This window comes from Cyanobium sp. CH-040 (assembly GCF_024346135.1).
In the GTDB taxonomy this organism is placed as follows: domain Bacteria; phylum Cyanobacteriota; class Cyanobacteriia; order PCC-6307; family Cyanobiaceae; genus NIES-981.
In genome coordinates, this window is record NZ_JAGQCJ010000015.1 from 1 (window position 1) to 54,513 (window position 54,513).

General features: G+C 71.1%; 58 protein-coding genes, 1 tRNA gene and 1 pseudogene (1 of these 60 only partly in view). 40 read left to right on the top strand and 20 right to left on the bottom strand.

The genetic code is table 11. The annotated features are described in order from the left end of the window. From KBY90_RS12290 to KBY90_RS12300, 3 genes and pseudogenes are all read left to right on the top strand, one after another. A pseudogene (locus tag KBY90_RS12290) lies at positions 1-152 on the top strand (photosystem II D2 protein (photosystem q(a) protein)); the annotation flags it as partial. Continuing rightward, positions 136-1,524 (top strand): photosystem II reaction center protein CP43, encoded by a 1,389-nt coding sequence (gene psbC, locus KBY90_RS12295; protein WP_254968943.1) that lies wholly within the window; start codon positions 136-138, stop codon positions 1,522-1,524. The pseudogene KBY90_RS12290 and the gene psbC, both read left to right, overlap by 17 nt. Positions 1,525-1,739: 215 nt before the next feature. Beyond that, entirely contained in the window at positions 1,740-2,531 is a 792-nt protein-coding gene (locus KBY90_RS12300) for a YcgJ family protein (RefSeq protein ID WP_254968944.1), read from the top strand. Positions 2,532-2,565: 34 nt separating this feature from the next. On the opposite strand, the gene KBY90_RS12305 is transcribed toward KBY90_RS12300, so the two are convergent. After that, positions 2,566-3,171 carry a nucleoside triphosphate pyrophosphatase gene (locus tag KBY90_RS12305; RefSeq protein ID WP_254968945.1) on the bottom strand — a complete coding sequence of 202 codons (606 nt, stop codon included), beginning with the start codon at positions 3,169-3,171 and terminating at the stop codon, positions 2,566-2,568. A gap of 109 nt (positions 3,172-3,280) precedes the next feature. Here KBY90_RS12305 and KBY90_RS12310 point away from each other — a divergent pair, with 109 nt between their 5' ends. The 4 genes from KBY90_RS12310 (at position 3,281) to KBY90_RS12325 (ending at position 6,243) form a co-directional block, all read left to right on the top strand. Continuing rightward, the gene (locus KBY90_RS12310) at positions 3,281-4,027 is read left to right on the top strand and encodes a YcgJ family protein (RefSeq protein ID WP_254968946.1); all 747 of its coding nucleotides are present in this window, start codon (positions 3,281-3,283) and stop codon (positions 4,025-4,027) included. 77 nt (positions 4,028-4,104) lie between these two features. Further along, the gene (locus tag KBY90_RS12315; RefSeq protein WP_254968996.1) at positions 4,105-4,446 is read left to right on the top strand and encodes an Npun_F0494 family protein; all 342 of its coding nucleotides are present in this window, start codon (positions 4,105-4,107) and stop codon (positions 4,444-4,446) included. A gap of 46 nt (positions 4,447-4,492) precedes the next feature. Beyond that, positions 4,493-5,998: a cobyric acid synthase gene (locus tag KBY90_RS12320; protein WP_254968997.1), complete on the top strand. Its 1,506-nt coding sequence runs from the start codon at positions 4,493-4,495 to the stop codon at positions 5,996-5,998. After that, the gene (locus KBY90_RS12325) at positions 5,998-6,243 is read left to right on the top strand and encodes a 2Fe-2S iron-sulfur cluster-binding protein (RefSeq protein WP_254968947.1); all 246 of its coding nucleotides are present in this window, start codon (positions 5,998-6,000) and stop codon (positions 6,241-6,243) included. The genes KBY90_RS12320 and KBY90_RS12325 overlap by 1 nt, the downstream gene beginning before the upstream one ends. Here the strand turns inward: KBY90_RS12325 and mnmA are convergent, their stop codons facing one another. After that, the gene (mnmA, locus tag KBY90_RS12330) at positions 6,244-7,461 is read right to left on the bottom strand and encodes a tRNA 2-thiouridine(34) synthase MnmA (RefSeq protein WP_396122588.1); all 1,218 of its coding nucleotides are present in this window, start codon (positions 7,459-7,461) and stop codon (positions 6,244-6,246) included. 144 nt (positions 7,462-7,605) lie between these two features. On the opposite strand from mnmA, the gene KBY90_RS12335 reads away from it, so the two are divergent. From KBY90_RS12335 to KBY90_RS12345, 3 genes are all read left to right on the top strand, one after another. Then, positions 7,606-9,147, top strand: a complete 1,542-nt coding sequence (locus tag KBY90_RS12335; protein WP_254968999.1) for an NAD(P)H-hydrate dehydratase — start codon at positions 7,606-7,608, stop codon at positions 9,145-9,147. 76 nt (positions 9,148-9,223) lie between these two features. Further along, on the top strand, positions 9,224-10,261 hold the full coding sequence (locus KBY90_RS12340) for an RpoD/SigA family RNA polymerase sigma factor (RefSeq protein ID WP_254968948.1): 1,038 nt from the start codon (positions 9,224-9,226) through the stop codon (positions 10,259-10,261). A gap of 11 nt (positions 10,262-10,272) precedes the next feature. Then, positions 10,273-11,187, top strand: coding sequence for a histone deacetylase (locus KBY90_RS12345; protein ID WP_254969000.1), 915 nt, complete (start codon positions 10,273-10,275; stop codon positions 11,185-11,187). 14 nt (positions 11,188-11,201) lie between these two features. Here the strand turns inward: KBY90_RS12345 and pdhA are convergent, their stop codons facing one another. Continuing rightward, positions 11,202-12,329, bottom strand: coding sequence for a pyruvate dehydrogenase (acetyl-transferring) E1 component subunit alpha (gene pdhA, locus KBY90_RS12350; protein ID WP_254968949.1), 1,128 nt, complete (start codon positions 12,327-12,329; stop codon positions 11,202-11,204). A 215-nt stretch (positions 12,330-12,544) separates the two neighbouring features. Between pdhA and KBY90_RS12355 the strand changes: the two genes are divergently transcribed. The 5 genes from KBY90_RS12355 to KBY90_RS12375 all read left to right on the top strand — a co-directional run bounded on the left by KBY90_RS12355 (position 12,545) and on the right by KBY90_RS12375 (position 18,472). After that, positions 12,545-14,593, top strand: coding sequence for an ARC6/PARC6 family protein (locus KBY90_RS12355; RefSeq protein WP_254968950.1), 2,049 nt, complete (start codon positions 12,545-12,547; stop codon positions 14,591-14,593). Positions 14,594-14,673: 80 nt separating this feature from the next. Further along, positions 14,674-16,155, top strand: coding sequence for a signal recognition particle protein (ffh, locus tag KBY90_RS12360; protein ID WP_254968951.1), 1,482 nt, complete (start codon positions 14,674-14,676; stop codon positions 16,153-16,155). Between the two features lie 59 nt (positions 16,156-16,214). Next, the gene (gene rpsP, locus KBY90_RS12365; protein ID WP_254968952.1) at positions 16,215-16,619 is read left to right on the top strand and encodes a 30S ribosomal protein S16; all 405 of its coding nucleotides are present in this window, start codon (positions 16,215-16,217) and stop codon (positions 16,617-16,619) included. Positions 16,620-16,630: 11 nt separating this feature from the next. Beyond that, entirely contained in the window at positions 16,631-17,641 is a 1,011-nt protein-coding gene (locus KBY90_RS12370; RefSeq protein ID WP_254969001.1) for a PhoH family protein, read from the top strand. Between the two features lie 93 nt (positions 17,642-17,734). Continuing rightward, positions 17,735-18,472 carry a Bax inhibitor-1 family protein gene (locus tag KBY90_RS12375; protein ID WP_254968953.1) on the top strand — a complete coding sequence of 246 codons (738 nt, stop codon included), beginning with the start codon at positions 17,735-17,737 and terminating at the stop codon, positions 18,470-18,472. A 330-nt stretch (positions 18,473-18,802) separates the two neighbouring features. Here KBY90_RS12375 and KBY90_RS12380 read toward each other — a convergent pair whose 3' ends face one another. Then, positions 18,803-19,327 carry a hypothetical protein gene (locus KBY90_RS12380; protein ID WP_254968954.1) on the bottom strand — a complete coding sequence of 175 codons (525 nt, stop codon included), beginning with the start codon at positions 19,325-19,327 and terminating at the stop codon, positions 18,803-18,805. A gap of 42 nt (positions 19,328-19,369) precedes the next feature. On the opposite strand from KBY90_RS12380, the gene era reads away from it, so the two are divergent. Genes era through trmD form a run of 3 tightly spaced genes read left to right on the top strand, consistent with a single transcriptional unit; the run spans position 19,370 to position 21,764 of the window. After that, positions 19,370-20,464, top strand: a complete 1,095-nt coding sequence (gene era / locus KBY90_RS12385; protein WP_254968955.1) for a GTPase Era — start codon at positions 19,370-19,372, stop codon at positions 20,462-20,464. A 21-nt stretch (positions 20,465-20,485) separates the two neighbouring features. Further along, complete coding sequence (locus KBY90_RS12390) at positions 20,486-21,007, top strand: phycobiliprotein lyase (protein ID WP_254968956.1); 522 nt, start codon at positions 20,486-20,488, stop codon at positions 21,005-21,007. A 37-nt stretch (positions 21,008-21,044) separates the two neighbouring features. Further along, complete coding sequence (gene trmD, locus KBY90_RS12395) at positions 21,045-21,764, top strand: tRNA (guanosine(37)-N1)-methyltransferase TrmD (protein ID WP_254969002.1); 720 nt, start codon at positions 21,045-21,047, stop codon at positions 21,762-21,764. A 23-nt stretch (positions 21,765-21,787) separates the two neighbouring features. Here trmD and KBY90_RS12400 read toward each other — a convergent pair whose 3' ends face one another. Then, positions 21,788-22,720: an SPFH domain-containing protein gene (locus KBY90_RS12400; protein ID WP_254969003.1), complete on the bottom strand. Its 933-nt coding sequence runs from the start codon at positions 22,718-22,720 to the stop codon at positions 21,788-21,790. A 93-nt stretch (positions 22,721-22,813) separates the two neighbouring features. Between KBY90_RS12400 and KBY90_RS12405 the strand changes: the two genes are divergently transcribed. The 4 genes from KBY90_RS12405 (at position 22,814) to larB (ending at position 25,110) form a co-directional block, all read left to right on the top strand. After that, a complete protein-coding gene (locus KBY90_RS12405) occupies positions 22,814-23,260 on the top strand; it encodes an NfeD family protein (protein ID WP_254968957.1) in 447 nt (148 codons plus the stop codon). A 37-nt stretch (positions 23,261-23,297) separates the two neighbouring features. Then, the gene (gene ispF, locus KBY90_RS12410; protein WP_254968958.1) at positions 23,298-23,783 is read left to right on the top strand and encodes a 2-C-methyl-D-erythritol 2,4-cyclodiphosphate synthase; all 486 of its coding nucleotides are present in this window, start codon (positions 23,298-23,300) and stop codon (positions 23,781-23,783) included. Positions 23,784-24,082: 299 nt separating this feature from the next. After that, the gene (locus tag KBY90_RS12415; protein WP_315858740.1) at positions 24,083-24,391 is read left to right on the top strand and encodes a TIGR03792 family protein; all 309 of its coding nucleotides are present in this window, start codon (positions 24,083-24,085) and stop codon (positions 24,389-24,391) included. Positions 24,392-24,465: 74 nt separating this feature from the next. After that, complete coding sequence (gene larB, locus KBY90_RS12420; RefSeq protein ID WP_254969004.1) at positions 24,466-25,110, top strand: nickel pincer cofactor biosynthesis protein LarB; 645 nt, start codon at positions 24,466-24,468, stop codon at positions 25,108-25,110. Here the strand turns inward: larB and KBY90_RS12425 are convergent. From KBY90_RS12425 to KBY90_RS12440, 4 genes are all read right to left on the bottom strand, one after another. Then, entirely contained in the window at positions 25,079-26,047 is a 969-nt protein-coding gene (locus KBY90_RS12425; protein WP_254968959.1) for a DUF1517 domain-containing protein, read from the bottom strand. The genes larB and KBY90_RS12425 overlap by 32 nt on opposite strands. Positions 26,048-26,095: 48 nt before the next feature. Further along, positions 26,096-26,299 (bottom strand): sulfur carrier protein ThiS, encoded by a 204-nt coding sequence (gene thiS / locus KBY90_RS12430; RefSeq protein WP_254969005.1) that lies wholly within the window; start codon positions 26,297-26,299, stop codon positions 26,096-26,098. A gap of 138 nt (positions 26,300-26,437) precedes the next feature. Then, the gene (locus tag KBY90_RS12435; RefSeq protein WP_254968960.1) at positions 26,438-27,556 is read right to left on the bottom strand and encodes a thiamine phosphate synthase; all 1,119 of its coding nucleotides are present in this window, start codon (positions 27,554-27,556) and stop codon (positions 26,438-26,440) included. 118 nt (positions 27,557-27,674) lie between these two features. Further along, entirely contained in the window at positions 27,675-28,661 is a 987-nt protein-coding gene (locus KBY90_RS12440; protein ID WP_315858741.1) for a bifunctional riboflavin kinase/FAD synthetase, read from the bottom strand. A gap of 75 nt (positions 28,662-28,736) precedes the next feature. Here KBY90_RS12440 and KBY90_RS12445 point away from each other — a divergent pair, with 75 nt between their 5' ends. Then, the gene (locus KBY90_RS12445) at positions 28,737-29,318 is read left to right on the top strand and encodes a DUF3611 family protein (RefSeq protein WP_254968961.1); all 582 of its coding nucleotides are present in this window, start codon (positions 28,737-28,739) and stop codon (positions 29,316-29,318) included. On the opposite strand, the gene surE is transcribed toward KBY90_RS12445, so the two are convergent. Continuing rightward, positions 29,303-30,139: a 5'/3'-nucleotidase SurE gene (gene surE / locus KBY90_RS12450; RefSeq protein ID WP_254968962.1), complete on the bottom strand. Its 837-nt coding sequence runs from the start codon at positions 30,137-30,139 to the stop codon at positions 29,303-29,305. The genes KBY90_RS12445 and surE overlap by 16 nt on opposite strands. Before the next feature lie 55 nt (positions 30,140-30,194). Between surE and pheS the strand changes: the two genes are divergently transcribed. The 5 genes from pheS to KBY90_RS12475 are packed head-to-tail and all read left to right on the top strand — an operon-like array spanning position 30,195 to position 34,347. Next, positions 30,195-31,202, top strand: a complete 1,008-nt coding sequence (gene pheS, locus KBY90_RS12455; protein WP_254968963.1) for a phenylalanine--tRNA ligase subunit alpha — start codon at positions 30,195-30,197, stop codon at positions 31,200-31,202. A gap of 41 nt (positions 31,203-31,243) precedes the next feature. Then, a complete protein-coding gene (locus KBY90_RS12460; protein ID WP_254968964.1) occupies positions 31,244-32,161 on the top strand; it encodes an NAD(+) kinase in 918 nt (305 codons plus the stop codon). An 8-nt stretch (positions 32,162-32,169) separates the two neighbouring features. Continuing rightward, complete coding sequence (locus KBY90_RS12465) at positions 32,170-32,832, top strand: response regulator transcription factor (protein ID WP_254968965.1); 663 nt, start codon at positions 32,170-32,172, stop codon at positions 32,830-32,832. After that, positions 32,832-33,365, top strand: a complete 534-nt coding sequence (locus KBY90_RS12470) for a DUF192 domain-containing protein (protein WP_254968966.1) — start codon at positions 32,832-32,834, stop codon at positions 33,363-33,365. Before KBY90_RS12465 ends, KBY90_RS12470 begins: the two co-directional genes overlap by 1 nt. A 19-nt stretch (positions 33,366-33,384) precedes the next feature. Further along, a complete protein-coding gene (locus KBY90_RS12475) occupies positions 33,385-34,347 on the top strand; it encodes a M10 family metallopeptidase C-terminal domain-containing protein (protein WP_254968967.1) in 963 nt (320 codons plus the stop codon). On the opposite strand, the gene cbiE is transcribed toward KBY90_RS12475, so the two are convergent. Next, complete coding sequence (cbiE, locus tag KBY90_RS12480) at positions 34,301-35,665, bottom strand: precorrin-6y C5,15-methyltransferase (decarboxylating) subunit CbiE (protein WP_254968968.1); 1,365 nt, start codon at positions 35,663-35,665, stop codon at positions 34,301-34,303. The genes KBY90_RS12475 and cbiE overlap by 47 nt on opposite strands. Before the next feature lie 67 nt (positions 35,666-35,732). Here cbiE and KBY90_RS12485 point away from each other — a divergent pair, with 67 nt between their 5' ends. From KBY90_RS12485 to KBY90_RS12495, 3 genes are read left to right on the top strand one after another with little or no spacing between them, the layout of a single operon-like run. After that, a complete protein-coding gene (locus tag KBY90_RS12485) occupies positions 35,733-35,960 on the top strand; it encodes a hypothetical protein (RefSeq protein ID WP_254968969.1) in 228 nt (75 codons plus the stop codon). Between the two features lie 27 nt (positions 35,961-35,987). Beyond that, on the top strand, positions 35,988-38,519 hold the full coding sequence (locus tag KBY90_RS12490; protein ID WP_254968970.1) for a GH116 family glycosyl hydrolase: 2,532 nt from the start codon (positions 35,988-35,990) through the stop codon (positions 38,517-38,519). A 6-nt stretch (positions 38,520-38,525) separates the two neighbouring features. Further along, the gene (locus KBY90_RS12495) at positions 38,526-39,083 is read left to right on the top strand and encodes a DUF3122 domain-containing protein (RefSeq protein WP_254968971.1); all 558 of its coding nucleotides are present in this window, start codon (positions 38,526-38,528) and stop codon (positions 39,081-39,083) included. On the opposite strand, the gene KBY90_RS12500 is transcribed toward KBY90_RS12495, so the two are convergent. Further along, entirely contained in the window at positions 39,035-40,078 is a 1,044-nt protein-coding gene (locus KBY90_RS12500) for an AI-2E family transporter (protein ID WP_254968972.1), read from the bottom strand. The genes KBY90_RS12495 and KBY90_RS12500 overlap by 49 nt on opposite strands. A gap of 134 nt (positions 40,079-40,212) precedes the next feature. On the opposite strand from KBY90_RS12500, the gene ribD reads away from it, so the two are divergent. Beyond that, a complete protein-coding gene (ribD, locus tag KBY90_RS12505; protein ID WP_254969006.1) occupies positions 40,213-41,271 on the top strand; it encodes a bifunctional diaminohydroxyphosphoribosylaminopyrimidine deaminase/5-amino-6-(5-phosphoribosylamino)uracil reductase RibD in 1,059 nt (352 codons plus the stop codon). 50 nt (positions 41,272-41,321) lie between these two features. Beyond that, positions 41,322-42,386 carry a mechanosensitive ion channel family protein gene (locus KBY90_RS12510; protein WP_254968973.1) on the top strand — a complete coding sequence of 355 codons (1,065 nt, stop codon included), beginning with the start codon at positions 41,322-41,324 and terminating at the stop codon, positions 42,384-42,386. Here KBY90_RS12510 and KBY90_RS12515 read toward each other — a convergent pair. Then, positions 42,352-42,834: a DUF427 domain-containing protein gene (locus tag KBY90_RS12515; RefSeq protein ID WP_254968974.1), complete on the bottom strand. Its 483-nt coding sequence runs from the start codon at positions 42,832-42,834 to the stop codon at positions 42,352-42,354. The genes KBY90_RS12510 and KBY90_RS12515 overlap by 35 nt on opposite strands. After that, positions 42,831-43,460: an SOS response-associated peptidase gene (locus KBY90_RS12520; RefSeq protein ID WP_254968975.1), complete on the bottom strand. Its 630-nt coding sequence runs from the start codon at positions 43,458-43,460 to the stop codon at positions 42,831-42,833. Before KBY90_RS12520 ends, KBY90_RS12515 begins: the two co-directional genes overlap by 4 nt. Before the next feature lie 162 nt (positions 43,461-43,622). Between KBY90_RS12520 and ftsH the strand changes: the two genes are divergently transcribed. The 4 genes from ftsH to KBY90_RS12540 all read left to right on the top strand — a co-directional run bounded on the left by ftsH (position 43,623) and on the right by KBY90_RS12540 (position 47,419). Further along, positions 43,623-45,506 (top strand): ATP-dependent zinc metalloprotease FtsH, encoded by a 1,884-nt coding sequence (ftsH, locus tag KBY90_RS12525; protein WP_254968976.1) that lies wholly within the window; start codon positions 43,623-43,625, stop codon positions 45,504-45,506. Positions 45,507-45,568: 62 nt separating this feature from the next. Continuing rightward, positions 45,569-46,522, top strand: a complete 954-nt coding sequence (argF, locus tag KBY90_RS12530) for an ornithine carbamoyltransferase (protein ID WP_254968977.1) — start codon at positions 45,569-45,571, stop codon at positions 46,520-46,522. A gap of 106 nt (positions 46,523-46,628) precedes the next feature. Beyond that, positions 46,629-47,258, top strand: a complete 630-nt coding sequence (lexA, locus tag KBY90_RS12535) for a transcriptional repressor LexA (RefSeq protein WP_254969007.1) — start codon at positions 46,629-46,631, stop codon at positions 47,256-47,258. An 88-nt stretch (positions 47,259-47,346) separates the two neighbouring features. Continuing rightward, positions 47,347-47,419 (top strand) — tRNA-Ala (locus KBY90_RS12540). 71 nt (positions 47,420-47,490) lie between these two features. Here the strand turns inward: KBY90_RS12540 and KBY90_RS12545 are convergent. The 4 genes from KBY90_RS12545 to KBY90_RS12560 form a co-directional block, all read right to left on the bottom strand. Continuing rightward, positions 47,491-48,396, bottom strand: coding sequence for a hypothetical protein (locus KBY90_RS12545; RefSeq protein ID WP_254968978.1), 906 nt, complete (start codon positions 48,394-48,396; stop codon positions 47,491-47,493). Positions 48,397-48,733: 337 nt separating this feature from the next. Next, positions 48,734-49,234 carry a hypothetical protein gene (locus KBY90_RS12550; protein WP_254968979.1) on the bottom strand — a complete coding sequence of 167 codons (501 nt, stop codon included), beginning with the start codon at positions 49,232-49,234 and terminating at the stop codon, positions 48,734-48,736. 47 nt (positions 49,235-49,281) lie between these two features. Further along, positions 49,282-49,674, bottom strand: a complete 393-nt coding sequence (locus KBY90_RS12555) for a hypothetical protein (RefSeq protein WP_254968980.1) — start codon at positions 49,672-49,674, stop codon at positions 49,282-49,284. Between the two features lie 286 nt (positions 49,675-49,960). Next, a complete protein-coding gene (locus KBY90_RS12560) occupies positions 49,961-51,475 on the bottom strand; it encodes an apolipoprotein N-acyltransferase (protein ID WP_254968981.1) in 1,515 nt (504 codons plus the stop codon). Between the two features lie 54 nt (positions 51,476-51,529). On the opposite strand from KBY90_RS12560, the gene KBY90_RS12565 reads away from it, so the two are divergent. From KBY90_RS12565 to KBY90_RS12575, 3 genes are all read left to right on the top strand, one after another. After that, a complete protein-coding gene (locus KBY90_RS12565) occupies positions 51,530-51,868 on the top strand; it encodes a phasin family protein (protein WP_254968982.1) in 339 nt (112 codons plus the stop codon). A 77-nt stretch (positions 51,869-51,945) separates the two neighbouring features. Further along, positions 51,946-52,602: an FKBP-type peptidyl-prolyl cis-trans isomerase gene (locus KBY90_RS12570; RefSeq protein WP_254968983.1), complete on the top strand. Its 657-nt coding sequence runs from the start codon at positions 51,946-51,948 to the stop codon at positions 52,600-52,602. 105 nt (positions 52,603-52,707) lie between these two features. Further along, the gene (locus KBY90_RS12575; protein WP_254968984.1) at positions 52,708-53,307 is read left to right on the top strand and encodes a superoxide dismutase; all 600 of its coding nucleotides are present in this window, start codon (positions 52,708-52,710) and stop codon (positions 53,305-53,307) included. A gap of 56 nt (positions 53,308-53,363) precedes the next feature. Here KBY90_RS12575 and queA read toward each other — a convergent pair whose 3' ends face one another. Continuing rightward, positions 53,364-54,488, bottom strand: coding sequence for a tRNA preQ1(34) S-adenosylmethionine ribosyltransferase-isomerase QueA (gene queA, locus KBY90_RS12580; RefSeq protein WP_254968985.1), 1,125 nt, complete (start codon positions 54,486-54,488; stop codon positions 53,364-53,366). After that, a protein-coding gene (locus KBY90_RS12585) for a dihydrolipoamide acetyltransferase family protein (RefSeq protein ID WP_254968986.1) crosses the window boundary here: on the bottom strand, positions 54,478-54,513 show its final stretch. It continues 1,347 nt past the right edge of the window; 36 of the gene's 1,383 nt are visible here — the last part of the coding sequence; its start codon lies off the right edge, out of view; it ends in the stop codon at positions 54,478-54,480. The genes queA and KBY90_RS12585 overlap by 11 nt, the downstream gene beginning before the upstream one ends.

Here is a 54,513-nt window from a genome sequence, read left to right on the forward strand (position 1 = left end):
TCCGCGCCGCCGAGGACCCGGAGTTCGAGACCTTCTACACCAAGAACATCCTTCTCAACGAAGGCATCCGGGCCTGGATGGCACCGGCTGACCAGCCGCACGAAAACTTCGTCTTCCCTGAAGAGGTACTGCCCCGTGGAAACGCCCTTTAATTCCGGCCTGGTGAGTGTCGGGGGCAAGGACCTCGACTCCACCGGTTACGCCTGGTGGGCCGGCAACGCCCGCCTCATCAATCTCTCCGGTCGCCTGCTCGGCGCCCACGTCGCCCACGCCGGTCTGATGGTGTTTTGGGCCGGCGCCATGATGCTGTTCGAGGTGAGCCACTTCACCTTCGACAAGCCCATGTACGAGCAGGGCCTGATCTGCATGCCGCACGTGGCCACCCTCGGCTACGGCGTCGGCCCCGGCGGTGAGGTGACCAACCTCTATCCGTTCTTCGTGGTGGGCGTGCTGCACCTGATCAGCTCCGCCGTGCTCGGCCTCGGCGGCCTCTACCACGCCCTGCGCGGCCCCGAGATCCTGGAGAACTACTCCTCCTTCTTCTCCCAGGACTGGCGCGACAAGAATCAGATGACCAACATCATTGGTTATCACCTGATTCTCCTCGGCGTCGGCGCCCTGCTGCTGGTCTTCAAGGCCATGTTCTTCGGCGGCGTCTACGACACCTGGGCCCCCGGCGGCGGCGACGTGCGCCTGATCAGCAACCCCACCCTCAACCCCGGGGTGATCTTCGGCTACCTCACCCGCGCCCCCTTCGGAGGCGAGGGCTGGATCATCGGTGTGGACTCCATGGAGGACATCATCGGTGGCCACATCTGGATCGGCCTGATCTGCATCTTCGGTGGTATCTGGCACGTGATCACCAAGCCCTTCGGCTGGGTGCGTCGCGCCTTCATCTGGAACGGTGAGGCCTACCTGAGCTACAGCCTCGGCGCCCTGAGCCTGATGAGCTTCATCGCCAGCGCCTACATCTGGTTCAACAACACCGCCTACCCCTCGGAGTTCTACGGACCCACCAACGCCGAAGCCTCCCAGGCTCAGAGCTTCACCTTCCTGGTGCGCGACCAGCGCCTCGGCGCCAACATCGGCTCCGCCATGGGTCCCACCGGTCTGGGCAAATACCTGATGCGCTCCCCCACCGGCGAGATCATCTTCGGTGGTGAGACCATGCGCTTCTGGGACTTCCGCGGCCCCTGGCTGGAGCCCCTGCGCGGCCCCAACGGCCTCAGCCTCGACAAGCTCCAGAACGACATCCAGCCCTGGCAGGTGCGCCGCGCGGCTGAATACATGACCCACGCCCCCAACGCCTCCATCAACTCGGTGGGCGGCATCATCACCGAGCCCAACTCGGTGAACTTCGTGAACATCCGCCAGTGGCTGGCGTCCACGCAGTTCGTGCTCGCCTTCTTCTTCCTGGTGGGTCACCTCTGGCACGCCGGCCGCGCCCGCGCCGCCGCCGCCGGTTTCGAGAAGGGCATCGACCGTCAGGCAGAGCCCACGCTGGCCATGCCCGATCTGGACTGATCCGCAACGATCAGCTTCCACCCTCTTCCCGAGGAATGACCAGCCAGCCCTCGCCATGCGGCGGGGGCTTTTTGCTGGGCCAGCGTCCTGCTGCCGAAGCAGACGTCAGATTCAGTCAGATCTGCGCGGGAAGTTGTCAGAGATCAGACCTGTGTGATCCATAACGTTCACAGCAGCACCGCAATCAGGTGCGGAACGGCTCTTCACACACACCGATGATCTCCTTCAAATCCAACAGGGCAACGCGCACGGGCCTCGCCCTCAGCGCCACCGCCCTCACCACCGCCGTGCTCGGCACCGCCGGACTGGCGCCCGTCCCGGTGTCGGCCCAGTCCTGGGCAGCGCAGGGCCGCAATCCCTCAGGAGTGGTCAGCTCCGCGATCAGCAGCCCCGCTCCCGGGGTGATCTGCGACACCGCCACCCGCATCTGCTACGACGGCAGCGGCGTTTCGCTGCCGCAGACCCGGCTGCACATGGGCTCCTGGGCCGAGTGGCGGCTCGCCCGCCAGCTCTCCGGTCAGCCGGCACCCACCGAGTTCCGCCTCAGCGACGGCAGCTTCTGCGATGTCCGCGCCCGCACCTGCTGGAGCGAGGCCTTCGGCCGCCGCACCGTGGCCACCCAGCTCAGCGAACAGCTGTTCGCCGGCGCCGGCATCGGCGGCCAGCGGGAGGTGAACCGGTTCGCGGGTCTCTGCAACCTGATGCGGGGCAGCCGCGAGATGTACAGCGGCGTGTGCGCCCTGCGCAGGGTGGCCAACAGCGAGCGGGGCGTCACGCGCTATGTGGTGCGGCAGCCCAATGGCAGCCAGCTCACCTTCAGCGACCGCAGCGGCCGCCTGGAGGTGAGCGACGGCGACCGCAGCTGGCCCGCCACCTTCGTGGATCACGGCCTCACCGGCGTGTTCCGCTGGCGGGACATGACCCTGGTGGCCACGCGCGAACACCCGGCGCTGCCCCTGGGCCGTCTTCAGAGCGACGGCATCAGCCAGCTGTTCATGGAGCGCTGACGGCCGCGGTCACGCAAGCAACGGCCTCTGCGGATCAGAGCGGCTGCAACCAGCGCCGCAGCAACGGCAGGCTGAGGCCGATGACGTTGCTGAAGCAGCCATCGAGCCGCTCCACCAGCAGCCCGCCCTGCCCCTCCAGGGCAAAGGCTCCGGCGCAGCGCAGGGGCTCGCCGCTGGCGACGTAGGCCCGGATCTCGTTCTCATCGATGTCGGCGAACAGCACCCTGGTGGTGACCGTCGCCAGCAGGGGAGCGGGCTCTGGCGCCGGCGGGTGAACCGGCAGGCTGAGCGAAGGGCGGATCAGGCAGTGGCCGGTGTGCAGCTCGCCCCAGCGGCCCGCCATGGCCTGCCAGCGCGCCACGGCCTCGGCGGCGTCGGCGGGCTTGCCATGCACGGCGCCGTCGACGCTGAGCAGCGAGTCACAACCCAGCACGGCCAGCGCTGGCTCCGCCGCCGCGGCCGGGTCCAGGCGGGCTGCCACCGCCTCGGCCTTGGCCCGGGCCAGGCGCTGCACCAGGCGGCGGGGATCGGAGTCCACGATCTCCTCCTCGTCCACGCCACTCACCACCACCCGGTGGGGGATGGCGGCCTGCTCCAGCAGACGGCGGCGGGCCGGGGAGGCCGAGGCGAGCACCAGCATCGGGCACCTGGGGAACAGGGACACAGGCAACGGCCACGGGAGCGTGCCGATCGGACCGCTGCCTTCGTACCGTACCCATCACCTGTGCCCGCGCCCGGGAGTCCTGCCGATGCCGCCCCTCCGCCCTGCCGTGCGCTCCGCCGTGCGCGCCCTCCCGGTGCTGGCCGCCGTCAGCCTGGGGATGGCGCCGGCCCAGGCCCAGCTGCAGATGTTCGGCGGCATCAGCAGTCCGGCCCCTGGAGTGGTGTGCGACCGCATCGCCATGACCTGCTTCAACGGCAGCGGCCCCTCGGTCGATCTCACCCGCCAGCATCTGGGCAATTCGGCCGCCCTGCGGCTCAGCGCCAGCCTCAGCGGCCGGCCGCCGGCCAGCGAGTTCCGGCTCAGCAACGGTGCGGTGTGCAGCGTCCGCGAAAGCACCTGCTGGACCGATTCCCGCCGGAAACGCGTCAGCGATGCACTCACCCGCGATCTGTTCGCCGCCTCTCCGAACCCGGACAGGGAGGTGAGCAGATCGCGCGGGCTGTGCAGCCTCAGCCAGCGCGGCCGTGCCGTCTACGACGGGAACTGTGATCTGCGGGTGGTGAGCCGTGACTCCGGCATCAGCCGCTACGCCGTGTCCACCGCAGACGGCCGCCGCTACGTGTTTCGCCGCCGGGGTGACACCCTCGAGCTCGAGGACGCCACCGGCACCTGGCCGGTGGACTTCCGCAACCACGGCTACACCGGCTTGTTCCGCTGGAGCGACATGACCCTGGTGGCCACCCGGGAGCACAGCCTGCTGCCCCTGGCCCAGCCCCGCGCCGCGGGCAGGGGCGCCGAGATCGACGCGCTGTTCTCCGGAGGCTCCAACTGAGCAGCCCCACCGACAATCCCCGCACGCCTGCCGCCGGGGCCACGGCAGATCCTCCCCCGGTCGATGAACGCCGTGCCCTGCGTCGCGCCAGCCGCTCCCTGCGCTGCCTGCCCTTCCGGCGCGCCTTCTACGACCAGGTGGGCGAGACGGCCCTGAGCAGCGGCAGCCTGGCGTCCAGCCAGGACTGGCGCCGGCTCTGCTTCCTGCCGGTCTCGCCCGAGCGGGCCGAAGCCCACTTCATCTGGCTGATCCGGCTGGGGGTGCTGCGCCGCGAGGTGGACGGTCAGGGCCTCACCGAGCGGGTGCGGCTGACGCCGATGGGACGCCGCCTGCTGGCGCAGATCCAGGGCGAGATCCCCCGTGCCGGCTTGCGGGAGCGGATGCTGGAACACTTCCGCCGCCGCCGTCCCCGCCTCTGATGGCCCGCTCCTGATGCCCCAGCCGGCCCAGCCGCCACCGGCCCTGATGGTGCTGGGCACCTCCAGCGGTGCCGGCAAATCGCTGATGACGGCGGCGCTCTGCCGGGCCCTGCGCCGCCGCGGCGAACAGGCGTTGCCCTTCAAGGGCCAGAACATGAGCAACAACGCCTGGGTGGACCGGACAGGCGGGGAGATGGCCTACTCCCAGGCGCTGCAGGCCTGGGCCGCCGGGCTCGAACCCCACCACAGCATGAACCCGGTGCTGCTCAAGCCCCGGGGCGATTCCACCAGCGAGGTGATCCACATGGGCCGTTCGGTGGGAACGGCCCGCGCCGAGCACTACTACCGCGACTGGTTCCGGCCCGGCTGGGCCGCCATCCGCTCCGGGCTGGACGAGCTGCAGGCCGCTCACCCCGGCGGCCGCCTGGTGCTGGAGGGGGCCGGCAGCCCGGTGGAGGTGAACCTGCAGGCCCGCGACCTCACCAACCTGCGCCTGGCCCAGTTCCTGCGCGCCCGCTGCCTGCTGGTGGCCGACATCGAGCGGGGCGGGGTGTTCGCCCAGATCGTCGGCACCCTGGCCCTGCTCAGCCCGGTGCAGCGGCCCCTGATCCGCGGGCTGCTGATCAACCGCTTCCGCGGCCGCCGCGAACTGTTCGACGAGGGGCGGTGCTGGCTGGAGCGGCACACGGGGGTGCCGGTGCTGGGGGTGATGCCCTGGCTGGAGGAGCTCTTTCCTCCGGAAGACTCCCTCGACCTGCTGGAGCGCCGCGGCCGCAAGGCCGGCGCCGAGCTGGAGCTCGCCGTGCTGCGGCTGCCCTCGATCAGCAACTTCTCCGACCTCGATCCCCTCGAGGCCGAACCCAGCGTGCGGCTGCGCTGGCTGCGGCCGGGTGAGCCCCTCGGCAATCCCGATGCCGTGATCCTGCCGGGCAGCAAGCAGAGCCTGGGCGACCTGGCGGCCCTGCGCCGCGCCGGACTGGATGGCGAGCTGCGCCGCTACCTGGCCGCCGGCGGCCATGTGTTCGGCCTCTGCGGCGGCCTGCAGCTGCTGGGGCGGGAGCTCCACGACCCCGAGGGCCTCGAGGGTGCTGCCCCCAGCCGCCTGCGCGGACTGGATCTGCTGCCGCTGCGCACCGTGTTCGGCGGCACCAAGGCCCTGCGCCAGCGCCGCAGCCAGGCCCTCTGGCCAGCCGCGCCCGACGGCGGCGGCAGCGAGTGTCCGGACGCTCTGGAGCTGGAGGGCTTCGAGCTGCACCGCGGCCGCACCACCGTTGTGGCGCCCGCGCCCGGGGCCCTGGCCAGCGACGACGGGCTGGGCTGGTGGCAGGCGGTGGGCGAGCGCGGCGGCCTGGTGGCCGGCACCTACCTGCACGGGGTGTTCGAGAGCGGCCCCTGGCGACGCCACTGGCTCAACCGGCTGCGCCGGCGCCGGGGCCTGCCCCCGCTGAGCCTCGATCAGCCCCACCACAGCCGCCAGCGGGACCAGCTGCTGGAGCGCCTCGCCGGCGCCTTCACGGAGCACGTCAACCTGGAGCCGCTGCTCGCCCCCTGATGGCCTCCCGCACCGTCACCATCCACTGGCCGAACGGCACGACCAGCGCGGTGGCCGCCGGCAGCGCCTGGCTGGAGGCGGCCCGGCAGGCGGGCGTCGCCATCCCCACCGGCTGCCTGGGGGGCAGCTGCGGCGCCTGCGAGATCGAGGTCAACGGTCGCGTGGTGCGGGCCTGCATCGCCACCGTGCCCCCCAGCCGCAGCGGCGAGCTGACGGTTGAGCTGGCGGTGGATCCCTACTGGTGATCAGGGCTGGATCAGCCCGCCGCCCAGCAGCACCTCGCCGGCATAGAACACCGCCGCCTGGCCAGGGGTGATCGAGAACTGGGGTTCGGCGAACGCCAGGCGCACCCGGTGGGGCCGGCCGGCGGCCCGGTCGGCGTCGCTGGCGGGCAGGGGGGTGAGCAGGGCCGGCTCCGGAGCGCTGCGGTAGCGCACCTGCACCTGCACATCCAGCGGCTCGGTGGGCGGCGCCATCGACACCCAGTTCACCGCCCCCACATCACAGCCGTCGCGGGCCGCCTCCCGGCGCGGCGCCACCACCACCCGGTTCATGGCGCCATCGAGGCGCACCACGTGCAGCGGCTCGCTCCAGGCCACCCCCAGCCCCTTGCGCTGGCCGATGGTGAAGTGCTCGATGCCGTCGTGCTCGCCCACCACGGTGCCGTCGGCGAGCACGATCTCGCCCTGGCGCGGCGGCAGATGGGCATCGAGGAAGGCCTTCATCGAGCCGTGGTGGTCAGCCAGGCAGAGGTCCTGGCTCTCGGGCTTGCTGGCCGTGCGCAGCCCATGGCGGGCCGCCTCCAGGCGGGTGTCGGCCTTGGTGAGCTCACCGAGGGGAAAGACCAGCCGGCCCAGGGACTCCTGGGGCAGGTCGTAGAGGAAGTAGCTCTGGTCCTTGCGCCCATCGAGACCGCGCAGCAGCTGATGGCGGCCGGCCGCCTCACCGGGAACGGGCAGGGGGTCGCCGGCTTCGGCGTGGCGCACGCGGGCGTAATGGCCGGTGGCGATGCGGCCGATGCCGCGCTCGGCCTCGGCCCAGGCCAGCATCGGGCCGAACTTCACCTCCCGGTTGCAGCGCGAGCAGGGCAGGGGGGTGACGCCGGCGGCGTAGCCCTCAACGAGGAAATCGACGATCTGCTCGCGGAAGTGCTCGCGGAAATCAACCACGTGATGGGGGATGCCGAGCTGCTCGCAGATGCCGGCGGCATCCACCAGGCCCTCGGCACAGCACGCCCCCTTGCCGCTCATCAGCCAGAGGGTGAGACCCTCCACCTGCCAGCCCGCCTCCACCAGCAGGGCGGCGGTGAGGGAGCTGTCGACGCCGCCGGAGAGACCCACGGCCAGCCGGTGCTCGCCCGGCCAGGACCGCAGGCGCTCCAGGGCCGCCGCGCCCGCAGGAGTGGCCGCAGAAGTGGCCGCAGGAGCAAGAGTGGCGGATCCAGCTGGGCAGGAAGCGGTCAAGGACTGGGTGGCACGGTCGTCTCTCCCCATCATGAGACGCAGAGCCCTGCCCCTGCCGTGACTGCCATTGCCCCGCCTGCGGAGCCAACACCCCCGCCCTGGCCGCCGCGGGACGCCGCCCACCTGCTGGTGAGCGGCGCCCAGATGGCGGCGCTGGAGGAGCATCTCTTCGCCTCCGGCCTGCCGGTGGAGGCCCTGATGGAGAAGGCGGCCCTGGCCCTGAGCCGGCAGCTGCTGGCCGACCACGGCGGCCTGCTCGAGCGGCAGGGGGCGGTGGTGCTGGCGGGACCGGGCCACAACGGTGGCGACGGCCTGGTGGTGGCACGCGAACTGCATCTGGCCGGGGTGGCGGTGGCGATCTGGAGTCCGTTCGAGCGCCACAAGCCCCTCACCGCCAGCCACCTGCGCCATGCCGCCTGGCTGGGCATTCCGCGCCTGGAGGCCGCCCCGGATCCGGCCGCCGCCTGCCTCTGGATCGATGGGCTGCTGGGCATCAGCCAGCGGCGGCCGCCGGAGCCGGCCCTGCAGGAGCTGTTCAGGCTGCGGGAGCTGCAGCGCCCGGGACGGCTGGTGGCGATCGACGTGCCCACCGGCCTCTGCGCCGACAGCGGCCGCTGCCTGGGGGGAACAGCCGCCCGGGCCAGCCACACCTACACCCTGGGACTGCTGAAGGCCGGCCTGGTGCAGGACGGCGCCCTGGAGTGGGTGGGCGAGCTGCGGCGGCTCGACCTGGGCCTGCCGCCGGCGCTGCTGACGGCGCTGCCCGCCGATCAGCCCCTGGGGCTCGGATCCGACGATCTGGCCGCTGCCCCCTGGCCGCGCCTGCCGGCGGCGGCGGCCAAGTACGGGCGCGGCCGGCTGCTGGTGGTGGCTGGCAGCGAGCGCTACCGGGGGGCGGCGAACCTGGCTCTGGCAGGGGCGAGCGCCGCCGGCTGCGGCAGCCTCCGGGCCGCCCTGCCCTCGGCCCTGGCCGACGGACTCTGGAGCGTTCACCCCCACGTGGTGGTGAGCCGGCGCCTGGCCTGCGATGCCCGGGGCCACCTGGCCCTGGGCCAGCTGGAGGCCGCCGATCTGGAGCGGCTCGATGCGCTGCTGGTGGGTCCTGGACTGGGCGCCGCGCCGCTGGACGGCGCGGATGGCGGCCTCGATGAAGACGCCGAATCGGCAGCCTGGCAGCGGTTGCAGCGCTTCGAGGGGCTGCTGGTGCTGGATGCCGATGGCCTCAACCGGCTGGCCGGCCAGGGCGCCGGCCCCTGGTTGCGGCAGCGGCGCGGCCCCACCTGGCTGACGCCGCACCGGGGGGAATTCGATCGCCTGTTTCCCGACCTGCGGGGCACCGAGGCCCTGGCGGCGGCGGCGGCGGCGGCCCGCGAGACCGGTGCGGCTGTGCTGCTCAAGGGTGCCCGCAGCGTGGTGGCCGGCCCCGGCGGCGGCTGCCGGCAGGTGCTAAAGGCGGCCCCGGCGGCAGCCCGGGCGGGCCTGGGGGACGTGCTGGCCGGGTATGCGGCCGCGCTGGGTGCGATGGCCCTGGCGGCGGCAGAGCATCCCGGTGATGCCCTGCTGGCGGCGGCCGGCCTGGCCCATGCCGGCGCCGGCCTGCACCTGCAGGAGCGCGGCGCGGGCGGGGCCTCACCCCAGGCCGTGGCCCGCTGCCTGGCGAACGCCTCTGTGTTGTTTTACAAGTAAAAGCTGAAGGGTTACTGAAAACACCATTGCTTCAACAAAACCTGCCGGATAGTGACGGGCCCCGTCGTGTCCAGCGATGCCTGCCTCCAGCCTGCGGACAAGCGAAGGGCGCGCCAGTGAAGGACAGAGGCGGCGAAGCAGTGATCCAGTGAGCTGGTATCTCTCCAGCATCGGCCGTGAACCGCTGCTCACACCAGCGGAGGAGATCGAACTGGGCAACCAGGTGCAGGCGATGATGCGGCTGCTGGAGGATCACAACCCGGCCCGACTCCCTGCTCTGCAGAGTAACTCAGGCGGCACGACTGTGCATCCTTCAGTGCCCCACGGAAGCCCCGCATCCGCTGACGGCGCGGCGGGCGAGCTCAGCATTCAGCAGCGCAAGGTGCTGCGCATCGGCCAGCGGGCCAAGCAGCGCATGATGAAGGCCAACCTGCGCCTGGTGGTGAGCGTGGCCAAGAAATACCAGGGCAAGGGACTGGAACTCCTGGATCTGATTCAGGAGGGTTCGCTGGGGCTGGAGCGCGCTGTTGAGAAATTCGATCCCACCCGCGGCTACAAGTTCTCCACCTATGCCTTCTGGTGGATCCGCCAGAGCATGACCCGGGCGATCGCCTGCCAGTCCCGCACCATCCGGCTGCCGGTGCATCTGACCGAGCGCCTCAGTGCCATCCGCAAGGTGAGCCTCGACCTGGCCCACAAGCTCGGCTCCATGCCCAGCCGCAGCGAGATCGCCGAGGCCATGGGCATGCCGGTCGCCGAGCTGGATGGCCTGCTGCGTCAGGCCCTCACCACCTCCAGCCTGGACGCGCCGGTGAACGGCGACGAGGGCCGCAGCTTCCTGGGCGATCTGATTGCCGACACCGCCGTGGAGGAACCGCTCGACCGGGTGGAGCGGGGAATGCACCACGAGCAGCTGAGCCGCTGGCTCAGCCACCTCAGCGATCAGGAGCGGCAGGTGCTGGAACTGCGCTTCGGGCTGGAGGGCCAGGAGCGCCACACCCTCGCGGAGATCGGCCGGCAGCTGGACGTGTCGCGGGAGCGGGTGCGGCAGGTGGAACTGAAGGCCCTGCGCAAGCTGCGCAATCTCACCCGCAGAATGCCCAGCACGCTCTGAGTCTGCGCCCGCTGCGGCCTCCCCTCATCTACCACCCGGCCTATTCGGCGCCGCTGCCCAGCAGCCACCGCTTCCCGATGGCGAAGTTCCGGCTGCTGCATCAGTGCCTGGTGGAGCGCGATCTGGCGCACCCCGCCCAGCTGCACCAGCCCCTGCCGGCGCCCCGCCGCTGGCTGGAGCTGGTGCACCCCCGCCGCTACCACCAGGCCTTCAGCCGGGGCGAGCTCGGGGAGCGGGAGCAGCGGCGCATCGGCCTGCCGGCCACGGCGCCACTGGTGCGGCGCACCTGGCTGTCGGTGGGCGGCACCGTGCTCACGGCGCGGCTGGCCCTGCGCCACGGCCTGGCCTGCCACCTGGCCGGCGGCACCCACCATGCCTTCGCCAGCGCCGGCAGCGGCTTCTGCATCTTCAACGACGTGGCAGTGGCCGCCCGGGTGCTGCTGCAGGAGGGAGCGGTGCGGCAGGTGATGGTGGTCGACCTGGATGTGCATCAGGGCGACGCCACCGCGGCGATCTTCGCCGGCGAGCCACGGGTGTTCACGGTGTCGGTGCACTGCGCCAGCAACTTCCCGCTGCGCAAGGCCCACAGCGACCTGGACGTGGCCCTGGCGGACGGCCTCGAGGACGACGCCTACATCGCCGCCATCGGCGACCTGATCCCCGAGCTGCTGGAGCGGCTGCGGCCCCAGCTGGTGCTCTATAACGCCGGAGTCGATCCCCACCGCCACGACCGGCTGGGCCGGCTGGCCCTCAGCAGCGCCGGCCTGCTGCGGCGCGATCACCTGGTGCTGGACGCCTGCCTGCGGCGAGGGATCGCCGTGGCCACGGTGATCGGCGGTGGCTACGACGTCCTGCCCCGTCTGGTGGAGCGGCACAGCCTGGTGTTCCGGGCCGCGGCGGAGCAGGCCCGGCTGCACGGCCTCTGATCCGGGCCTGGGATTCAGTCCTCGGCCCAGATGTAGCGGGTGAGCTCCTCACCGCTGGGCTCCGGAGCAGCCAGGGCGAACTCCACGGCATCGGCCACCTCGGCATCGATCTCCCTGTCGATGGCCTTGAGCTCGTCGCCGCTGGCCAGGTTGTGCTCGGTCAGATGGACGGCCAGGCGCTTGATCGGATCGCGCTGGGCCCAGAACTCCTTCTCGGCCTGCGCCCGCAGCTCATCGGGGTCGGCCAGGGAATGGCCCCGGTAGCGGTAGGTGAGGCACTCCAGCAGGGTGGGCCCCTCGCCGGACCGGGCGCGCTCGATCGCGCGCTGGGCGGCGGCGCGCACGGCCAGCACATCCATGCCGTCCACCTCCTCGCCGGGGATGCCGAAGGCGGCGGCCTTGCGCCAGATCTCCGGATCGCTGGTGGCGCGGTTGTGGTCCATGCCGATGGCCCACTTGTTGTTCTCCACCACGAACAGGATCGGCAGCTTCCAGAGCGCCGCCATGTTCAGGCACTCATAGAACTGGCCGATGTTGCAGGTGCCGTCACCGAAGAAGGCGGCGGTGACGGAATCGCTGGAGGCATCGCCCAGCGCGTCGCGCTTGTAGCGGCTGGTGAAGGCGGCTCCCAGGGCCACGGGAATGCCCTCGCCGATGAAGGCATAGCCGCCGAGCAGGTGGTGCTCCCGGGAGAACAGGTGCATGGAGCCGCCGCGGCCCTTGCTGCAGCCGGTCTCCTTGCCGAACAACTCACTCATCACCTCGCGGGCCGGCACGCCGCAGCTGAGGGCATGCACGTGGTCGCGGTAGGTGCTGCAGAACCAGTCGTGCTGGGCCTTCATGGCCTTGATCACGCCCGTGCTGACGGCCTCCTGGCCGTTGTAGAGGTGCACGAAGCCGAACATCTTGCCGCGGTAGTACATCTCCGCGCACTTGTCTTCGAAGCGCCGGCCCAGCACCATGTCGCGGTAGAGGACCAGGCCCTGCTCGCGGTCGACGGTGGCCGGAGTTCCCGGATAGAGATTCTCCAGGCGCTCGGCATGGGGCCCGGCAACGTGGGTGGACTCGGCCGAACAGCCGGGGGCTCCGGAGGCCTCCAGCGTCCCGCCGGTCGCGTCACGGCTCGTGTCTGCCTGGGTCATCGTCGAAAAGCTGCTGGTGTCGAAAAGCTGCGGGTGTCAGAAAGCTGCGGATGCCTTCGCCTGGCTGACGGTGCAGAAGCGGTGCAGAAGCGGTGCAGAAGCCAGTTCTGGTGGGCGAACTTTACGGGGTCCGGCAGCAGCGGCAGTGTCCATGGCGGCCATCCGGGCAGCAGCGTTCACCCTGACTACAGTCAGTCACCCGCCATCCCTGGGGATTGGACCTGCCGATCGATCACTTCCGGTTGCTCGGCGTGAGCCCGACCACTGATCTGCAGGCCGTGCTGCGCACCCTCCAGCAGCGCATCGACCGTCCCCCCGAGCACGGCTTCACGCCCGACACCCTCAGGGCCCGCGAGGAGCTCCTGCACAGCAGCGCCGACCTGCTCAGCGACCCCCAGCGCCGGGCCCACTACGAATCCGAGCTCACCGCCCTCAGCGACGAGGGGGAAACACTGCAGGCCGCCCTGGACGTGCCGGCCAGCAAGGAGGTGGCCGGGCTGCTGCTGCTGCTGGAGGCGGACCTGCCCCTGGACTGCTTCGAACTCACCAGCCGTGCTCTGCAACCACCCCAGGCGCCGGCCCTCGGCAGCGGTCGCGAGGCGGACCTGGGTCTGCTGGCCGGCCTGGCCTGCCTGCAGGGAGCCCGGGATCTCCGTGGAGAACGGCGCTATGAGGCCGCTTCCCAGCTGCTGGCCCAGGGACAGCAGCTGCTGCAGAGGACGGGGCAGCAGCTCGAACTGCGCCAGCAGCTCGCCGACGAACGCCGGGTGCTGCGCCCCTACCGCATCCTCGATCTGCTCAGCCGGGACCTCGGCTCCGCCCAGGAGCGCAGCGAGGGCCTGAGCCTGCTGGAGGAGCTGGTGCAGGAGCGCGGCGGGCTCGATGGCTGGCTCGAGGGCGAAGGCAAGGGCGAGGGCAAGGGCGAGGGCAACTCCGGGCCCAGCCCGGGCGATCTCAGCGTCGAGGAGTTTCAGGCCTTCTTCCGCCAGATCCGCCAGTACCTGACGGTGCAGGAACAGATCGATCTGTTCGAGCGCTGGGCATCCCGCTCGAGCCGGGCAGATTTTCTCGCCATCACGGCCCTCACCGCCTCGGGCTTCGCCCAGCGCAAACCGGAGCGGATCGGTGCGGCCCGCGACCGGCTGCTCGCCCGGGGCCAGGCGGACCTGCGTCCGCTGCTGGCCTGCCTGCACCTCCTGCTGGGCCAGGCGGACAGCGCCGAAGCCCTGTTCGCGGGCAACGCCAGCGAGGAGCTGCTGGAGTGGGCCCGGCGCCAGAGCAGCGATTCCCTGGCCCAGGTGTGCGCCTATTGCCGCCAGTGGCTGGCCCGCGATGTGCTGCCCGGCTACCGCGATCTGGAGGCCGACCCCGACCTCGAGGCCTACTTCGCGGACCGCGATGTGCAGGCCTATCTCGACGGCCTGGAGGCCGAGGCCAGCGCCGACGAGGTGTTCGCGCCCAGCGCCGGCGGCGCGGCCCTGGCCGGCGCGCAGGCCCTGCTGGGTCTGGGCTCGCTCGGGTATGGGGACGCCGATGAGATCGACGGCGACGACGCCGACCGGGAGGACGACGGCTTCGCGGATGCGCTGGCCCCTCGCTGGCGGCGGCCGCTGCTGCTGGCCACCGGCGCCCTGGCCGCGCTTCTGGTGGGACTCGGTCTGGTGTCCCTGTTGCGGCCCCGTCCGGCACCGGTGAGCGTCGGGCCCGCCACCAGCAGCAACGCCACCAACGGCCAGGCCGCTGGAGCAGGCCAGAGCCAGGGGAAGGCTCCAGGATCCGCAGCGCCGGGGGCACCGGCCAGCGGCGCCGCGACCGCTGAACCCCCGCAGAAACCCGGCAGCCCGGCCAGGCCCGAGGCCGCCGCGCTGCCGCTGCGCAGCGACCAGCCCAGCGCCGAGGAGATCCAGTCGTTGCTGGAGGCCTGGCTGGCCGCCAAGGCGAGCGTGCTGGCCGGCGAGGACGCTCCGACCTCCCTGGAGGACCTGGCCCAGGCGCCCCAGCTGCGCCTGCTCCGGAGCGAGCGCCGGGCCGACCAGTCCCGCAACCAGACCCAGCGCATCGACGCCAGCGTCGAGAACCTGCGGATCGAGGCCAACAGCCCCGGGCGCGTCGCCGCCGTGGTCACCATCCGCTACCGGGGCGAACGTCTCGATGGCGAGGGCAAGGCGGTGGGCCAACCCAGCAACCTCACCCTGCGCAACCGCTATGTGTTCAGCCGCGAAGGCGGCACCTGGCGGCTGGTGAGCTTCGAGCGGGCGACCTGAGGGGCGCCGGGCCGGGGGGCAACGGCGGGGGCGCCGCCGCCAGGTTTTTACGATCGGATCACCCCAGCGGCCGCCACGCCATGTTCGATGAGCTCTCCCAGCGGTTCGAGGATGCGGTCAAGGGCCTGAGGGGTCAGGCCAGCATCAGCGAGACCAACATCGAGGGCGCTCTCAAGGACGTGCGCCGCGCCCTGCTGGAGGCCGACGTGAGCCTGCCGGTGGTGCGGGAGTTCGTGGATGAGGTGCGCCGGAAGGCCCTCGGCACGGAGGTGGTGCGCGGCATCAGCCCGGACCAGAAGTTCATCCAGGTGGTGCACGAGCAGCTGGTGGACACCATGGGCGGCGAGAACGCGCCTCTGGCGGCCGGCGGCAAGCCGGGTGAGCCGGCGGTGGTGCTGATGGCCGGCCTGCAGGGCGCCGGCAAGACCACCGCCACCGCCAAGCTCGGCCTGCACCTGAAGGAGAAGGGCCGCAAGGCGCTGCTGGTGGCGGCCGACGTCTACCGTCCCGCCGCCATCGAGCAGCTGCAGACCCTCGGCGGCCAGATCGGGGTGGAGGTGTTCAGTCTGGGCACAGAGGCCAGGCCGGAGGCGATCGCCGCCGCCGGCATCGAGAAGGCGAAGGCCGAAGGCTTCGACACGGTGCTGGTGGACACCGCCGGCCGCCTCCAGATCGATCAGTCGATGATGGAGGAGATGGTGCGGATCCGCCAGGCCTGCCAGCCCGACGAGGTGCTGCTGGTGGTGGATTCGATGATCGGCCAGGAGGCCGCCGAGCTCACCCGCGCCTTCCACGAGCAGGTGGGCATCACCGGCGCCGTGCTCACCAAGCTCGACGGCGACGCCCGCGGCGGCGCCGCCCTCTCGATCCGCAAGGTGAGCGGCGCGCCGATCAAGTTCATCGGCACCGGCGAGAAGGTGGAGGCGCTGCAGCCTTTCCACCCCGAGCGCATGGCCAGCCGGATCCTGGGCATGGGCGACGTGCTCACCCTGGTGGAGAAGGCCCAGAAGGAGGTGGAGCTGGCCGACGTGGCGCGCATGCAGCAGAAGCTGCAGGAGGCCACCTTCGACTTCTCCGACTTCCTGCAGCAGATGCGCCTGATCAAGCGCATGGGCTCCCTCGGGGGCCTGATGAAGCTGATCCCGGGGATGAACAAGATCGACGACGGCATGCTCAAGCAGGGGGAGCAGCAGCTCAAGCGGATCGAGGCGATGATCGGCTCGATGACCGAGGCCGAGCGCCGCAACCCCGATCTGCTGGCCTCCAGCCCGTCGCGGCGGCGGCGCATCGCCGGCGGCTGCGGCCACAGTCCCGCCGACGTGGACAAGGTGCTGACCGACTTCCAGAAGATGCGCGGCTTCATGAAGCAGATGAGCCAGGGGGGCGGAATGCCGGGCATGCCCGGGATGGGCGGAGGGTTCCCGGGCATGGGCGGCTTCCCCGGCATGGGTGGCGGCATGCCGGGGATGGGCGGCATGCCCGCGGGCGCGCCGGGCCGCGGCCGCGGCGCCGCCAAGGCCCCCAGACCGGCGAAGAAGCGCAAGGGCTTCGGCGACCTCTGATCCTCCGCCGCCAGCCACGAGGTAGAGTCGCTCTTTGCACCTTTTGCGGCTAGGCCACGATGATCAAGCTCCGCCTGAAGCGGTTTGGCAAGAAGCGGGAAGCGAGCTTCCGCCTGGTGGCCGTGAACAGCACCTCCCGCCGCGACGGCCGCCCGCTCGAGGAGCTGGGGTTCTACAACCCCCGCACCAAGGAAACCCGCCTCGACACCGAGGCCATCCGCGCCCGTCTGTCCCAGGGTGCCCAGCCCACCGAGACCGTGCTGACCCTGCTGGAGCGCGGCGGCCTGGTGGAGAAGAGCGTGCGCCCCTCAGTGGTGGTGGGCCAGAAGAAGCAGGCGGCCGCCCGCGAGGCTGCTGCCAAGCAGGCCGCCCGCGAAGCCGCTGAAGCCAAGGCTGCCGAAGAGGCCGCCGCCGCTGAAGCAGCTGCCGCCGCCGCTGCCGAAGAGGCCCCCGCCGAGGCTTGACATCCGGGCCCCTGGCCGAGTCCGACGGACTCAGCTCCACCACCCTCTCCCTGCCGTCCCAGGCCTCAGCCCTGGCCCTTGCCGGCGAGGGCGAAGTCACCCTCAGGCGACTCGAAGCCCTCACCGGTGCAACGCTGGTGCTGCGGGGCCTCGACCTGTCCCTGCGCGCTCGCCCCAGCCAGCTGCAGCGGGCCTGTGATCTGCTGGACCTGCTCCGTCCCCTCTGGCAGGAGGGCCAGAGCATCAGCCAGGTGGACCTCAACACCGCCCTGCAGGCCCTGGACAGTGGCAGGGGCGAGGAGCACCGCGACCTTGGCAACCTGGTGCTGGCCCGCAGCCAGAGCGGCCGGCTGCTGCGGCCGCGCACCCTGCGCCAGAAGGCCTACGTGCAGGCCATGGAGCGCCACGACCTCACCCTGGCCCTGGGGCCGGCCGGCACCGGCAAGACGTTCCTGGCCACGGTGCTGGCCGTGCGCATGCTCCAGGACCGGCGGGTGGAGCGGCTGATCCTCACCCGTCCGGCGGTGGAGGCCGGCGAGCGCCTCGGCTTTCTGCCGGGAGACCTGCAGCAGAAGGTGGATCCCTACCTGCGGCCGCTCTACGACGCCCTGCACACCCTGCTGGGGGCGGAGCGCACGGCGGTGCTGCTGGAGAAGGGGGTGATCGAGGTGGCGCCCCTGGCCTACATGCGCGGCCGCACCCTGGCGGACGCCTTCGTGATCCTCGACGAGGCCCAGAACACCAGCGGCGCCCAGATGCGCATGGTGCTCACGCGCCTGGGCGAGAACTCGCGCATGGTGGTCACCGGCGACCCCAGCCAGACCGACCTGCCGCCGGGGGTGCCCAGCGGCCTGGCGGAAGCCGCCCAGGTGCTCGATGGCGTGGAGGGCGTGGCGATCTGCCATCTCAGCGCCGCCGACGTGGTGCGCCATCCCCTGGTGCAGCGCCTGGTGAGCGCCTATGAGCAGCGCGACAGACGCCGCGCCGCCGGCACCGCCGCCAGCCCAGCCCGCCCGCGCTGAAGGAGGAAATCCGCACCGCGGCAAGGATCACAGCTTCCGCCGCGTCCGCTCCGGCACTGGCAGGATGGGCGAAGTTCTCAGTTCCGGGGCCCCATGCCGGCCAGCAGCAATTTCCAGGAGGCCATCCGCGAGGCGCAGTCCAGCGCCCTGGTGGGGCCCAACGTCGTCAACAAGGCCCTGCCCTACGTGGGCGGCGGCATGGTGCTCACCGCCGGCGGCGTGCTGGGCGGCCTCACCCTCATGGCCAGCAGCCCGGCGCTGTTCATGCCCCTGTTCTGGGTGGCCCTGATCGGCAACTTCATCCTCTTCTTCGTGGCCCAGAACGTGGCCATGAAGGGCAACAATGGCACCGCCCTGCCGCTGCTGGCCACCTACAGCCTGATCACCGGCTTCACCCTCAGCGGCATCGTCGCCTACGCCCTGAGCGTGGCGGGCGTGGGCGCCATCGGCACCGCCACCCTGGCCACCGGCATCACCTTCGTGATCGCCTCCGTCGTCGGCCGTCGCATGAGCGACAGCGTCGGTCAGGCCCTCGCCGGAGTGGTGGGCCTGGGCATCATCGGCCTGCTGATCGCCATGGTGGTGCAGATCGTGGGCAGCATCTTCGTGCCCGGCATGTTCGGCGGCACCGGCCTGGAACTGCTGATCGCCGGCTTCGGCACCGTGCTGTTCGTGGGCGCGGCCTTCGTGGACTTCTACACGATGCCCCGCACCTACAACGACGAGCAGTACCTGGCCGGGGCGCTGGGGATGTATCTCACCTACATCAACCTGTTCATCTTCATTCTGCGCCTGATCATCGCCCTCCAGGGTGGCGGCCGCCGCGACTGATTATCCTCAATCCGGTCTGGATCAGCCTGATCGAGCAGCGTGATCTGGGTCTGGGTCACTTACATTCCAGCGACTCAGATTCCTGTCCTCAAGCGCATCCTGAGTCTCCACATTTCAGGCTGATCCTGAGCCTCCACCTTTCTGGCTCACCCCCGGATTTCAAGTCCGTACCCGATTGACGGCTTCCTGATTCACGGCCCATCTGGGTTTCAGGACATCCAGTTTCAGGGCCTGCAGATTTCAGGACCCACAGGTTCTGTACAGGTTGTACAGAACCTGTTGTTCACGCGCAGAGCATCCAATCTCCGGGCAGCCCCCCGCCGTCCGGCCTCACTCGGCAACGGCCTCGATGGCGGCCGTGATCGCCGCCCGCTGCTCCGCGTCGTAGCCCCAGCGCTGCAGGAAGGCCACGTCCTCCCCCTGATCGTCGCGGGCCGCGGCCAGGAGGGTTTCCAACCGGTCCTTCACGGCCACGGACTCGAGCTGGCGCAGCAGCTCGGTGCAGCGCAGCCGCACGCGCTCCGAGCCCGCCTGCTGGCCGGCGTCACCGGCGCGCCGATGGTGCAGGGCCATGGCCGTGCTCATGGCCAGGTTGCGCACCGTGAGATCCACCACCCCCGCGCCGGCGGCCCGCAGCTGCATCACCAGCGGATCGGGGAGGCGATCCATCAGCGGGCAGTCACCGGCCAGGCTCACCACGAAGAAGCCGCGGCCGCCGTCGCGGCTGGCCACCAGCTCGGCGACCCGGTCCGCCAGCACCTCATCGCTGAGCTCGCCGTTCTCCCACAGCTCCAGCCACTGAGCCGTGATCTCCATCGCCTGCTGGAAGTTGGGTTCGAGGGGAGTGCTGGTCATGGCACGCGGCGCTGGGGTCACCGGACTGGCAGTGTTGAGGTTATGGACCCGCACCCCTCCAGCGCCGCCAGCCCCCCCGACGCCGCCAGCTCCCCCGACAGCGTCAACGGGCCTGGCCGCCTGGCCATCCCCGCCGCCGATGTCGGCCTCACCCTGCCGATTCCCGACCCCGCCGAATCGGCACGCCTGCTGGCCGGCACCGATGCCGGGCAAAGCGGCGCTGCGGGTCCCTTCCGCTCCGGCTTCGTGGCCCTGATCGGCCGCCCGAACGTGGGCAAGAGCACCCTGCTCAACCAGCTGGTGGGCCAGAAGGTGGCGATCACCTCGCCGGTGGCCCAGACCACCCGCCACCGCCTGCGCGCCATCCTCACCACCCCCGCGGCCCAGCTGGTGCTGCTGGACACGCCCGGCATCCACAAGCCCCATCACCTGCTGGGTGAACGGCTGGTGAAGGCGGCCCGCAAGGCCATCGGCGACGTGGACCTGGTGCTACTGCTGGTGGACGGCAGCCAGAGCGCCGGCCGGGGCGACGGATTCATCGTCGACCTGCTGCGTCACTGCCGCCAGCCGGTGCACGTGGCCCTCAACAAGTGGGACCAGGTGGACCCGGAGCAGGCCGAGGAGCTGGCCGCCAGTTACCGGCAGATGCTGCTGGGCGACGGCGAGCAGCCGCCGCTGGCCTGGCCCCTGCACCGGCTGAGCGCCCTCACCGGCGAGGGCACCACCGGCCTGGTGGAGGCCCTGGCGGCCGACCTGCCGGAGGGCGGCCACCTCTATCCCCCCGACGCGGTGAGCGACCAGCCCGAGCAGCTGCTGATGGCGGAACTGATCCGCGAGCAGGTGCTCAGCCACACCCGCGAGGAGGTGCCCCACTCGGTGGCGGTGCGCATCGAGCGGGTGGTGGACGACGGCCCGCGCACCGCCGTGCTGGCCACGGTGGTGGTGGAGCGCGCCAGCCAGAAGGGCATCCTGATCGGCAAGGGCGGACGCATGCTGCGCACGATCGGCCAGGGCGCCCGCCTGCAGATGGAGAAGCTGGTGGGCGGTCCTGTCTATCTGGAGCTGTTCGTGAAGGTGTTGCCGGGCTGGCGGCGCAGCGCAGCCCGCCTGGCCGAGCTCGGCTATCGGGACGACTGAGGCAGCTGAGAGAATCGGCCCATGAGCCAGCCTCCCGATCCCGACAGCGCCTTGCCGCCCGAATCGCCCGCCTTCCCGCCCGAATCGATCGAGGCCTTTCTGCGCTTCTGCGCCGGCGAATGGATGAGCCTGCGCAGCCGTTTCGCGCTGGCGCAGTCCATGGACAACGCCGACGAAGGGGATGAGTGGCACACCAGTGAGCGGGGCGAACTGGTGGTGGCCTACCTGGAACCGGCGGCGGCCGACTCCCCGGGGGGTCTGCAGGTGGGGCCCAAGGGGGAGCCCTCCAGCCAACTCCTGTTCGCCGGCGACGGCAGCTTCCAGAGCGGCACAGGCCGCGGCACCTGGCAGCTCTGGCCCGATGGCAGTCTCGAGCTGGTGATCGCCGACGACAGGCGCGAACTGCGCGAGCGCATCTGGTTCACCAAGCCCAACCTGCGCCTGCGCTCGACGCTGGAGCACCGGGCCGACGGCAGCCCGGGCCGCGCCAGCTTCAGCTCCGAGATCCGCCGGGTGAGCCGGCAGGCTCCCGCCGACGGCTGAGCCGGCGGCGACAGCCATGGGCCGCGATGCAACAGCCATGCGCCTCGATGTGGTGACCCTGGCGCCTGAGGCCCTGCAGCCCCTGCTGGCGCTGGGGGTGATCGGCCGGGCGTTTCAGAGCGGCATCGCCGAGCTGCACACCCACAACCCGCGCGACTTCGCCACCGACCGCTACCGCAAGGTGGACGACGAGCCCTACGGCGGCGGCGCCGGCATGGTGCTCAAGCCCGAGCCGGTGTTCGCGGCGGTGGAGGCGATTCCGCTGCTGCCGCGGCGGAGGGTGCTGCTGATGAGCCCCCAGGGGCGGCCGCTGACCCAGCCCGACCTGCGCCGCTGGGCCGACGGCTACGAGCAGCTGGTGCTGCTCTGCGGGCATTACGAGGGCTTCGACGAGCGCATCCGCAGCCTCGCCGACGAGGAGGTGTCGATCGGCGATTTCGTGCTCACCGGCGGTGAGCTGCCGGCGGCGGTGGTGATCAACGGGGTGGTGCGGCTGCTGCCCGGCACCGTGGGCACCGCCGCCAGCCTGGAGGACGAGAGCCACAGCGGGCTGCTGCTCGAGCATCCCCACTACACCCGGCCGGCGGAGTTCCGGGGCATGACCGTGCCGGAGGTGCTGCGCAGCGGCGACCACGGCGCCATCGCCCGCTGGCGCCTGGAGCAGCAGCAGCAGCGCACCCGCGAGCGGCGGCCCGATCTGTTCGCGCGCTGGCAGGCCAGCCAGCAGACCCCGGAGGAGCAGCAGAGGAAGCCCTAGAAGCGACCCGCGACCGCGGCCCCTCAGCCCTTTGGAGGCGTCTGCTGGGGTCCCGCCTGCACACCGCGCAGGGCCGCCAGCAGGCTGGCCGGGCTCTGGGGATCCACCATCAGCACGCTGCCGCCGGGGGCTCCGGCCATCGCCTCACCCATCGCCATCCAGTCGCGGGCCAGCAGCAGCCGGATCGCCTCGGAGGTCTCGGGGTTGGCCTGCATCGCCTCGGCCAGCCGGGTGGCGGCCTCGGCGCGGGCCTGGGCCAGCAGGGTCTGCTGCTGGGCCTGGGCCTGGGCCTCGAGCACGAGCGCCTCCTGCTTGGCCTTGGCATCGAGCACCAGGGCCTCGGCCCGGCCGCGGGCGGCGTTGAGCTGGGATTCCTTCTCTCCCTCGGAGCGCAGGATCGCCGCGCGCTTCTGACGCTCAGCGGTCATCTGCTGCTCCATCGCCTGCTGCACCCCCGGCGACGGGTGGATGTCGCGCAGCTCCACCCGGGTCACCTTCACCCCCCAGGGGTCGGTGGCCTGATCGAGCTCGCGCAGCAGCACCTCGTTCACCTCGCTGCGGGTGGTGAAGGTCTGGTCGAGGTCGAGCTTGCCCATCTCGGCGCGGATCTGGGTGAGCACCAGGTTCACCATCGCCGCCTGCAGGTTGTCCACGCCGTAGTAGGCGCGAGCGTGCTCGAGCAGCTGCCAGTACACCACCGCATCCACCTCGATCGCCACGTTGTCGCGGGTGATGCACTGCTGGGGCGGGATGTCGAGCACCCGCTCCTTGAGCGATTCATGGCTCACCACCTTCTCCACCACCGGCAGCACGAAGGAGAGCCCGGGCTGCAGCTGGCGGTCGTACTTGCCCAGGCGCTCCACCAGCCGCGACTGGCCGCCGCTGGTCACCTTGACGCTGTTGATGCCCAGGAACGCCAGCACCACCAGGGCGGGCACACCGAAGAGGGGATCCATGGGCAGCAGCGGCCAGCGCAGGGCCGGATTCGACGGCACCCGTCAGGCTAGGCAGCATGGAGGAGTCTCACCAGGAGCAGCGCTCCTGCGGTCATGGCTGTCGCTGCGCTGATCTGGCTGGGAGTGGGGCTGACGCTGCTGCTGCTCGAAGGGCTGGGGGCGGAATTCGAGGGCCTGCTGGCCGGCGCCCTGGCCGCCCTGGCGGTGTCGCTGACGATCGCCCTGCTGCCCCTGCCTCCGGCCGGCCAGCTGCTGCTCTTCGCCCTGCTCACCGGGGGGCTGCTGCTGGGGCTGCAGCGCTGGTCCCAGCGGCGCCGGGAGCGGGCCATCCCGCTGCCCCACGCCGCCGATCAGGCCCAGGTGCTGAGCGGCTTCGAGGCCGACGGCGAGGGACGGGTGCTCTGGCAGGGCCAGAGCTGGGCGGCCACCAACCTGGAGCCAGGGCGGCAGCTGCTGCCCGGCCAGGCGGTGATGGTGATGGGCCGCGAGGGCACCCACCTGCAGGTGGTACCGCGCGGGGAGGCGGATGGCAGCCGGTGAAAGACTCACCGGGCAGCAGCGATCACCCGCCCAGGCCATGCAGCTCCGGATCGGCAACGGCTACGACATCCACCGCCTGGTGCCGGGGCGACCCCTGATCCTGGGGGGCCAGCGGCTCGAGCACCCGACCGGCCTCGGCCTCGATGGCCACAGCGACGCCGATGTGCTGGTGCACGCGATCATGGATGCCCTGCTTGGGGCGCTGTCGCTGGGGGACATCGGCCGCCATTTCCCCCCTGAGGATCCCCGCTGGAAGGGTGCCGACAGCCTGGAGCTGCTGGAGCAGGTGGTGGCCCTGGTGCGCGAGCAGGGCTGGAGCGTGGGCAACGTGGATGCGGTGGTGGTGGCCGAGCGTCCCCGGCTGCGCCCCCACATCGAGGCGATGCGCGCGGCCATCGCCCGGCGCATGGGGCTGAGCCCCGAGCAGGTGGGCGTCAAGGCCACCACCAATGAGCGCCTCGGCCCCACCGGCCGTGAGGAGGGCATCGCCTGCCATGCGGTGGCCCTGCTGCTGCAGCCATGACGGCGACACCCAGCCGGGCTGCGGAGCCGTCCCGCGGCCGCGCCCAGCCCCAGAGCCGCAGCGCCCGCGCCAGGATGCTGGCCTGGGTTCTGGCCCTGCTCACCGTTCTGGTCCCGCTCGGCGGCCAGCCGGCCTACGCCCTGCCAGCCTCCCCTGCCCGGGCCATGCCAGCTTCCCCTCAGCAAGCCAACCCCCATCCAGACAGCCCCCATCCAGACAGTCCCCGGGCAGAACGTCCCAAGCCAGAACGTCCCAAGCCAGCACGTCCGGAGCCAGCCAAACCTGACCCGACGGCGGTGGTGGAACAGCTGCGCCTGCGGGTGCCGGCGGCCGAGCGGGAGGCCTGGCTGGAGGCCGAACGCGGCAGCTGGGGGCCCTGGCTGGCGCGACAGGATGGCTTTCTGGGACGGGAGCTCTACTGGGATCCCAGACGCGAGCAGGCCACCCTGCTGATCCGCTGGGCCAGCCGCGCCCAGTGGCAGGCCATCCCCGGCGGTGAACTGGCGGCGGTGCAGGAGCGCTTCGAGCACATCGCCCGGCAGGCCACCGGCCACAGCCGGGGCAACCCCTTTCCGCTGGTGTTCGAAGGCGAGCTGGAGCCCCAGTGAGCAGCGGCGACACTCCTGAACACAGGCTCACTCCTGAACACAGGCTCGATCTGCAGCGCCGGGGGCGGCTGGGCATGGTGGAGGCCGTGTGGGGCGAGCACAAGAGCGCCGAGCAGATCGCCGCCATCGCCCGCACCCTGGAGGCCGCCGGGGAGATCGTGCTCGCCACCCGGGTGAGCGCGGAGAAGGCCGCGGCCGTGCAGGCCCTGCTGGCCGCGACGCCGGAGCAGCCACAAGCCCTCCGCTACCACCCCGAAGCCCGCTGTCTCACCAGCGGACGACTGCCGGATCCGATGCCGGAGCGGGGACGGGTGACGGTGCTGGCGGGCGGCACCAGCGATCTGGCGGTGGCGGCCGAGGCCCGGCTGGCGCTTGGCTGCCATGGCCTGCAGGCGGACCTGCTGCTGGATGTGGGCGTGGCGGGGCTGCACCGGTTGCTGGACCGCCTGGACACCCTGGCCGAGGCCGACGTGCTGATCGCCTGCGCAGGCATGGAAGGGGCCCTGCCGACCGTGCTGGCGGGCCTGCTGCCCCAGCCGGTGATCGGCGTTCCGGTGAGCGTGGGCTACGGCGTGAGCGCCGGCGGGCTGGCCGCCCTGCACGGCATGCTCGCCAGCTGCGCCCCTGGCCTGAGCGTGGTGAACGTGGACAACGGCTACGGCGCCGCGATGGCCGCCCTGCGCATCCTCAGACGTGACGCAGGTCGGGATAGGCGGTGAGCAGCTGCTCGGTGGTGAAGCTCTCACCGGCGCCATCGGGCTGCCAGATCACCTCCAGAGCCAGCAGATCGGCGGACGTCACCGAGCCCAGGGCCTGCAGCGAGCTGCGCAGCTGCTCGGCGTTGTCGGCACCGCGCAGGCTGATCGGCCGGCGGCTGGCCACCAGCAGGGTCACGGCGATGAAGTCGCTGGCCGCATCGCTTTCACCCACGGAGGCCCCGTCCAGCTGGGTGCGGCGCCCCGCCACGTTGGTGGTGAGTTCGCGGTCGAGCTTGCTGCGCTCGGCCATCGACAGGCGGTTGAAGGTGGCCTCGGCGCTGGCGAAGGGCACCTGGCCCACCTCGGCGCCGGCGTAGACCCAGAGATCGGGGTGGCGCAGCAGCGCCAGGGTGGTTTCCTGCAGCACCGTCTGCAGACCGGCATTGGTGCTGGTGTCGGCGGTGCCGGCCAGCCGGCGCAGGTCGGCCTGGAGCTGGCGGGCCGAGGCCAGCAGCCCTACCTGCAGCTGGGCGATGCTCACCGGACCATCCGCCCGCGGAGCCAGGGACCCGGGTGCCGCGCCCCCCATGGCCGGGCCGCCGCCGCCACGCACGGCGTTGGCGATCAGGCCCACCACCGCCATCAGCACCAGGAAGCCGAACAGGCCGCCGCCGCCGAAGCCGAAGATCGGGATCAGGAAGGGGAAGCCGATGCCGCCGCCACCGATGCCGCCGCCGTAGCCCCCGCCGTAGCCGCCGCGCAGGCCGCCACCGCCGCCGTAGCTGCGCGGCATCGAGGGAGCCGAGCGGAAGCTGCCGCCGCCGATGCGGCCGCCACTGGCGGCCCAGGAGGCCTGGGGGTGCACCAGCAGCAGGCCCAGCACCAGGGCCGGCAGAGCCAGCCAGGCGAAGAGCCGGCGAAGGCGAAGGCCCCGGCTGGTGGAGTGGGAGGAAGGCATGGGCAAACCCGAGGGTGTCGGGGCCAGGTCGTAGCCCCGGAATGGAATCTAGGAACCGCCCCCCACGATGGTGACCACCTCCAGCACGTCGGATTCCTGCACCGTCTGCACCCCCCAGCGGCTGCGGGGCAGGATCTCGCCGTTGAATTCCACCACCACCAGCTCGGGCCGGTAGCCCAGCTCCTGCAGCACCTCGGGCAGCGTCAGCCCGGAGGGGCAGCGGCGCTGTTCACCGTTCACCTGCAGCGCCATCGTCGGGCCGGGGCGGTCACCGGGCTGGGCGGCGGCGGGCACGATCGGCTCAGGTGAGATGTGGCCATGCTCGGGGATCGGGCCGCCCGCTGGCCAGTCCTGCGCCACGCCCCATCGACCGCCCCGCGCGGCGGCGGCTCAGTGCTCCCGCTCCAGAGCGGCCAGCAGCTCGCGGCTGGCGGCCGCCGGGTCGGCGGCCTCGGTGATCGCCCGCACCACCGCCACCCGCTCGGCGCCGGCCTGCCGCAGCGCCGGCACCCCGGCAGCCGTGATCCCGCCGATGGCGAAGCAGGGAATGGCAGAGGCGGCGGCGGCTTCGCGCACATAGGCCAGCCCCACCGGCTCCCGGCCGGGCTTGGTGGGCGTGGCGTTCACCGGGCCCACCCCCGCGTAGTCGCAGCCGTCGGCAACCGCCTGGTGCAGCTGCTCGATGGCGTGGGTGCTGCGGCCGATCAGGCGCTCCGGCCCCAGCAGCCGCCGGGCCACCGCCGGCGGCAGATCGCCCTGGCCCAGATGCACGCCGTCGGCGTCCACCGCCAGGGCCAGATCGATGCGGTCGTTGACGATGAACAGGGCCCCATGGCGCGCGCAGAGCTGGCGCAGGGCACGGGCCTGCTGCAGCCGGACGCCGTCAGTGAGGGGACTGCCGTCGTCGCCGACGCTGCCCTCCTTGGCCCGGTACTGCACCAGCCGCACTCCACCGGCGAGGGCGGCGGCCACCACGGGCTCCAGGCCGGGCACCGGGCTGGTCACCAGATACAGATGGCAGTCCAGCAGCTGCCGCCGCCGCTGCCCGCCCGCCCCGTCCCGGGCCAGCAGCTCCACCTCCAGGTCGTAGAGCCGGTAGCGGATGGCGGCGGCCTCGGCCGCCAGCTGCGGATCCACGGACCGCCCGAATTCCTCCAGCACGCGCAGGGCCTCCTGCACCCGGGCGGCATTGGCCGCCACCACCGCCCGGGGCTGCTGTCGCTCCGCCTGGGCGGGGTGGCCCAGACCGGCCGCCGGATCGGTGGCGGTGTGCCGGGCGCGCTTGTAGGCGTCGCGGTGCAGGCGCCCCAGCCGCTGGCGCAGGTCCTTGGTGCGGGCCACCAGATCGGAGCGCTCGAGGCCGAAGCGGGCCCAGTCCTCCAGCACCCGCAGGCCCTCCCGGGCCCGGTCGAGGTTGGCGTCCAGCAACCGGTGCACCGCGGCCAGCTCCGCCGGCGCCGCCCCGGAGGGAGCCCCGGCCGGGCGCGAAGGAGTGTCGGACGTGACCATGGCGACGGGCGGTGGCTGGGTAATTTGGCTGCACCGACATGCTGCCGGCCGGCAGATCCTCACGATGGGCAGCGGCGTGGATCAGGGCGGGGGCGACAGGCCGATGCTGGTGCTCGTCTCAGGAATCCTGCTGCTGGGGGGCATCGCCGCCTTCATCGTCTGGGGCCTCACCCACGCCTACCCCACGGCATAACAGCCGGGCCCGTTCGGCATCGGCGGCGATCTGGGCGCTGAGCGCCTCCAGGTCCTCGAAGCGCTGCTGCCGGCGCAGCAGCGCCAGCGGCTCCACCTTCAGCTCGCGGCCCACCAGCTCGAGGCGGCGGTCGAGGAGGTGCACCTCCACCGCCGAGGGGGCCGCGGGATCCACCGTGGGCTGGGGCCCCAGGTTCATCACCGCCGGCATCCAGCCGCCCTCCCCGCCGGCCCCGCGCTGCAGCTGCGCCCGGGCGGCGTACACCCCCTCCAGCGGCAGGAACTTGCGCCCGTCCACCTGCAGGTTGGCGGTGGGCCAGCCCAGCGTTCGCCCCAGCCCCCGGCCGCGCACCACCACCCCGCGGAAGCGGTAGGGGCGCTCCAGCAGCCGGCGGGCCTCGGCGATGTCGCCGGCGGCGAGGGCCCGGCGGATGCGGCTGCTGCTCACCCGCTCCGCGCCGTCCCAGAGCATCGGCAGCACGGTCACCGCGATGCCCCGGCGGCTGCCGATGGCCTGCAGGTCGCGGGCATCGCCGCAGCGGCCGGCCCCGAAGCGGAAGTTGTCGCCCACGGCGATGCGGCGGGCGTCGAGCTGACCCACCAGCACCTGATCCACGAAGGCCTCGGGCTCGAGGGCGGCCAGCTGGCGGTCGAACGGCACCAGCACCAGCTGCGCGATGCCGAGCGGCTCCAGCAGCTCCAGCTTCTCCGAGGGCAGGTCGAGGCGCAGGCGGGGTTCGCCGTGGAGCACCTCCCGGGGATGGGGCCAGAAGCTCACCACCGTGGGCACGCCCGCGCCGGCGGCGGTGACGGCGGCGATCACGCGGCGGTGGCCGCGGTGCAGCCCGTCGAAGCTGCCCAGGGCGATGGCGGTGGGACGGCTGGCCTGCCGGGGTGTCTGCAGGGGAATCAACGCGACAGTTCCCGAAGCCTCGGCATGCCCGGGCGATCTTCCCATGGCAGCTTGGGGGCATCCCTGCGCCCGCCCATGACCGACGAGCTGGATCTGCAGAGGCTCTCGGGAGCCCTGCGGCGGATGGGCTGGATCCGCTTCTGGGTTCAGGTGGCCCTGGGCGTGGTGGTGGTGGGAGTGCTGGTGTTCAACAACATCGGCGGCCGGCTGGTGGCCAACTCCGCCCGGGCCCTGGGCCTGGGGCCCGGCATCAGCCTCACCACCCTGGCCTTCCTGGTGCTGCTCTGGAGCGTGTGGCAGAGCTGGCTGGTGGTGCGCTGCGGCCGGGCCCTGGCCAGTGCCGTGAAACCCAGCCGGGGGGAGACCGGTCGGCTGCTCAAGCGCGGGCTGCTGGCCGACCTCGGCGGACTGACGCTGGCGGCGGTGGGGTATCAGGCCATGGCCGGCAGCCTGTTCGTGCAGGCCTCCCAGCAGGTGCCGGGCTTCTTCGGCGCCCAGATCCAGACCACCCCGGGCGCCGGCGGACGGGTGGTGGGCCTGCCGATCACCTCGATCGAGATGTTCACCGTGCTGGGCAACACCCAGGTGCTGTTCGCCCACCTGATCGGTCTGCTCTTCAGCCTCTGGATGCTGCAGCGGATCTACAGGGTGCGCTGAGCGTTCTGCGCAGCCAGGCCCTCGGTGCCCAGCCCCTCGAGGGCCGGCAGGGTGGCGGTGTCGCCCATCCAGAAGAGCTCCGGCTGCAGCGGGCTGAGGGCCACCCCGCCGGCATGCACGTGGGCCACATCGGTGGGCCACTGGGGCGGACCCGCCACGGCCGCCTCCAGGTCGTTGGCCACCTCACCGGCCAGCCAGTAGTAGGTGCGGCCGCGGGGATCGACGCGGCGCTCGAACTGGTCGGTGTAGCGGCGCACGGCGGTGCGGCACCAGCGCAGCGGGCCGATGCTCTCGGCCGGCCGCGGCGGCACGTTGAGGTTGAGCAGCAGGCCCTGGGGCCAGCCCTCCGCCAGCATGCGCTCGGCCACATCCAGGGCCAGGGTGGCGGCGGGCTCGAACTGGCGCCACTGGAAATCGGCGCTGCTCACCGCCAGGGCCGGCAGGCCCTCGATCGTGCCCTCCATCGCCGCGCTCACGGTGCCGGAATAGAGCACGTCGGTGCCCAGGTTGGGGCCATGGTTGATGCCGGAGAGCACCAGATCCGGCCACTCCTCCAGCAGCGAGAACAGGGCCAGCTTCACGCAGTCGCTGGGGGTGCCGCTGCAGGCCCAGGCGCTGATGCCGTCGTCGAACAGCTCATCGGCCCGCTCGGCGCGGATGGGGGTCTGCAGGGTGAGGCCGTGGCCGGTGGCGGAGCGCTCCTGGTCGGGGCAGACCACCGTGACCTGGTGGCCGCGGGCGTTGGCGGCGTTGGCCAGGGTGCGGATCCCGGCGGCGAAGACCCCGTCGTCGTTGCTGATCAGGATCCTCAAGGGGTGCATCGCTGCGGGGGCTGCTCTTTACAGTCTCCACCTCGCCCCCAACTGCTGGTTTGTCGTGAGCGTCACCGTGTCGCTGGAGGATCTCACCGCCCGGCTCGAGCAACTGGAGAGCGAGGCGGCGGCGGCGATCGCCGGGGCCGGCAGCGCCGCAGAGCTCGAGGAGCTGCGGGTGGGTCTGCTGGGCAAGAAGGGCCGGCTCTCGGCCGTGCTCGGGGCGATGGGCACCCTGCCGGGCGCCGAACGGCCCGTGATCGGCCAGCGCGCCAACGTGCTCAAGCAGCAGCTGCAGACCCTGCTCAGCGAGCGCCTGGAGGCCCTGAACTCGGCCGCCATGGCCGCCCGCATCGCCCGGGAAAGCCTCGATGTGACGGCCCCCAGCCGCTTCGTGCCCGTGGGACGGCGCCACCCCCTGATCAGCACGATCGAGGAGATCGTGGACATCTTCAGCGGCCTCGGCTACCGGGTGTCCGAGGGCCCGGAGATCGAGACCGATTACTACAACTTCACCGCCCTCAACATCCCCGAGCACCACCCCGCCCGGGACATGCAGGACACCTTCTATCTGCAGGACGGCCGGCTGCTGCGCACCCACACCTCGCCGGTGCAGATCCGTCACCTGGAGACCAACCCGCCGCCGGTGCGGGTGATCGCACCCGGCCGCGTCTACCGCCGCGACGCCGTGGACGCCACCCACTCGCCGGTGTTCCATCAGGTGGAGGTGCTGGCGATCGACGAGGGCCTGGCCTTCACCCATCTGCGCGGCACCGTGACGGCGTTTCTGCAGCGCTTCTTCGGCGACCTGCCGGTGCGCTTCCGGGCCAGCTACTTCCCCTTCACCGAACCCAGCGCCGAGGTGGACGTGCAGTGGCGGGGCCGCTGGCTGGAGGTGATGGGCTGCGGCATGGTCGATCCGGCGGTGCTGGAGGGCATGGGGCTGGATCCGGAGCGCTGGAGCGGATTCGCCGCCGGCCTGGGGGTGGAGCGCTTCTGCATGGTGCGCCACGGCATCGACGACATCCGCCGCCTTTACACCAGCGATCTGCGCTTCCTGGAGCAGTTCTGAGCACGGCCATAAACTTCGAGCAGCTCCCCGCCCCGCGATCGGTGCCCCGCGTCGGACTGATCGTGAATGACGGCAAGGCCCTGGCCGTGAGCACGGCCGATGCCCTCGAAGAGCGCTTCGGCACCCACGGCTGGGAGGTGCGGCGGGTGAGCAGCTCCGGCGGCATGGTGGGCTTCGCCAACCCCGACCAGCACCTGCGCAGCCGCGGCTACCGGGCCTGCGTGCCTGCCTGCTTCAGCGAGGAACTGGAGCTGGCGATCGTGCTGGGCGGTGACGGCACGGTGCTCTCGGCGGCGCGGCAGACCGCACCGATCGGCGTGCCGATCCTCACCATCAACACCGGTCATCTGGGGTTTCTGGCCGAGGCCTATCTGAACCAGCTGGATCAGGCCCTCGAGCAGGTGATCGCCGGCCAATGGACGGTGGAGGAGCGCACCATGCTCGTGGTGAGCGTGATGCGCGCGGAGCAGCGCCGCTGGGAGGTGCTCTGCCTCAACGAGATGGCCCTGCACCGGGAGCCGCTCACCTCGATGTGCCATTTCGAGATCGCCATCGGCCGCCATGCCCCGGTGGACATCGCCGCCGACGGCGTGATCCTCTCCACCCCCACCGGCTCCACCGCCTATGCCCTCAGCGCCGGAGGCCCGGTGATCACCCCCGACTGCCCGGTGCTGCAGCTCACCCCGATCGCGCCCCACTCCCTGGCCTCGCGGGCGCTGGTGTTCAACGACCGCGAACCGGTGACGGTGTTCCCGGCCACACCGGAGCGGCTGATGATGGTGGTGGATGGCAGCGCCGGTTGCTACATCTGGCCGGAGGACCGCATCCTGATCCGGCGCAGTGACCATGGTGTGCGGTTCGTTCGCCTCGCCGATCACGAATTCTTCGCGGTGCTGCGCAACAAGCTGGGCTGGGGTCTGCCGCACGTGGCCAAACCCGCCAACGGAGCGCTGTCCTGAGCGCGGTCATGACTGAAACCCGCCTGCTGCTGCTCGGGCCGGAGGCCGAGGCCCAGGCCGGGCGCCTCGAGGCCTCCGGCTACACGGCCCTGCGCAGCCTCACCGAGGCCAGGCCGGACCCCGACCTGGTGCTGCTGGCGGCTGCCGAGGCAGGCGTCATCGGCGAACTGCGCCGGCGCTATGGCGAGGTGCCGATCCTGCTGGCGGTGGAGGCCGACTCGGTGGAAGGCCGGGTGCGCTGCCTGAGCGCCGGCGCCGACGACTTCTGGCTGCCCGACCAGGGTGCCAGCGACCTGCTGATGCGGCTGCGCCTGCAGCTCGACCTGCGCCGCCGCAGCGGCGTTCCCTCACCGCTGCTGCAGGTGGCCGACCTCAGCCTCAATCCCAGCAGCCGGCAGGTGAAGCGCGGCACCCGGCCGGTGGCCCTGACGGCCCGCGAGTACCAGCTGCTGCTGCTGCTGCTGGAGCGTCAGGGCACGGTGGTCAGCCGTGAGCAGATCCTGCGTCAGGTGTGGAACGACGAGCGAGGCATGGCCAGCAACGTGATCGAGGTGTACGTGCGCTACCTGCGCCAGAAGCTGGAGCAGGAAGGCGAACGGCGCCTCATCCACACGATCCGCGGCCAGGGCTACTGCCTGAGTGCCGGCATGCCCCCCATGGCCGGAGCCTGATGGGCACTGGAGCGCGACCGCCGGGCATGGGCCTGGTGATGGGCGGGCTGTTGCTGGGGGCGTCGCTGGCAACGGCCCTGGGCGCGGCGCCGGCGGTGCGCAGCGACGACCAGGCGGGCCCGCCCCAGGTTCTGCCGATCACGGCCCGCTGGTGCCTCGATCCCCAGCGCTGCATCCAGCTGGAGGTGGCCGACACCCCGCGCCGCCAGGCCCTCGGCCTGCAGGAGCGGCCCCGCCTTCCTCCCCTGCGGGGGATGTGGTTCCCCTACGACCCGCCGGCACCGGCCCGCTTCTGGATGCACCGCACCCCGGAACCGCTCGACATGATCTTCGTGCGCGAGGGCCGGGTGCTGGCGATCGAGGGCGGTGCCAGGCCCTGCCCCCGGCTGCCCTGCCCCAGCTACGGTCCGGCCGAAGCGGTGGAGGGGGTCCTCGAACTGGCGGCCGGGGAGGCGGCGCGCCTGGGGATCGTTCCCGGCACCACGGTGCGGATCGAACCCTGGCGGCCGGAGATCCGGAACCTAGGGTCGTGATTCTTCTGCCGCGCCACCGATGGGCTTCCGCCTGGCCAGCTACCGGGAGTTCCTCACCGCCAACCCCGGCCTGGATCGCTCCGCCACGTTCAAGCGCGGGGCCTCGGCTTACACACTGGTGCGCGGGGCCGTGGTCAACGGCACGCAGCAGCGGCTGAGCTGGGAGGGGGCGGAACGGCAGGCCCGCAGGCTGGGCGGGAACCTGATCACGATCAATGACGCAGCGGAGAACCGCTGGGCCACCCGCACCTACGCGCCGATCGCCTTCGACCCCTGCGGCCTGTGGATCGGCCTCAATGACATCCGCAGGGAGGGAACCTGGGAGTGGTCCTCAGGGGAGAACGCCACCTACCGCAACTGGGTGCCGCGGGGAACCCCCGGCTACCCAAGCGGCGAGCCCAGCAACGGCCCGGGTGAGGACTTCGTGCACATCTACTTCAACCCCGCTGCCAAGGGCCGCTGGAAGGACACCGATATCGGCTACCGCGATGTCGCGCTCGGGGGAGGCATCGCCGAAATCCCGATCGCCCGGGTGATCCGGGGAGGAGACCGCAGCGACAGGCTCCTGGGAGGGGGCGGTGCCGACCGTCTGCTCGGAGGCAAGGGCAACGACGTGCTGCGCGGCCGCGGCGGCAACGACGACCTTCTGGGAGGTGCCGGCGCCGATGTGCTCACGGGGGGCATCGGCAGGGATGTCTTCCTGTACACAGCTCTCAAGGACAGCGCCGCGGGACGGAGGACGCGGGATCGCATCACCGATTTCGATGGCAAGGCCGGGGACAGGATCGACCTGTCGGAGATTCCCGAGCTGCGGACCTTCACCTACCTGAAGGGGAAATCCTTTTCCGGAAAAGCCGGCAAGGCCCCGGAGGTGAGGTTCGAGGGCGGGCTGCTGGAAGCGGACGTCACCGGCAATGGCAAGGCCGATTTCGCCATCACGCTGGCGGGGGTGACTCAGGTGAACGCCGGCTGGATCCTCTGATCGGGAGCCGCCCCGTCAGCACCAGCACCGGGTTCATCGGCGCCAGGCGGGTGCCGTCCGCCAATGGAGCTCCCCGCCAGGCCTGATGCTGGCTCACCGTCACCGCCAGCCCGGCGGCCTCCAGCACGGGTCTGAGCTCGGCCAGGGCCTCCAGCGTGGCCAGGGGGATCACCACCACTCCGCCCGGCCGCAGGCGCGCGAGCACGGTTTCGAGGATCGCCCGGCGCTGGCGGCCGCCGCCGCCGACCAGCACCCGGTCGGGATCGGGCAGCTCAGCCAGCCCCTCCGGAGCGCGGCCCTCGAGCACCGCCGCCGGCCGCACCCCCAGCCGCGCGGCATTGGCCTCGATCAGCGCCTTTGATGCCCCCCGGGCCTCCAGGGCCCAGAGCTGCAGCTGCGGCCGCAGCCGCAGGGCCTCCAGACCCACCGATCCCACACCGGCGCCGAGGTCCCAGAGCACGCCGCGGGCCGGCAGCTGCAGCTCGGCCAGCAGCTGGACGCGCACCTCCCGCTTGGTCATCAGACCGGGGCGGTCGTCATGCTGCAGAAACGCACCATCCGGCAGCCCGAACAGCGGCAGCGTTTCGGCAGGCTCCGGATCCGGCGGCCGGGCGATCAGCAGCACCAGATGCAGCGGGTCGAGATCGGCGGGCAGGGGATCCGCCGGCGCCAGCCGCTGCACCCGCTCCGCGGCATGGCCCAGCCGCTCGCACAGCCACAGCGCGTAGGCGCTCTCCAGACCCGAGGCGGCCAGCAGACGGCGCACCTCCTCCGCACCGCCGCGGCCTGGATCGGTGAGCACCGCCAGCGCCGCCGGACGCTGCTGCAGGGCCGCGGCCAGCGGTTCGGGATCGCGGCCGTGCAGGCTGATCCAGCGCGCGTCCTGCCAGGGCCGGCCGATGCGCGCAAAGGCCAGCTGCAGGGAGCTGGGGGCGGGATGGAAACGCAGGGCGTCGCGGCCGAAGGCCTCCAGCAGCGTGCGGCCGATGCCGAACCAGAGCGGATCGCCGCTGGCGAGCACCACACAGGAGCGGCCCTGCCGGAGCGCGTCCCGCAGCCGCTGCACCAGCTCCTCGGGGCGGTCGCTGACGATCAGGGCATGGGCCGGCAGAACGTCGGCCAGCTGGGCCAGCAACCGCCGCGGTGCGGCCACCAGCGCCGCCGCCTCCACCAGGGCCCGCTGCGGCGGCGCGAGGGTCGCCAGGCCGCCGGCATCACAGCCCACCACCTCGATCGGGCCACCCGCCAGCCCGCCCTCGATCCCACTGTCGCTGCCGTTCAGCGCCCCACCGCCGGTGCCGCCATGATGCTCACCCATGGCGACACCGGCGCAGCCCGACAGCTCTCCACCGGCAGCACACGCCACCCCGAAACGATCCGGCGCCATGAGTGACCGCCGCCAGCGCCTCCATGAACTGGTACTCGCCCTGCTTCAGCGCCAGGGCGACCTCGAGCTGCTGCACAGTGACGGCGACGGCATCGCCCCCGGCGGCGCGGATCCCGCCGGCTGGCTGGAGCGCAACCGGCGCCTGGTGCAGCGCTATCAGGCGCTGGTGCGCACCGCCGTCACCCTCGATGCGCTGATCGACCAGGAGGTGGACAACCATCTCTGACAAGCTGGCCCCACTGTCCTCCTGACCATGGCGCGCCCCGGCATTCCCGCGCTCACGTCCCTGCTGAGCGGGGGGCGCGGCCGCAGGCCCTGGCGCCCCCCCGCGGCCAGCTGGAGCCGACCCTTCGGCCAGGGCTGGGAGCGGCCCTACACGGTGCGCTACGCCAGCAACCTCGACGACGGCCCCAACCACGGCATGCCCCTGGGGGGATTCGGGGCGGGCTGCATCGGCCGCGCCCCCGACGGCTCCTTCAACCTCTGGCACCTCGACGGCGGCGAGCATTGGTTCGGCGTCATTCCCGACTGCCAGTTCGCGCTGTTCGAGAGCGACGGCCGGCAGAGCCGCGCCCACGCCCTGGCGGTGAAGCCCGAGGCCGACGCCTCCCGGCCTGAGGCCGGCGAGCCCCTGAGCTCCTGGAGCTGGTATCCGGCCAGCACGCCGGAGCAGGCCACGGGCACCTACGCCGCCCGCTATCCCCTCAGCTGGACCCACTACGGCGGCGTGTTCGACGCCGAGGTGAGCTGCCAGGCCTTCAGTCCGGTGCTGCCGGGCGACTACCGGCGCAGCAGCTACCCGGTGGCGGTGTTCGTGTGGACCCTGCGCAACCCCGGCCGCCAGCCGCTGGATCTCTCGCTGCTGCTGAGCTGGCGCAACACCACCGGCTGGTTCACCAACACCGATCCGGCGGCGGCCGTGCACTTCCGCGACGACGGCAGCCCCGAGCACAACTACGTGCCGGCGGTCGGCCGCAGCGCCGGCCAGCGCAACCGCTGGGTGGACATCGACAACCTGTGCGGCGTTCTGCTGGACGGCGAGCGCAGCGCGCCGATCGGCGAGGGCCAGGGCCAGTGGTGCATCGCCACCGACCCCGGCCTGGAGCAGCGCCACCCGGGCCTCACCATCCAGCGCTGCAGCCGCTGGAACCCGGCTAGCGATGGCGCCGAGCTCTGGGAGCCGTTCGCCCGCGACGGCTCGATTGCCGACAGCAACAACGACCGCGCCAGCGGCGAGCACGACCCGGCCAGCGCCGCCCTGGCCGTGCGCTGCCGCCTGGAACCCGGCGAGAGCATCGAGATCCCGCTGGTGATCAGCTGGGACCTGCCGGTGACGGCCTTCGCCACCGGCACGCGCAGCCTGCGCCGCTACACCGACTTCTTTGGCGCTGAGGGCACCAGCGCCGCCGCCATCGCCGCCGAGGCCCTGCGCGACTGGCGCGACTGGCACACGGCGATCGAAGCCTGGCAGCAGCCGGTGCTGGAGCGGGACGACCTGCCCGAGCCCCTGCGCATGGCCCTGTTCAACGAGCTCTACGACCTGGCCTCCGGCGGCAGTCTCTGGACCGCCGCCAGCCCGGAGGATCCGGTGGGCCGCTTCGGGGTGCTGGAGTGCCTGGACTACGCCTGGTACGAGAGCCTCGACGTGCGGCTCTACGGCTCCTTCGCCCTGCTGCAGCTCTGGCCGGAGCTCGACAAATCCGTGCTGCGCAGCTTCGCCCGCGCCATCCCGGCGGCCGACCCCACGCCGCGGCCGATCGGCTGGTACTTCACCCAGGGCAAGGGCCGGGTGGAGGCGCCGCGCAAGGTGGCCGGCGCCACCCCCCACGACCTGGGCGCCCCCAACGAGCGTCCCTGGGACGCCAGCAACTACACCGCCTACCAGGACTGCAACCTCTGGAAGGACCTGGCCAGCGACTTCGTGCTGCAGGTGTGGCGCACCTTCCGGCTGGCCCCCGGCGGCGAGGACCTGCGCTTCCTGGCCGACTGCTGGCCGGCGGCGGTGCATGCCCTGCGCTACCTGAAAACCTTCGACGCCAACAACGACGGCCTGCCGGACAACGGCGGCGCGCCGGACCAGACCTTCGACGACTGGCCGCTCAAGGGCGTGAGCGCCTACTGCGGCGCTCTCTGGATCGCGGCCCTGGAGGCGGCCCTGGCCATGGGCCAGAGGCTGCAGCTGGAGCTGGGGCTGGACACCAGCGGCGAGCAGCGGCAGTTCAGCGGCTGGCTGGAGCAGAGCCGCGCCAACTTCGACCGGCTGCTCTGGAACGGCGAGTACTACGAGATCGACGCCGAGAGCGGCACGCCGGTGGTGATGGCCGACCAGCTCTGCGGCGATTTCTACGCCCGGCTGCTGGACCTGCCGCCGGTGGTGGCCGAGGAGCGGGCCCGCAGTGCCCTGGGGGCGATCCGCGAGGCCTGCTTCGAGCGCTTCAACGCAGGGAAACTGGGCGTGGCCAACGGCCTGCGCCGCGACGGCACCCCCCTCGATCCCAACGGCACCCACCCCCTGGAGGTGTGGACCGGCATCAACTTCGGCCTGGCCGCCTACTACCGGCTGATGGGCGAGACCGGCACCGCCTTCGCCATCACCGGCGCCGTGGTGGAGCAGGTGTACGCGGGCGGGCTGCAGTTCCGCACCCCCGAGGCGATCACGGCCGTGCACACCTTCCGCGCCTGCCACTACCTGCGCGCCATGGCGATCTGGGCCCTCTGGGCCACCCACACCGGCTGGCAACCGATCCCGGGGGCCGGGCGGCCGGCCCTGAGCCCGGCAGGCTGAGGCGCCATGGCCCGTCGCGCCGTCCTGCTCGGGGTCTCCCTCCGCGCCGCGCTCATCCTGATCTGCCTGCTGGGGGGCCTGAACCTGCTGACCCCCCAGCCCGCCGGTGCCCAGCTGCACGCCCACAGCGATGAGGTCGGGCAGCCGGTGCTGCGCAGCCTCGAGAGCCTGCGCGACCTCGACGACCGGAGCTGGCAACTGGTGGCCTACCGGGAGGGACCGCCCGGCGGCACCCTGAAGCTGCGCATCGTGGGCTATCCCGGCAGGGTGCGCCTGGAGCACCCCACCCCGCTGACGGTGCGGAGCGGCCGGCGCCGCTGGCAGCTCGCCGACCTCACCCTCAGCAATCCCCGGCTGGCCGCCGACGGGAGGGCCGCCGCGGCCGAATTCGACCTGGCCCCTCTGCTCGCCGATCTGGGCCAGAACCGCAGCCTGCGGCTGGCCCTGCCGGGCGTCTTCAGCGAGCTGCCCGTACCGCCGTTCGTGGTGGCCGAATGGCGCAGCCTGGCAAGCGATCAGCCATCGGCGCTCCCCTCCGCCCCGCCCGGCCTGGCGGGGTCCTGACCGTCGCGGTCCCGGTGCCAGTTGACCACCATGCCGGCCACCGGGATGGCCAGGAAGATGCCCAGCAGGCCGGCGATCCGCTCCCCCAGGAACAGGGCCAGAAACACCACCAGCGGCGGGATCGAGAGCACCCGGCCCATCACCCTGGGCTGCAGCACGTTGTCCTGCACCTGCTGCAGCAGCACCGACGCCAGCAGCACGCCCACGGCCATGCCGAACCCCTGGGTGGCCAGCACCACGGCGCTGATGATGATCACCCCCAGCGTCGCCCCGATCCCCGGGATCGCGTCCAGCACCCCCACCACGATGGCCAGGATGAGGGGGAACCTCACCCCCAGCAGGCCGAAGGCCAGCAGGCTGGTGCTGGTGAGGAAGATCACCAGGGTGATCTGCCCGCGCAGGAAGCCGAGCACATTGCGGCGCACGCTGCGGTGCACCTGAGCGCGCCGCTCCGGCGGCAGCAGCTGCAGCAGCGAGCGCCACAGCCGCCCGTCGTCCACGAGCATGTAGACCGTGAGCACCACCAGGAACACCAGGCCCAGCAGGTTCCCCACCGCACCGCCCAGCACGCCGATGCCGGTGTCGAAGTTGGAGCGCACGAGCTCGATGATCCGCTCCAGATCGAGCTGGTCCAGATAGGTGCTCAGCCGGGCACGGAAGGGCAGCCCCGGATCCGCCATCACCGCCTCCAGCTGGGCGAGCAGCTGACTGCCCTGGCTCACCAGCTGCAGGCCCAGCACCCAGGCCAGCCCCAGTCCGGCGGTGAGCGCGGCAGTGACGCTCACGGCGATGGCCAGGGGTCGCGGCAGGAGCCGGCCCAGCCAGCGCACCGGCACATTCAGCAGCACCGCCAGCACCGCGGCGGCGCTGAACAGCAGCAGCACCACCTGAAACGTGGCGAGCAGCTGCATGGCCGCCCAGCCGCTTGCCACCAGCAGCAGAAAGCGAAGCAGCTGGGGGTTGGAGGGCAGCTTCCAGTCCTCCCTGGACGGCATGGGGGTGGACAGCGTGGGGACCCCACACTGATCGAGACGGGTCGCGCCGCTGGGCCAGGCTGGTCACCATGACAGCCGACACCTCGTTCCCCGGCACGGACCCTGGCCCGGAGGCCGCCCGCTGGCGCCCCTGGATGCAGAGAGCCCTGCAGCTCGCGGCCCTGGCCACGGGGCACACCAGCCCCAACCCCCTGGTGGGGGCGGTGGTGCTCGACGCCGCCGGCACGCTGGTTGGCGAGGGCTTCCATGCCCGGGCCGGGGAGCCCCATGCGGAGGTGGTGGCTCTCCGCCAGGCCGGCGAGCGGGCCCGCGGCGGCACCCTGGTGGTGACGCTGGAGCCCTGCTGCCATCAGGGGCGCACGCCGCCCTGCAGCGAGGCGGTGATCGCCGCCGGGGTGCGGCGCGTGGTGATCGCCATGACCGACCCCAACCCGCGGGTCAACGGTGGCGGCGTCGCCGCCCTGCGCGCGGCCGGCGTGGAGGTGATCAGCGCGGTGTGCGAGGCCGAGGCCCGGCAGCTGAACGCCGCCTTCCTGCACCGCCAGGCCAGCGGGCGGCCTCTGGGCATCCTCAAGTGGGCGATGGGCGTCGATGGCCGCACCGCCCTCAGCAACGGCGCCAGCCAGTGGATCAGCGGCGGGGAGGCCCGCCGGTGGGTGCATGAGCTGCGCAGCCGCTGCGATGCGGTGATCGTGGGCGGCGGCACCGTGCGCGCCGACGATCCACTGCTCACCAGCCGCGGCCTGCGGCGGCCGGAGCCGCTGCGGGTGGTGCTCAGCCGCAGCCTGAAGCTGCCTGCCCAGGCCCGCCTCTGGGACCAGGACGAGGCCCGCACCCTTGTGGCCCACGGCGTGGGGGCACCGCCCCAGCGCCGCTTCCGGCTGGACGAGCGGGGGATCGAGCGGCGGCTGCTGGCGGCCTGCACACCGCGGGCGCTGCTGGAGGCCCTGGCCGAGCGCGGCTGCAACCAGGTGCTGTGGGAATGCGGCCCCGAGCTGGCCGCGGCGGCGCTGCGGGATGGCTGCGTGCAGCGGATCGCGGCGGTGATCGCCCCCAGAGTGATGGGTGGCACCCCCGCCCGCACACCGCTGGGTGAGCTGGGGTTCACTGGAATGGATCAGGTGCCGTCCTGGCTGGCTGAGGATCCGCGCCGTCTGGGAGCGGACCTGCTCTGGCGACTCCAGGCTCCCTGAGGGGGCCAACCAGCGGAGGTGGCATCTGCAAGTCCTCTGGAAAGGAGCCGATGCCGGATCCCACCACTCCCCTGCCGTTCGATCTGCAGCTGCCGCTCACGGGCCTGGCGCTCAGCCTGATCAGCCTGCTGGTGATCAATCTTGTGGCCCGCCGCCTGCGGCGCGGCGGCATGGTGCGCGGCCTGCTGCTGGCGGCACGGCTGAGCGTCACCGTCACGATCCTGCTCTGCACGCTCGGCTGGTGGCTGGGATCCCTGCTCTCCCCAGCGCTGATCGCCCTGGACCGCGACGGGCGCGAGATCCGCGATCTGCTGCTGGTGCTGGGGGTGGCCTGGACGCTGCTGCGCTGGAAGGGAGAGATCAGCGCCCACAGCAGCGGCTACGCCGCCCAGTTGCTGCCGGCGCTGGACGAGAAGGAGCGGATCTTCCTGCTCGATGTGCTCACCAAGCTCATCGGCATCACGGCCCTGGTGGTGCTGGCGCTGGAGGTGATGCGCCTGCTGGGCGTGTCGGCGGCGGTGCTGGTCACCGCCGGAGGCTTCGGTGCAGCCGCGGTGGGCTTCGGCGCCAGGGAGATCGTCTCCAACTCCCTGAGCGGGCTGATGCTGTACATCAACCGTCCCTTCGTGGTGGGGGACACGATCGAGATTCCCAACGAGAGCCTCACCGGCAGCGTGGAGAACATCGGCTGGTTCTACACCCAGCTGCGCTCCCTGGAGCGTCAACCGATCTTCGTGCCCAACACGATCTTCTCCGCCAATCCGGTGACCAACATCGCCGAGACCGACAAGCGGCGGATCTGGATCGAATTCGGCCTCAGCTACGACGACCGTCCTTGCATCGAACCGATCGTGGCCGACCTGGAGCGCGCACTGGCTCAGCATCCCGGCGTGGACCAGGACAAGACCAGGGCCGTGAACTTCACCGGCTACGGGGAGTCCAGCCTGGATCTGCGCCTGCTCTGCCATGCCACCAGCGGCGACGTGCTCGACGGCTGGGCTCTGCGGCAGGACCTGCTGCTGCGCATCGGCGAGGTGGTGGCGGCCCACGGCGCCGCCATGCCCTTTCCCACCCGCACGCTCATACAAGCTCCGGGTGGGCCGGGTCGCCCTTGAACGGTCCCTGTACCCGGGAGGTGATCCAGCCGCCGTAGAAGCCGCCGGGCTGGGGGATCACCCGCTCCCCGTCCACCCAGCAGCCGTCCATCAGGGCGGGGTAGACGGCAATCCAGCCCGCCAGGGGAGCGAAGGAGGCGCTGGGCTCGGGGTAGGTCCAGGCGGCGCGGCGCAGCCGCCGCTCGGCGGGACCGCCGGGATCCGTCACCACATCGAAGTAGCGCGCCACCCCCTTCCACTCGCAGAACGTGGCCCCGGGGCAGGGCTGCAGCAGCTCCTGGCGCACGGCGTCCGGCGGCAGGTAGTAGGTGGGGGGATGGAAGGTCTCCAGCACCCGCAGGGAGCGGCGGGTCTCCGCGAGCACCTGCCCCAGGGCCTCCACGCGCACCAGCTCGCCGCTGGCCGCCAGGGCCGGCGGCCGCGGGTAGTCAGACACCCGTTCGCTCATGGCATCGGCAGATCCAGCTGGGGCCGGTCTAGCGGTCCCAGCTGCCAGCCGGCCGGATCCCAGGGCTCCAGCAGCGGCAGCAGGCGCCGCAGTGCCCCGCCGTCGGCGGCCTGCAGCCAGGCGCCCTCGGCTCCGGCCGGGATCACCACCGGCATGCGCCCGTGAATCGGCGCGATCAGGTCGTTGGGCCGCGTGGTGAGCACACAGCAGCTCTCCAGCTGGTCGCCGTCAGGGCCCAGCCAGCGCTCCCACAACCCCCCCAGCCAGAACAGCCCCCCGTCGCGGCGGGCGATGCGGTGACCCTTCTCGAAGAAGGCGTCGGCGGGGATCAGGCAGCGCCGGTGGCGCCAGGCGCCCCGGAAGCTGGGCTTCTCAGCCACCGTCTCGCTGCGGGCGTTGATCGGCCGCGCGGCTCCGTGGGGATCGCGGACCCAGGCCGGCAGGAGCCCCCAGAGCGCCAGATCCACCCGCGGCCGCCCCTGCTCCTGGCGCTGGATCAGCAGCGGTTCCCCGGGCCGGATCAGCGGCCGGGGGGCGTAGTGCTCCACCAGCCCTTCGGGCAGCGGCCCGCGCAGGCGAGGCAGGAGGGCATCCAGGCTGCTGGTGAGCGCGTAGCGACCGCACATCGGCTCGATTCGCCTCCGCTCCGCAGAAGTCTGCCCCTCTCCGCCCTGTCCGGCGAGTTCGGGGCGCCCCGACCGAACGGCAGGATTCGGTTCTCCCCCCCCGGCAGCGGATCGGCCCCCAGCGAGCAGACCTAGCCTGAGCCGAGCTTGAGGCCGCGCGCCATGCCCATCCGCCAGGACGACAACCGCCCCAGCCGGCGCTTCGGCCTGATCAACCTGCTGCTGATCGGCTTCGGCGTGCTGCTGCTGTTCAGCAATTTCCTGCCCAATCCGGCCACCCAGGTGCCGCGCGTGCCCTACTCGCTGTTCATCGACCAGGTGAACGACGACACCGTGCGCCGCGCCTACATCACCTCCGATCAGATCCGCTACGAGCTCAAGGAGGCCCCGGCCGAGGGGGCGCCCACGGTGCTGGCCACCACGCCGATCTTCGACATGGATCTGCCCCAGCGGCTGGAGCAGCACGGGGTGGAATTCGCCGCGGCGCCGCCCCGGAAACCGAACTTCTTCACCACCCTGCTGAGCTGGGTGGTGCCGCCGCTGATCTTCATCCTGGTGCTGCAGTTCTTCGCCCGCCGCAGCGGCATGGGCGGCGGTGCCCAGGGGGCGCTGAGCTTCACCAAGAGCAAGGCCAGGGTGTACGTGCCCGATGAGGAATCGCGGGTCACCTTCGCCGATGTGGCCGGCGTCGATGAGGCCAAGGCGGAGCTCACCGAGATCGTCGACTTCCTCAAGAAGCCCGAGCGCTATGCCGCCATCGGCGCCCGCATTCCCAAGGGTGTGCTGCTGGTGGGCCCTCCCGGCACGGGCAAGACCCTGCTCTCCAAGGCGGTGGCCGGTGAGGCCGGCGTGCCCTTCTTCATCATCTCGGGCTCGGAATTCGTGGAGCTGTTCGTGGGCGCCGGTGCCGCCCGCGTTCGCGACCTCTTCGAAGAGGCCAAGAAGAAGGCGCCCTGCATCATCTTCATCGACGAACTCGACGCCATCGGCAAGAGCCGTTCGGGCTCGATGGGCGTGGTCGGCGGCAACGACGAGCGCGAGCAGACCCTCAACCAGCTGCTCACGGAGATGGACGGCTTCTCCGCCCAGGACAAACCGGTGATCGTGCTGGCGGCCACCAACCAGCCGGAGACCCTCGACGCCGCCCTGCTGCGCCCCGGCCGCTTCGACCGCCAGGTGCTGGTGGACCGTCCCGACCTCTCCGGCCGGCGCACCATCCTCGACATCTACGCGAAGAAGGTGAAGCTGGCCCCGGGTGTGGACCTCGACCGCATCGCCCAGGCCACGGCCGGCTTCGCCGGTGCCGACCTGGCCAACCTGGTGAACGAGGCCGCTCTGCTGGCCGCCCGCAACATGCGCACCTCGGTGGAGCAGGGCGACCTCAACGAGGCGATCGAGCGGGTGGTGGCGGGCCTCGAGAAGAAGAGCCGGGTGCTGCAGCCCGACGAGAAGAAGGTGGTGGCCTACCACGAGGTGGGGCACGCGATCGTGGGCCACCTGATGCCGGGTGGCAGCAAGGTGGCCAAGATCTCGATCGTGCCCCGGGGCATGAGCGCCCTGGGCTACACCCTGCAGCTCCCCACCGAGGAGCGCTTCCTCAACTCCAAGGAGGATCTCGAGGGCCAGATCGCCACCCTGCTGGGCGGCCGCAGCGCCGAGGAGGTGGTGTTCGGCGAGGTGACCACCGGCGCCGCCAACGACCTCCAGCGCGCCACCGACATCGCCGAGCAGATGGTGGGCACCTTCGGCATGAGCGAAACCCTCGGTCCCCTGGCCTACGACAAGCAGGGCGGCAGCCGCTTCCTCGGCGGCCCCACCAACCCACGGCGGGTGGTCAGCGATGCCACCGCCCAGGCCATCGACAAGGAGGTGCGGGGCCTGGTGGATCGTGCCCATGACCGGGCCCTGGCGATCCTGCGCCACAACCGCGATCTGCTGGAGCGCATCTCTCAGGAGATCCTCGACAAGGAAGTGATCGAAGGCGACGAGCTCAAGGATCTCCTGGCCAGCAGCACGATGCCGGAGGAGGCTGCGGTGGCCGCCTGAGGCGGTGCGCTCTTGACGCCGGGCCCCTCGATCCCGCATAAGGGGTGTTTGCAGTGGCCCCGATGCAGTCCGCCACAGCCATCACCTGTCTGGCCGAGCTGCGCGGCCGCGACCTGCTCTCCTCCGCCGACCTGACCGCGGAGGAGACCGGGGCCCTGCTGACCCTGGCAGGTGACCTCAAACGCGGCCATCGGCGGGTGGAGCTCGCCGGCAGGGTGCTCGGCCTGATCTTCAGCAAGGCCTCCACCCGCACCCGCGTGAGTTTTTCGGTGGCCATGGCCCGGCTGGGGGGTCAGGTGATCGACCTCAACCCCTCGGTGAGCCAGGTGGGACGGGGCGAGCCGATCGCCGACACGGCCCGGGTGCTCAGCCGCTACGTGGATGCCCTGGCGGTGCGCACCTTCGCGCAGGCGGAGGTGGAGGAGTACGCCCACTGGGCCTCGATCCCGGTGATCAACGCCCTCACCGACCTGGAGCATCCCTGCCAGGCTCTGGCCGACTACCTCACCCTGCAGGAGGCCTTCGGGGCGCTGCCAGGTCTCACCCTCAGCTACGTGGGCGACGGCAACAACGTGGCCCACTCGCTGATGCTCTGCGGCGCCCTGCTGGGGGTGAACGTGCGGGTGGGCTGCCCGCCGGATTTCGCCCCCGACGCCGCCGTCCTCGAGCGCGCCCGGCAGCTCGCCTGCGAGCGCGGCTCGGTGGTGGAGGTGATCCACGACCCGGTGGCGGCGGTGCGCGGCGCCCATGCCCTCTACACCGACGTGTGGGCCTCGATGGGCCAGGAGGAGGAGAAGGACGCCAGACAGCGGGCCTTCGCCGGCTGGTGCCTGAACGAGGAGCTGCTGGCCGAGGCGGACCCCCGGGCGATCGTGCTCCACTGCCTGCCGGCCTACCGGGGGCTGGAGATCAGCGCCGGCGTGATGGAGGGAAGCGCCAGCCGCGTGTTCGACCAGGCCGAGAACCGCCTGCATGCCCAGCAGGCCCTGCTGGTGGCCCTGCTGGGCGGACTCTGATCCCGAAGGACTGGACAAAGCGCTCACCGGCGGGTACATCTGTATCAGTTCCGCCGCATCCCCGCAGGTCGTGGTGCTGTCTCCGTCCCGATCCCTGGGCGCCCGGCTGGGCGTCGATCCCCGCCGTGGCGAGCGCCAGGAGCTCACCCCCGCCCAGCAGGAGCTCTACGACTGGCTGGCGGGGTACATCCGCGAGCACCGGCACAGCCCCTCCATCCGGCAGATGATGCAGGCCATGGGCCTGCGCTCGCCGGCGCCGATCCAGAGCCGCCTGCGGTTCCTGCAGCAGAAGGGCTGGCTCACCTGGGAGGAAGGCCAGGCGCGCACCCTGCGCCTGCTGGGCCAGGAGACGAGCGGCGTGCCGGTGCTGGGGGCGGTGGCGGCCGGCGGCCTGGTGGAAACCTTCGACGACGTGCGCGAGCACCTCGACCTGCAGGCCGCGGTCGGGGGGCGCGACCTGTTCGCCCTCACCGTCAACGGTGACTCGATGGTGGACGCCCACATCGCCGACGGCGACGTGGTGCTGATGGAGCCGGTGCACGACCCCTCCCGCCTCAGGCCCGGCACGATCGTGAGCGCCCTGGTGCCCGGCAGCGGCACCACCCTGAAGCACTTCCACCGCCAGGGCTCCACCGTGCGTCTGGAGGCGGCCAACGCCAGCTACGAGCCCATCGAGCTCCCTGCTGACCAGGTGACGGTGCAGGGCCGCCTGGTGGCGGTGTGGCGGCAGGTCTGAGGAGCCGGTCCGGCCACGGTGTAAGCTCACGGAGCGGTTCACGAGGGAGCGCCGGGGTCCACCCCGCACCCACGCCCGCACTCAACAAGGGGCCATAGCTCAGCTGGTAGAGCACCTGCATGGCATGCAGGGGGTCAGCGGTTCGAGTCCGCTTGGCTCCACTTGAATTTGAGAACCTGCGTCAGCCTTCTGGGCGCAGACAGACTCCAGACAACATCAGTTTTTAGCACGTTCAGAGCTCAGGCACGAACGTGGCGATGCCGTTCTCATTCACCGTCAACACGCCGGGAGCGTAGGAAAACCGCCCGCCGCTGATCCCTTCCAGGACATTGAATCCGGCGACATTCAGATAGGTCTCAGCCGTGCTGACGCGATTGGCCGTCACGCTGTAGACACCCTCCGACAGCACCAGCGAGTCCTTGCCCCTGCCGCCTCTCACCACCCCGCCGGAACTGCTGGGCGGAAACTCGGCCGAAGGGATGGCGGCAAAGCCGACCAGGCGGTCATTGCCACCGCCCAGGCGGATCGAGTCCCATTCCGAGTCCCAGAGATCGATCCCACCAGCGCCCACATCGGCCGTGTCGTCTCCGGCGCCCATGTCAACGCCGGCATCGCTCAAGCGCAAGCCCCCACGAGCCACCAGCCGGTCATCACCGTCACCCATCAAAGCGCTTGCAAGGCTGGCGAAAATGCGGCCAGCGCCCACATCAATCAGGTCATCGCCGGGCCCAGCATCAAGGAATCCACCCAGAAGAGACAGTCCGGCGCCTGTGATCACATCGTTGCCCGCGCCGGTGTTCACCCAACTGTCCTCACCAACAACCAGGGATCCGTGGGTCACCTCGACCCGGTCATGCCCGCGCCCCAGATCCAGGCTGCCGTTGAAGTTGTCGACGGCACGCAAACCGATGGACTCTCGGCCCGTGACGAGGTCATCCCCAGCCCCCATGGACGTCTCCCCATACAGACGGATGCGGGTGCGGCTGCGGATCGTGTCATCACCTTGCCGCAGACGGATAACCCCCCTGCGGCCGTTCCAGACACCTGGCTTGTCGGCACTTCCCTGCACGATGTCATCACCGCGGGAACCAAGCAGCAGATCCTGGTTGATGCCATCCAACGTGAATACCTTGCCCATGATTAACACGCCTCCTCGGACGATACGTCTTCAGAAAATCATCGATTCAACCAGGCCAATCAGATCGACAGATCACCAAGATCATGAATTCTGACTTGTCGATCCACTCCGTAGCTCTGCGTTTCCCTATCTCTGCATTCAATCTGACTGGGCGCCAGAGCCAGATGGTTCCACCGTCAAGGATCGTAACGGTCCCACGCCAACCCGGCTGTCCGACAAGACCAACCTATTCGCCTGACAGTAGCGAAGAGGAGATCCCGCCAACGGGCGGGCTGATTCACGCGCCCGTAGCTGGCCACAAAATAGGTGGATGCTCGCCCACTCAGCCAGGGTGACTCTACAACCCAGGCGAGAACGACGCGATGCCGTTCTCATTCACGGTCAGGATGCCCGGGGCATAGGAAAACCGCCCGCCGTTGATCCCTTCCAGGAGGTTGAATCCAGCCACTGGCAAGAATGTCTCGTTAGTGCTGATCCGATCTGCGCTGATCTCATATACCCCTTCCGGCAGCACGAACGCATCCCTGCCTTTGCCTCCCCGAACAACACCTGCCGGGCTAGTCCAAAGGCTATCCAACTGCCAGGGCTCGGGAACTTGTGGGAAGCCGATGATTCGATCATCACCAGAGCCAAGATTCAAGGCAGTTTCGATACCGGTCTTACCGCCAAACGTATCAATTCCTCCTTGAGAGAAATCAACAAGATCATTGCCAGTGCCGAAAGACACAGTTGTCCCCTCACTTGTAGCCTCCAAGCCGCCGCGGGCAATGAGGGTGTCATCACCATCGCCAAGCTCAAGTCGAGCGTAGAAGGGAGCGATGATCTTGCCGTCGCCCACATCAATACGATCATCTCCAGCTCCAGTGCGAAGAAAACCAGGGCCCATCAACAGATCCTGGGCAAGAATCTCATCGTTGCCACCCCCATCCCAAGATGAGCATCCTCTCCGACAACGAGAGGACCCCCTGAAACCTCAATCCGATCGGCACCCCTGCCTGTTCGGACAAAGCCTGTGTACAGCCCCTCCTTCCAGTCGTACAAAAGAGAAACTGATCTAACGCCCGTGATCACATCCCGTCCGCTCTCCAGGCTTATCGTTCCATAAATAAGAATGTCTTTTTCGCTGCGGATGATGTCATCTCCCTGCAGCAGCCTAATCTCGCCTCTCTTACCATTCCTGATCGAAGGCCTGTCGGGACTTCCCTGCACGATGTCATCACCGCGGGACCCTTTCAGCAGATCCTGGTTGATGCCATCCAACGTGAATACCTTGCCCATGATCGAAACCCTCCCACTTGCATCGGGTTGAGCGCTCTGGTTACGCGGCTCTTTCTCGTAATCTTCTCCTCCCTGCTCTTCTGGAGCAGGCCAGCCAGGGAGTGCGAATCCCTACGGAGTCATGAACTGCGGAGCGAAGCCCTGCAGCCCGGGTCAGCTCATCTCATCTCTGACCTCACTCTGTTCGAACCACAGAGCAAGGTCCGAGACACTTGAGACTTCTTGACCAGTGGCGACAGTTGGTGACCAGTGGAGGCCGTTGGCGTGCCTGCCAGGATCACCACCTTTAAGGCCTCCGCCAGTGCCAGCCGGCCGCGAGCAGCCCCACGGCCAGCAGCGGCAGCTCCCCGCAGCGGGCGTAGGGCGTGAGGGTGGTCTCGATGGGCACCGTCAACAGATCCAGGCCCGGCTGTGAGGCGGGCAGGCGCCGCCTCACCTCCCCCTGGGGTGAGATCAGGCCGCTGGGGCCGGTGTTGGCCACGCTCACCAGCCAGCGGTCCGATTCGATCGCGCGCAGTTGGGCCAGGGCCTCGAACTGGCGCTGGAGGGTGAGCGGGTAGGGATCGAGGTTGGCGCTGGCCAGCAGCCAGAGCGCGCCGTCGCGGCTGGCGGCCGCCAGGGCATGGCCGTCGGCGATCTCGTAGCAGATCGCCACGCCGATCGGCGCCGTGGGCCTCGGCAGCAGCCGCGAGGGCGGGCCGGGCTCCACGCCGCCCACGGCCGAGAGACCGCTCCACTGCAGCAGTCCCCGCAGCGGCACCCACTCCCCCAGCAGCACCACCCGGTGCTTGTCGAGGGCCGCGGCGGGTTGACGGGTGCCGGCGGCAAAGCGCAGCAGAGAGCTGCGCTGCTCAGGTGCATCGCCACCCCCGGCGGCGCTGCGGAACCCGCCGGTGAGCAGTTCCGCGGCAGCCGGCTGCTGCAGCACCGGATCGAGCCCCAGGGCCCCCTCGGGCAGCACCACCAGATCAGCCCCCCGGCGCCCGGCCTCCGCCATCGCCCCATCGAGCTGGCGCTGCAGGCGCCGCCGCGAAGCCCACTGAAACTTTTCCCGGGTGGGGATCGAGGGCTGCAGCACCAGCACCCGCTCCTGGCTCTGCAAGCCATCCACCGCCCCAGCGGCAGCGGCACCACCGCCCTCCCCGCCCAGCAGCGTGGCCCCGGCGGCATGCAGGAGCAGCAGCGGCAGCACCACCGCCGCCAGCAGTCCCGGCAGGCCGAGCCGCCGCCGCTCCTGATACCCCCGCCACAGCCCCCAGCCGATCAGCAGCTGCAGGGCCGCCACCAGCCCCGCCCCACCCAGCGAAGCAAATCCCGCCAGGGCCCGGTCGCCGGGCAGAGCCGAGCCCCCCAGGCCGATCCAGAACAGGGGGCCACGGGCCAGCAGCACCTCCGCCAGGCCCCAGCCCAGGGCCAGCACCAGCGCACTGCTCGCGCGCGCCGGCCGCAACCGGACGGCACACCAGCCCCAAACGCCCACCAGTGCGCCGCCGAGGGCCGAGATCAGCAGGAGCAGCAGCCAGCAGAGCGGCAGGCTCAGGGGCAGGGGCACGCCGATCCAGTCCAGGGGATGCAGCCCCAGCAGCCAGCGGTGGCTCACCAGCACCGCCACCGCGCCCCAGCAGGCTGCCGCCGGCACAGCCGCCGGACCGGCGGCCAGGGCCCAGAGCAGGGCCAGGGCCAGCCAGAGCAGCGGCACCGCCCCGGCCGGTGGCAGAGCCCCGCCGGCCAACGCACCGCCCAGTGCGGCCAGGAGCACGGTCCGAAGCAGACCCGGCAGCAGCTGCGCACGCTGGTTCATGGCCAGCAACGGTAGGAAGCGCCATGGTTGGCATGGTTCAGCACACTCCCCTCCATGGACCCGAACAACCCCCTGCAACAACTGCTGCTCCGGGGCCTGGGCACCACCTCGCTGGTGGCTGACCGCCTGCGCTACGTGAGTCAGGAGTGGGTGCGCAGCGGCAAGCTCGATCCCAGCCACGCCCCTGCCCTGGTGGAGGATGTGCTCAGGGCCATTCGGGGCGAGACCCCCGGCCTCGAGGAGCAGGCCGAGCGGCAGCTGGAGCGCAACCGCGACCAGTTGCTGCAGGATCTGGGCATCCCCCTGCAGCGCGAGCTTGACGAGCTGCGCGGCCGCATCGACCGGATCGAGCAGACGCTGCGCCAGCGCGGTCAGGGCGACCGCGACGGCTGAACGGACGGCTGGGTCACGGCTGTGCTGGGGCTCTGCGCTGCCGGGTGAGTCACAATCGGCCCATCTCCGTGACGGTCATGCGCGACATTCTCATCAGCTCCACGGTGTGCGTGGCCTGCCTGCTGCTGGCGCTGTTCAGCCAGCTGGTGAGCCCTACGCCGGTGGTGGCCGCAACCGGCACGGACACGGCCATGGTGCGCGGCAGCGCCCCGGTCCCGGTTGCCGAACGCGGCGCTTTCGAACTCGATCCCGACGACCCCAACCCCACCCTCTTCACCATGGCTCCTGGCGGCGACTCCCTTCCCGAGAGCGACTCCATGACCGAGAACAACCCTCCCTCCGACCAGCAACTCGCCCAGGCCAGCGCCCTGGGGGGCGAGCTGGTGGCCCCGAAGGAACGGGTCACCGAGAGCGGCCTGCGCATCACCGACCTGACGCCCGGTGACGGCCCCGAGGCCAAGGCGGGCCAGACGGTGGTGGTCAACTACCGGGGCACCCTGGAGAACGGCCGCGAGTTCGACAGCAGCTACGGCCGTGGCCCCTTCAGCTTCCCCCTCGGCGCCGGCCGGGTGATCCGGGGCTGGGACGAAGGCGTGGCGGGCATGCAGGTGGGCGGCAAGCGCAAGCTGGTCATCCCCCCCGATCTGGCCTATGGCGAACGGGGTGCCGGCGGTGTGATCCCCCCCAATGCCACCCTGATCTTCGAGGTGGAACTGCTGGAGATCCGGGGCTGACCACGGCCCAACCCACCCCGGCGGCGCCAAGGAAATCTGAAACGATCGTTAGGATGCCGCCGCCAGGCACACCGGCCGGCAACAACAAGCACCCGATCCTGTTCCATGGCTCACACGCTCCCCGCCCTGCCCTACGAACTCGACGCGCTGGAGCCCCACATCTCCCGTCAGACCCTGGAGTTCCACCACGGCAAGCACCACAACGCCTACGTGACCAACCTCAACAACCTGGTCGCGGGCACCGAGCTGGAGGGCAAGAGCCTGGAAGACACGATCACCAGCGTGGCCGGTGATGCCGGCAAGGCCGGTGTGTTCAACAACGCCGCCCAGGTGTGGAACCACAGCTTCTACTGGCAGTGCATGAAGCCCGGTGGCGGCGGCCAGCCCGGCGGCGCCCTGGCCGAGAAGATCAATGCCGATTTCGGCAGCTTCGAGGCCTTCGTGGAGCAGTTCAAGACCGCAGGCGCCACCCAGTTCGGCAGCGGCTGGGCCTGGCTGGTGCTTGACGGCGACACCCTCAAGGTGACCAAGACCGGCAACGCCGACCTGCCCCTGGCCCACGGCCAGAAGGCCCTGCTCACCATGGATGTGTGGGAGCACGCCTACTACCTCGACTATCAGAACCGCCGCCCCGACTACATCACCACCTTCCTCGAGAAGCTGGTGAACTGGGATTTCGTGGCCGCCAACCTGGCCGCTGCCTGATCGGATTGGCCCCCCTGGCCAGCTTCGGCCCCCGGCAGCAACCGGGGGCTTTTTCATCAGCCTGGCACCGCTGAACTGAGCACCGCCTCCGGCGCAATCCACATGGCGTCGCCGTAGGAGAAGAAGCGGTACTGGCGCTCGATCGCCTCGGCGTAGAGCGCCAGCAGACGCTCGCGGCCGATCAGGGCGCTCACCAGCAGCAGCAGGGAGCTCTTGGGCAGATGGAAGTTGGTGAGCAGGCCCTGCACCACCGCAAAGCGGTAGCCGGGCTGGATCACCAGGTTCACCGGACCGGTATGGGGCGCCAGCATGCCCCCGTTCAGCTGGGCCACGGCCTCCAGGCTGCGCACCGAGGTGGTGCCGATGGCGATCACCCGTCCGCCGCGGGCGCGGCAGGCCGCGACGGCCGCCACGAGCTGGGGGGAGACCTCCACCCATTCACTGTGCAGTTCGAGCTGGCGCAGGTCTTCGGTTTCCACCGGCCGGAAGGTGCCCAGGCCCACATGCAGGGTGGTGGTGGCCAGCTCCACCCCGCGCGCGCGGATCGCCGCCAGCAGCTCATCACTGAGATGCAGGCCGGCGGTGGGGGCCGCCACGGCTCCGGGCCGGGCGGCATAGCGGGTCTGGTAGCGGTCGTTGTCGGAGGCGTCGTGCTCGTGGATGTAGGGCGGCAGGGGAATGGCGCCGTAGCGCACCAGCAGCGGCTCGAGGGCCGCCGCATCCGTGCAGTCCGGCGGGAACTGCACGATGCGGCCCCCGGTGTCGGCATCGCTGCCCAGCACCTGCACCGCCAGGGGCGGCTGCCCCTCCGCCACCACCTCCAGCCAGTCACCCGCCCTGAGCTTCCTGGCCGGCCTGGCCAGGCACAGCCATTGACCTGGGGCTTCGGGCCAGGGCTCGAGCACAAGCAGCTCCACGGCGGCGCCGCCGGGCCGGCGCGCCTGCAGCCGCGCCCGCAGCACCCGGGTGTCGTTCACCACCAGCAGATCGCCGGGACGCAGCTCCTCCTGCAGGTCCCACACGCTGCGATGGCGCGCGAAGGGTGGCTCGCCTTCCCCGGCGGGATCCACGACCAGCAGCCGCGCCCCATGCCGGGGTTCCACCGGCCGCTGGGCGATGCGGTCCTGCGGCAGCTGGAAGTCGTAGCTGGAGAGCCGCAGGTCGGACGGATCAGAGCGCAAGGCTCTCTGGGTTGGTCTCGATCAG

Coding starts and splice junctions, on each gene's coding strand:
- KBY90_RS12300 (WP_254968944.1), top strand. CDS start 1,740: ATGATCTCCTTCAAATCCAACAGGGCAACGCGCACGGGCCTCGCCCTC.
- KBY90_RS12310 (WP_254968946.1), top strand. CDS start 3,281: ATGCCGCCCCTCCGCCCTGCCGTGCGCTCCGCCGTGCGCGCCCTCCCG.
- trmD (WP_254969002.1), top strand. CDS start 21,045: ATGCGCCTCGATGTGGTGACCCTGGCGCCTGAGGCCCTGCAGCCCCTG.
- pdhA (WP_254968949.1), bottom strand. CDS start 12,329: ATGACCCAGGCAGACACGAGCCGTGACGCGACCGGCGGGACGCTGGAG.
- KBY90_RS12465 (WP_254968965.1), top strand. CDS start 32,170: ATGACTGAAACCCGCCTGCTGCTGCTCGGGCCGGAGGCCGAGGCCCAG.
- ribD (WP_254969006.1), top strand. CDS start 40,213: ATGCAGAGAGCCCTGCAGCTCGCGGCCCTGGCCACGGGGCACACCAGC.
- KBY90_RS12570 (WP_254968983.1), top strand. CDS start 51,946: ATGCGCGACATTCTCATCAGCTCCACGGTGTGCGTGGCCTGCCTGCTG.
- KBY90_RS12445 (WP_254968961.1), top strand. CDS start 28,737: ATGACCGACGAGCTGGATCTGCAGAGGCTCTCGGGAGCCCTGCGGCGG.
- KBY90_RS12500 (WP_254968972.1), bottom strand. CDS start 40,078: ATGCCGTCCAGGGAGGACTGGAAGCTGCCCTCCAACCCCCAGCTGCTT.
- KBY90_RS12515 (WP_254968974.1), bottom strand. CDS start 42,834: ATGAGCGAACGGGTGTCTGACTACCCGCGGCCGCCGGCCCTGGCGGCC.
- KBY90_RS12305 (WP_254968945.1), bottom strand. CDS start 3,171: ATGCTGGTGCTCGCCTCGGCCTCCCCGGCCCGCCGCCGTCTGCTGGAG.
- KBY90_RS12320 (WP_254968997.1), top strand. CDS start 4,493: ATGGTGCTGGGCACCTCCAGCGGTGCCGGCAAATCGCTGATGACGGCG.
- KBY90_RS12475 (WP_254968967.1), top strand. CDS start 33,385: ATGGGCTTCCGCCTGGCCAGCTACCGGGAGTTCCTCACCGCCAACCCC.
- KBY90_RS12555 (WP_254968980.1), bottom strand. CDS start 49,674: ATGGGCAAGGTATTCACGTTGGATGGCATCAACCAGGATCTGCTGAAA.
- KBY90_RS12490 (WP_254968970.1), top strand. CDS start 35,988: ATGGCGCGCCCCGGCATTCCCGCGCTCACGTCCCTGCTGAGCGGGGGG.
- KBY90_RS12425 (WP_254968959.1), bottom strand. CDS start 26,047: ATGCCTTCCTCCCACTCCACCAGCCGGGGCCTTCGCCTTCGCCGGCTC.
- KBY90_RS12380 (WP_254968954.1), bottom strand. CDS start 19,327: ATGACCAGCACTCCCCTCGAACCCAACTTCCAGCAGGCGATGGAGATC.
- larB (WP_254969004.1), top strand. CDS start 24,466: ATGGTGGAGGCCGTGTGGGGCGAGCACAAGAGCGCCGAGCAGATCGCC.
- KBY90_RS12390 (WP_254968956.1), top strand. CDS start 20,486: ATGAGCCAGCCTCCCGATCCCGACAGCGCCTTGCCGCCCGAATCGCCC.
- KBY90_RS12335 (WP_254968999.1), top strand. CDS start 7,606: ATGGCGGCGCTGGAGGAGCATCTCTTCGCCTCCGGCCTGCCGGTGGAG.
- cbiE (WP_254968968.1), bottom strand. CDS start 35,665: ATGGGTGAGCATCATGGCGGCACCGGCGGTGGGGCGCTGAACGGCAGC.
- KBY90_RS12495 (WP_254968971.1), top strand. CDS start 38,526: ATGGCCCGTCGCGCCGTCCTGCTCGGGGTCTCCCTCCGCGCCGCGCTC.
- thiS (WP_254969005.1), bottom strand. CDS start 26,299: ATGGCGCTGCAGGTGAACGGTGAACAGCGCCGCTGCCCCTCCGGGCTG.
- rpsP (WP_254968952.1), top strand. CDS start 16,215: ATGATCAAGCTCCGCCTGAAGCGGTTTGGCAAGAAGCGGGAAGCGAGC.
- KBY90_RS12565 (WP_254968982.1), top strand. CDS start 51,530: ATGGACCCGAACAACCCCCTGCAACAACTGCTGCTCCGGGGCCTGGGC.
- KBY90_RS12560 (WP_254968981.1), bottom strand. CDS start 51,475: ATGAACCAGCGTGCGCAGCTGCTGCCGGGTCTGCTTCGGACCGTGCTC.
- ispF (WP_254968958.1), top strand. CDS start 23,298: ATGCAGCTCCGGATCGGCAACGGCTACGACATCCACCGCCTGGTGCCG.
- KBY90_RS12470 (WP_254968966.1), top strand. CDS start 32,832: ATGGGCACTGGAGCGCGACCGCCGGGCATGGGCCTGGTGATGGGCGGG.
- KBY90_RS12520 (WP_254968975.1), bottom strand. CDS start 43,460: ATGTGCGGTCGCTACGCGCTCACCAGCAGCCTGGATGCCCTCCTGCCT.
- KBY90_RS12405 (WP_254968957.1), top strand. CDS start 22,814: ATGGCTGTCGCTGCGCTGATCTGGCTGGGAGTGGGGCTGACGCTGCTG.
- ftsH (WP_254968976.1), top strand. CDS start 43,623: ATGCCCATCCGCCAGGACGACAACCGCCCCAGCCGGCGCTTCGGCCTG.
- KBY90_RS12510 (WP_254968973.1), top strand. CDS start 41,322: ATGCCGGATCCCACCACTCCCCTGCCGTTCGATCTGCAGCTGCCGCTC.
- surE (WP_254968962.1), bottom strand. CDS start 30,139: ATGCACCCCTTGAGGATCCTGATCAGCAACGACGACGGGGTCTTCGCC.
- KBY90_RS12435 (WP_254968960.1), bottom strand. CDS start 27,556: ATGGTCACGTCCGACACTCCTTCGCGCCCGGCCGGGGCTCCCTCCGGG.
- ffh (WP_254968951.1), top strand. CDS start 14,674: ATGTTCGATGAGCTCTCCCAGCGGTTCGAGGATGCGGTCAAGGGCCTG.
- KBY90_RS12575 (WP_254968984.1), top strand. CDS start 52,708: ATGGCTCACACGCTCCCCGCCCTGCCCTACGAACTCGACGCGCTGGAG.
- argF (WP_254968977.1), top strand. CDS start 45,569: ATGCAGTCCGCCACAGCCATCACCTGTCTGGCCGAGCTGCGCGGCCGC.
- era (WP_254968955.1), top strand. CDS start 19,370: ATGGACCCGCACCCCTCCAGCGCCGCCAGCCCCCCCGACGCCGCCAGC.
- KBY90_RS12375 (WP_254968953.1), top strand. CDS start 17,735: ATGCCGGCCAGCAGCAATTTCCAGGAGGCCATCCGCGAGGCGCAGTCC.
- KBY90_RS12340 (WP_254968948.1), top strand. CDS start 9,224: ATGCCTGCCTCCAGCCTGCGGACAAGCGAAGGGCGCGCCAGTGAAGGA.
- KBY90_RS12545 (WP_254968978.1), bottom strand. CDS start 48,396: ATGGGCAAGGTATTCACGTTGGATGGCATCAACCAGGATCTGCTGCTT.
- KBY90_RS12485 (WP_254968969.1), top strand. CDS start 35,733: ATGAGTGACCGCCGCCAGCGCCTCCATGAACTGGTACTCGCCCTGCTT.
- KBY90_RS12400 (WP_254969003.1), bottom strand. CDS start 22,720: ATGGATCCCCTCTTCGGTGTGCCCGCCCTGGTGGTGCTGGCGTTCCTG.
- KBY90_RS12325 (WP_254968947.1), top strand. CDS start 5,998: ATGGCCTCCCGCACCGTCACCATCCACTGGCCGAACGGCACGACCAGC.